Source organism: Pseudomonas sp. JUb42, assembly GCF_024807945.1.
In the GTDB taxonomy this organism is placed as follows: domain Bacteria; phylum Pseudomonadota; class Gammaproteobacteria; order Pseudomonadales; family Pseudomonadaceae; genus Aquipseudomonas.
Genome location: NZ_JANUFD010000002.1, coordinates 1 through 57,671, shown reverse-complemented (window position 1 = coordinate 57,671; position 57,671 = coordinate 1). Strand labels below are relative to the sequence as shown.

53 protein-coding genes and 2 pseudogenes (1 of these 55 running past the window's edge) are annotated in these 57,671 nt (G+C 57.6%); 43 read left to right on the top strand and 12 right to left on the bottom strand.

Annotation, left to right across the window (positions count from 1 at the left end):
* The 9 genes from M2401_RS03960 to M2401_RS03920 all read left to right on the top strand — a co-directional run.
* Window positions 1-21 carry the final stretch of a hypothetical protein gene (locus M2401_RS03960; protein WP_259100015.1) on the top strand. Its footprint begins 381 nt before the window's first position, so 21 of the gene's 402 nt are visible here — the last part of the coding sequence; its start codon lies beyond the left edge, outside the window; the stop codon is at window positions 19-21.
* A gap of 87 nt (window positions 22-108) precedes the next feature.
* The gene (locus M2401_RS03955) at window positions 109-6,504 is read left to right on the top strand and encodes a phage tail tape measure protein (protein WP_259100014.1); all 6,396 of its coding nucleotides are present in this window, start codon (window positions 109-111) and stop codon (window positions 6,502-6,504) included.
* The gene (locus tag M2401_RS03950; RefSeq protein ID WP_259100012.1) at window positions 6,501-7,406 is read left to right on the top strand and encodes a hypothetical protein; all 906 of its coding nucleotides are present in this window, start codon (window positions 6,501-6,503) and stop codon (window positions 7,404-7,406) included. Before M2401_RS03955 ends, M2401_RS03950 begins: the two co-directional genes overlap by 4 nt.
* Entirely contained in the window at window positions 7,406-8,938 is a 1,533-nt protein-coding gene (locus M2401_RS03945) for a hypothetical protein (RefSeq protein WP_259100010.1), read from the top strand. Before M2401_RS03950 ends, M2401_RS03945 begins: the two co-directional genes overlap by 1 nt.
* Window positions 8,935-9,501: a DUF4376 domain-containing protein gene (locus M2401_RS03940; protein ID WP_259100008.1), complete on the top strand. Its 567-nt coding sequence runs from the start codon at window positions 8,935-8,937 to the stop codon at window positions 9,499-9,501. Before M2401_RS03945 ends, M2401_RS03940 begins: the two co-directional genes overlap by 4 nt.
* Before the next feature lies 1 nt (window position 9,502).
* Window positions 9,503-9,943 carry a hypothetical protein gene (locus M2401_RS03935; protein WP_259100007.1) on the top strand — a complete coding sequence of 147 codons (441 nt, stop codon included), beginning with the start codon at window positions 9,503-9,505 and terminating at the stop codon, window positions 9,941-9,943.
* On the top strand, window positions 9,940-10,440 hold the full coding sequence (locus tag M2401_RS03930; protein ID WP_259100005.1) for a DUF1353 domain-containing protein: 501 nt from the start codon (window positions 9,940-9,942) through the stop codon (window positions 10,438-10,440). The genes M2401_RS03935 and M2401_RS03930 overlap by 4 nt, the downstream gene beginning before the upstream one ends.
* A 71-nt stretch (window positions 10,441-10,511) precedes the next feature.
* On the top strand, window positions 10,512-10,952 hold the full coding sequence (locus M2401_RS03925; protein ID WP_259100003.1) for a lysozyme: 441 nt from the start codon (window positions 10,512-10,514) through the stop codon (window positions 10,950-10,952).
* Window positions 10,949-11,458 (top strand): DUF2514 domain-containing protein, encoded by a 510-nt coding sequence (locus M2401_RS03920; protein WP_259100001.1) that lies wholly within the window; start codon window positions 10,949-10,951, stop codon window positions 11,456-11,458. Before M2401_RS03925 ends, M2401_RS03920 begins: the two co-directional genes overlap by 4 nt.
* Before the next feature lie 22 nt (window positions 11,459-11,480).
* Here the strand turns inward: M2401_RS03920 and M2401_RS03915 are convergent, their stop codons facing one another.
* The 9 genes and pseudogenes from M2401_RS03915 to M2401_RS03875 all read right to left on the bottom strand — a co-directional run bounded on the left by M2401_RS03915 (window position 11,481) and on the right by M2401_RS03875 (window position 19,425).
* Window positions 11,481-11,837: a hypothetical protein gene (locus tag M2401_RS03915; protein ID WP_259099999.1), complete on the bottom strand. Its 357-nt coding sequence runs from the start codon at window positions 11,835-11,837 to the stop codon at window positions 11,481-11,483.
* 246 nt (window positions 11,838-12,083) lie between these two features.
* Window positions 12,084-14,039 (bottom strand): annotated as a pseudogene (locus M2401_RS03910) (transporter substrate-binding domain-containing protein); the annotation flags it as partial.
* Window positions 14,040-14,047: 8 nt separating this feature from the next.
* Entirely contained in the window at window positions 14,048-14,674 is a 627-nt protein-coding gene (locus M2401_RS03905; protein ID WP_259100813.1) for a response regulator transcription factor, read from the bottom strand.
* 380 nt (window positions 14,675-15,054) lie between these two features.
* Window positions 15,055-15,465 (bottom strand): response regulator, encoded by a 411-nt coding sequence (locus tag M2401_RS03900; protein ID WP_259099998.1) that lies wholly within the window; start codon window positions 15,463-15,465, stop codon window positions 15,055-15,057.
* Window positions 15,466-15,672: 207 nt separating this feature from the next.
* On the bottom strand, window positions 15,673-17,004 hold the full coding sequence (locus M2401_RS03895) for a deoxyguanosinetriphosphate triphosphohydrolase (protein WP_259099995.1): 1,332 nt from the start codon (window positions 17,002-17,004) through the stop codon (window positions 15,673-15,675).
* Window positions 17,005-17,073: 69 nt separating this feature from the next.
* Window positions 17,074-18,237, bottom strand: coding sequence for an EAL domain-containing protein (locus tag M2401_RS03890; RefSeq protein ID WP_259099993.1), 1,164 nt, complete (start codon window positions 18,235-18,237; stop codon window positions 17,074-17,076).
* Between the two features lie 137 nt (window positions 18,238-18,374).
* Window positions 18,375-18,716 carry a hypothetical protein gene (locus M2401_RS03885; protein ID WP_259099991.1) on the bottom strand — a complete coding sequence of 114 codons (342 nt, stop codon included), beginning with the start codon at window positions 18,714-18,716 and terminating at the stop codon, window positions 18,375-18,377.
* Window positions 18,713-19,105, bottom strand: coding sequence for a phage holin family protein (locus M2401_RS03880; RefSeq protein ID WP_259099989.1), 393 nt, complete (start codon window positions 19,103-19,105; stop codon window positions 18,713-18,715). The genes M2401_RS03885 and M2401_RS03880 overlap by 4 nt, the downstream gene beginning before the upstream one ends.
* A gap of 5 nt (window positions 19,106-19,110) precedes the next feature.
* A complete protein-coding gene (locus M2401_RS03875) occupies window positions 19,111-19,425 on the bottom strand; it encodes a YqjD family protein (RefSeq protein WP_259099987.1) in 315 nt (104 codons plus the stop codon).
* Window positions 19,426-19,774: 349 nt separating this feature from the next.
* Here M2401_RS03875 and M2401_RS03870 point away from each other — a divergent pair, with 349 nt between their 5' ends.
* From M2401_RS03870 to M2401_RS03850, 5 genes are all read left to right on the top strand, one after another.
* Entirely contained in the window at window positions 19,775-20,983 is a 1,209-nt protein-coding gene (locus M2401_RS03870) for an ammonium transporter (RefSeq protein WP_259099985.1), read from the top strand.
* 94 nt (window positions 20,984-21,077) lie between these two features.
* Window positions 21,078-22,160, top strand: coding sequence for an acyltransferase (locus tag M2401_RS03865; RefSeq protein WP_259099984.1), 1,083 nt, complete (start codon window positions 21,078-21,080; stop codon window positions 22,158-22,160).
* A 71-nt stretch (window positions 22,161-22,231) separates the two neighbouring features.
* A complete protein-coding gene (locus M2401_RS03860; RefSeq protein WP_259099983.1) occupies window positions 22,232-22,471 on the top strand; it encodes a glutaredoxin family protein in 240 nt (79 codons plus the stop codon).
* Window positions 22,472-22,555: 84 nt separating this feature from the next.
* Window positions 22,556-22,858: a transcriptional regulator gene (locus M2401_RS03855; protein ID WP_259099981.1), complete on the top strand. Its 303-nt coding sequence runs from the start codon at window positions 22,556-22,558 to the stop codon at window positions 22,856-22,858.
* A 54-nt stretch (window positions 22,859-22,912) separates the two neighbouring features.
* Window positions 22,913-23,803 carry a pseudouridine synthase gene (locus M2401_RS03850; protein ID WP_259099980.1) on the top strand — a complete coding sequence of 297 codons (891 nt, stop codon included), beginning with the start codon at window positions 22,913-22,915 and terminating at the stop codon, window positions 23,801-23,803.
* A 184-nt stretch (window positions 23,804-23,987) separates the two neighbouring features.
* On the opposite strand, the gene M2401_RS03845 is transcribed toward M2401_RS03850, so the two are convergent.
* Window positions 23,988-24,212, bottom strand: a complete 225-nt coding sequence (locus tag M2401_RS03845) for a YgdI/YgdR family lipoprotein (protein WP_259099978.1) — start codon at window positions 24,210-24,212, stop codon at window positions 23,988-23,990.
* A gap of 87 nt (window positions 24,213-24,299) precedes the next feature.
* Complete coding sequence (gene mobA, locus M2401_RS03840; RefSeq protein WP_259099976.1) at window positions 24,300-24,893, bottom strand: molybdenum cofactor guanylyltransferase MobA; 594 nt, start codon at window positions 24,891-24,893, stop codon at window positions 24,300-24,302.
* A 78-nt stretch (window positions 24,894-24,971) separates the two neighbouring features.
* Here mobA and moaB point away from each other — a divergent pair, with 78 nt between their 5' ends.
* From moaB to M2401_RS03825, 3 genes are all read left to right on the top strand, one after another.
* On the top strand, window positions 24,972-25,511 hold the full coding sequence (gene moaB / locus M2401_RS03835) for a molybdenum cofactor biosynthesis protein B (RefSeq protein WP_259099974.1): 540 nt from the start codon (window positions 24,972-24,974) through the stop codon (window positions 25,509-25,511).
* A 6-nt stretch (window positions 25,512-25,517) separates the two neighbouring features.
* Entirely contained in the window at window positions 25,518-26,714 is a 1,197-nt protein-coding gene (gene glp / locus M2401_RS03830; protein ID WP_259099973.1) for a gephyrin-like molybdotransferase Glp, read from the top strand.
* A 62-nt stretch (window positions 26,715-26,776) separates the two neighbouring features.
* On the top strand, window positions 26,777-27,703 hold the full coding sequence (locus M2401_RS03825; RefSeq protein ID WP_259099971.1) for a glycosyltransferase family 2 protein: 927 nt from the start codon (window positions 26,777-26,779) through the stop codon (window positions 27,701-27,703).
* Between the two features lie 7 nt (window positions 27,704-27,710).
* Here the strand turns inward: M2401_RS03825 and M2401_RS03820 are convergent, their stop codons facing one another.
* Complete coding sequence (locus M2401_RS03820) at window positions 27,711-28,247, bottom strand: DUF2780 domain-containing protein (RefSeq protein WP_259099969.1); 537 nt, start codon at window positions 28,245-28,247, stop codon at window positions 27,711-27,713.
* 401 nt (window positions 28,248-28,648) lie between these two features.
* Between M2401_RS03820 and tssB the strand changes: the two genes are divergently transcribed.
* The 26 genes and pseudogenes from tssB to M2401_RS03690 all read left to right on the top strand — a co-directional run.
* On the top strand, window positions 28,649-29,152 hold the full coding sequence (tssB, locus tag M2401_RS03815; RefSeq protein WP_259099967.1) for a type VI secretion system contractile sheath small subunit: 504 nt from the start codon (window positions 28,649-28,651) through the stop codon (window positions 29,150-29,152).
* 33 nt (window positions 29,153-29,185) lie between these two features.
* A complete protein-coding gene (gene tssC, locus M2401_RS03810) occupies window positions 29,186-30,721 on the top strand; it encodes a type VI secretion system contractile sheath large subunit (protein ID WP_259099965.1) in 1,536 nt (511 codons plus the stop codon).
* 24 nt (window positions 30,722-30,745) lie between these two features.
* On the top strand, window positions 30,746-32,101 hold the full coding sequence (gene tssK / locus M2401_RS03805; RefSeq protein WP_259099963.1) for a type VI secretion system baseplate subunit TssK: 1,356 nt from the start codon (window positions 30,746-30,748) through the stop codon (window positions 32,099-32,101).
* The gene (gene tssL / locus M2401_RS03800) at window positions 32,098-32,781 is read left to right on the top strand and encodes a type VI secretion system protein TssL, short form (RefSeq protein ID WP_259099961.1); all 684 of its coding nucleotides are present in this window, start codon (window positions 32,098-32,100) and stop codon (window positions 32,779-32,781) included. Before tssK ends, tssL begins: the two co-directional genes overlap by 4 nt.
* 10 nt (window positions 32,782-32,791) lie before the next feature.
* On the top strand, window positions 32,792-34,516 hold the full coding sequence (locus tag M2401_RS03795; protein WP_259099958.1) for an OmpA family protein: 1,725 nt from the start codon (window positions 32,792-32,794) through the stop codon (window positions 34,514-34,516).
* A 16-nt stretch (window positions 34,517-34,532) separates the two neighbouring features.
* Window positions 34,533-35,030, top strand: a complete 498-nt coding sequence (locus M2401_RS03790) for an Hcp family type VI secretion system effector (RefSeq protein WP_259099956.1) — start codon at window positions 34,533-34,535, stop codon at window positions 35,028-35,030.
* A 98-nt stretch (window positions 35,031-35,128) separates the two neighbouring features.
* A complete protein-coding gene (gene tssH, locus M2401_RS03785) occupies window positions 35,129-37,789 on the top strand; it encodes a type VI secretion system ATPase TssH (RefSeq protein WP_259099954.1) in 2,661 nt (886 codons plus the stop codon).
* 2 nt (window positions 37,790-37,791) lie between these two features.
* Window positions 37,792-40,548: a type VI secretion system Vgr family protein gene (locus tag M2401_RS03780; protein ID WP_259099952.1), complete on the top strand. Its 2,757-nt coding sequence runs from the start codon at window positions 37,792-37,794 to the stop codon at window positions 40,546-40,548.
* Window positions 40,549-40,664: 116 nt separating this feature from the next.
* Window positions 40,665-41,324, top strand: coding sequence for a hypothetical protein (locus M2401_RS03775; RefSeq protein ID WP_259099950.1), 660 nt, complete (start codon window positions 40,665-40,667; stop codon window positions 41,322-41,324).
* Entirely contained in the window at window positions 41,309-41,680 is a 372-nt protein-coding gene (locus tag M2401_RS03770) for a hypothetical protein (protein ID WP_259099948.1), read from the top strand. The genes M2401_RS03775 and M2401_RS03770 overlap by 16 nt, the downstream gene beginning before the upstream one ends.
* 107 nt (window positions 41,681-41,787) lie before the next feature.
* Window positions 41,788-42,186, top strand: a complete 399-nt coding sequence (locus M2401_RS03765) for a hypothetical protein (protein WP_259099946.1) — start codon at window positions 41,788-41,790, stop codon at window positions 42,184-42,186.
* Window positions 42,187-42,213: 27 nt separating this feature from the next.
* On the top strand, window positions 42,214-42,774 hold the full coding sequence (locus tag M2401_RS03760; RefSeq protein ID WP_259099944.1) for a hypothetical protein: 561 nt from the start codon (window positions 42,214-42,216) through the stop codon (window positions 42,772-42,774).
* Window positions 42,775-42,840: 66 nt separating this feature from the next.
* Window positions 42,841-44,874, top strand: coding sequence for a lipase family protein (locus tag M2401_RS03755; RefSeq protein ID WP_259099942.1), 2,034 nt, complete (start codon window positions 42,841-42,843; stop codon window positions 44,872-44,874).
* 27 nt (window positions 44,875-44,901) lie between these two features.
* Entirely contained in the window at window positions 44,902-45,675 is a 774-nt protein-coding gene (locus tag M2401_RS03750) for a hypothetical protein (RefSeq protein ID WP_259099938.1), read from the top strand.
* The gene (locus M2401_RS03745) at window positions 45,675-46,454 is read left to right on the top strand and encodes a lipoprotein (protein WP_259099935.1); all 780 of its coding nucleotides are present in this window, start codon (window positions 45,675-45,677) and stop codon (window positions 46,452-46,454) included. The genes M2401_RS03750 and M2401_RS03745 overlap by 1 nt, the downstream gene beginning before the upstream one ends.
* Window positions 46,451-47,230 (top strand): hypothetical protein, encoded by a 780-nt coding sequence (locus tag M2401_RS03740; RefSeq protein WP_259099933.1) that lies wholly within the window; start codon window positions 46,451-46,453, stop codon window positions 47,228-47,230. The genes M2401_RS03745 and M2401_RS03740 overlap by 4 nt, the downstream gene beginning before the upstream one ends.
* A 121-nt stretch (window positions 47,231-47,351) precedes the next feature.
* Window positions 47,352-47,783, top strand: a complete 432-nt coding sequence (locus M2401_RS03735) for a hypothetical protein (protein ID WP_259099932.1) — start codon at window positions 47,352-47,354, stop codon at window positions 47,781-47,783.
* Window positions 47,784-47,863: 80 nt separating this feature from the next.
* The gene (locus M2401_RS03730) at window positions 47,864-49,099 is read left to right on the top strand and encodes a beta-ketoacyl-ACP synthase III (RefSeq protein ID WP_259099930.1); all 1,236 of its coding nucleotides are present in this window, start codon (window positions 47,864-47,866) and stop codon (window positions 49,097-49,099) included.
* Complete coding sequence (locus M2401_RS03725; protein ID WP_259099928.1) at window positions 49,099-50,106, top strand: NAD(P)-dependent oxidoreductase; 1,008 nt, start codon at window positions 49,099-49,101, stop codon at window positions 50,104-50,106. Before M2401_RS03730 ends, M2401_RS03725 begins: the two co-directional genes overlap by 1 nt.
* Window positions 50,103-50,957: an MBL fold metallo-hydrolase gene (locus M2401_RS03720; RefSeq protein WP_259099927.1), complete on the top strand. Its 855-nt coding sequence runs from the start codon at window positions 50,103-50,105 to the stop codon at window positions 50,955-50,957. Before M2401_RS03725 ends, M2401_RS03720 begins: the two co-directional genes overlap by 4 nt.
* Window positions 50,947-52,302, top strand: a complete 1,356-nt coding sequence (locus M2401_RS03715) for a F390 synthetase-related protein (protein ID WP_259099925.1) — start codon at window positions 50,947-50,949, stop codon at window positions 52,300-52,302. Before M2401_RS03720 ends, M2401_RS03715 begins: the two co-directional genes overlap by 11 nt.
* Window positions 52,290-53,441: an ATP-grasp domain-containing protein gene (locus M2401_RS03710; RefSeq protein ID WP_259099923.1), complete on the top strand. Its 1,152-nt coding sequence runs from the start codon at window positions 52,290-52,292 to the stop codon at window positions 53,439-53,441. The genes M2401_RS03715 and M2401_RS03710 overlap by 13 nt, the downstream gene beginning before the upstream one ends.
* On the top strand, window positions 53,441-54,580 hold the full coding sequence (locus M2401_RS03705; RefSeq protein ID WP_259099921.1) for a hypothetical protein: 1,140 nt from the start codon (window positions 53,441-53,443) through the stop codon (window positions 54,578-54,580). The genes M2401_RS03710 and M2401_RS03705 overlap by 1 nt, the downstream gene beginning before the upstream one ends.
* Window positions 54,581-54,934: 354 nt before the next feature.
* A complete protein-coding gene (locus tag M2401_RS03700; protein ID WP_259099919.1) occupies window positions 54,935-55,195 on the top strand; it encodes a PAAR domain-containing protein in 261 nt (86 codons plus the stop codon).
* Window positions 55,196-55,198: 3 nt separating this feature from the next.
* Window positions 55,199-56,362, top strand: coding sequence for a hypothetical protein (locus tag M2401_RS03695; RefSeq protein ID WP_259099917.1), 1,164 nt, complete (start codon window positions 55,199-55,201; stop codon window positions 56,360-56,362).
* Window positions 56,359-57,671 (top strand): annotated as a pseudogene (locus M2401_RS03690) (type VI secretion protein VasK); the annotation flags it as partial. The gene M2401_RS03695 and the pseudogene M2401_RS03690, both read left to right, overlap by 4 nt.

Sequence of the window (57,671 nt, the reverse complement as noted above, 5' to 3'; positions counted from 1 at the left end):
GGTTTCGACCCGGTGAAGTGAGTTCGCCCAGGGCATCCGCGCAAGAGCGGACCTTTTATTACAAATAAGCCGGCCATTGAGCCGGTTTTTTATTGCCCGGAGAAACGTATGGCGCTGACTTCCCGTCTTTCACTTGAGGTCGACGGCAAATCCGCAGAACAACAGGTTCTGGCCGTTCGCAAGGCTCTGGATTCGCTTACCGAGGCAGGGCTTCGGGCTGGCCCAGTGCTGACAGGTGTTTTCGGAAGCATCACCAACGCAGCCAAGGGCATTAACGCAGCAGCCAACAGCATCGACACTGCACGTAAATCGCTTGACGGCCTCAATGAAACCGGGAAAAAAACCGGGACGATCATTGGCGGCGCCGCCGGCAGTGTTACCGCGCTGGGCGGTAGTGCCGCGTCCGCCGAAGCGAAGCTCGCCGCTGCTCGCAAAGAGCTGGAAGCTTTGAATCTGGCTGCCGCCAAGTCCGCCGCAGCCATGGCTGGTGCAGGCGGCGCGATGAATGGCCTCGGCCAGGGCGCCAGAAACGCAACCGGGCAGGTGCAGAGCCTCGAGCGTCAGGTTAAATCGCTGGCGGCCCAGGCTGCTGGCCTTGCCGGGCCCCTGGCAGCCGCATTTAGCGTGAAGTCCTTCTATGATGCGGCAGAAGCGTACTCCACGCTAACCAACCGCATGAAGCTGGTGACAACTGGCGCGCAGGAGCTCGCACAGGCTCAAAGTGCTGTATTCGCTATCGCCCAAAGCGCGCACCAGCCGCTGACTGCCACGGCTGAGCTCTATCAACGCATCGCCACCAATCAGAAAGAACTCAAGCTGACCGGTGAAGGCGTAGCCGGGGTTGTGGGCACTATCAGCAAGACCCTGGCCATCTCTGGCGCCTCAGCAGCATCCGCGAACGCGGCGCTCGTCCAATTGGGTCAGGCTTTCGCGTCTGGGACGCTGCGGGGCGAAGAACTGAACTCCGTGATGGAGCAGGCCCCAGCGCTTGCCCAGGCTATCGCGGCAGGCATGGGCAAAACCGTCGGCGAACTGCGCTCGCTCGGCGCCGCAGGGTTGCTCACTGCAGACGCAGTTGTGAAGGCTTTGCAGGCCCAGCAGGGCGCTGTAGATGCGCTGTTCAGCAAGACCTCCGTGACGATCGGCAACAGCCTTACCACGCTCGAAAACTCGTTCACGCAATTCGTCGGACGAATGGATCAGGCTTCCGGCGCAAGCGCCGCCATTTCGTCGAAGATCGTAGCCGTAGCCCAGGCTATGGACGGTCTGACCGGCAGCTCTACCGAGATTGCTCAATCGCTTCAAGCCGTCGGCGCTGTTATGACTGGAGTTGCGGCGGGCGGGGCGGTCATGCTGACAGCGAAGATAGGCCAACTGACCCTCGCCATGGGTCAGTCCGTCTACAGCTATTACGCCACCAGGGCGGCAGCTATCGCGTCGGCATCTGCTGAGCTCGAGGACGCCAAGGCCAAGGCTATTCAGGCGCAATCGGCCGTAATCGCCGCCGAGCGTAATGCCACCGCCGCACTTCTCCAGACGCGCATGACCGAAGCACTCGTCGTTGCGCGCATGGAAGAGCGGGCGGCTAATGAGGCTGTGGCGCTATCACAGGCAAGGCTTGCCACGGCGTCTACCGGCATACTGGGCATCATGGGTGGGGCTGGCGGCCTTGCCTTGATCGTCGGCGCCGCAGCGGCCACCTATATGCTGCTGCGCGACAACACCGACGAGGCTACTAAGGCTCTGGACCAACAAGGCCTGTCGATCGAAGAGATTGTTAAAAAGTACGACGCCTTGAATGCCTCGCAGCAACGGGTTAAGCGCCTGGATTGGCTCGACGAAAGAGCCAAAAACCTCGACACCGCCACGCAAGCGCTCAAGCAGTACGCGGATGCAGAGAAGGTCATTGGTCTCGATGATGGCGTTGCCGCTCAGTTCCGCCAGCTTATCGATGAGGTGAAGCGCGGCAGCCGGGATCTCGACAGCGTTACTCAGTGGCTCAAAGACAACGCAAACATATCACCGGGCGTCGAAAAGTCCCTGGGCGCAATCGCTGCGGAGTACACCAAGGTCACGCAGCGCAATAGCGACCTCGACAGCGTTTTGAAGCTGGTGGATCAGTCCCAAAAGGGCGTCACCAAAAGCACCGACGAGCTGCGCGAAGCGCAAAACAAGGGGCAGACCCAGACCCGGGCGCAGATCGGCGACTGGGAAAAGTACATTGCCAAGCTGCGTGAATCCCGGGATCTCTACGGCGCAAACAAGGAAGCCCAGGCTGCGTACGAAGCCAGCAAAATGGGCCTCAACGAGAAGCAGCGTGAAGAGGCTCGGATCGTTTCATCTCAGATCGACATCCTTGATCAGTACAAGACGGCAATCAAAAAGGGAGATGTTGCTCGCCAGGAGTCGCTGAAAAACGAGCTTGTCGCCCTCTATACCCAGCAGCAGGCAATGGAAGACGCTGCCGCTGCCGAGAAAAAGTCGCAAGATGAAGCGCTGAAGAAGTCGAAGGAAACGGCCGACGCCAAAATCACTGAGATGTATCGGGTGCTGGCTGAGGCAAACAAGGTTTGGAACGCTGCGGCAAATCTGTCGTCCGGACAGAGCTTTCTCACCGGACAGAACATGTTGCTGGTTCCATCCAAGCAGCAGAGCATTGCTGGCCGGAGCATGGTCTCCACGAACGCCCCGACCCCGTCGACCGGCGTTGTCCCGCGTAAATCTGCGGTTCAGCTGGCAAATGAGCAGATTGCACAGCTCAACGAAACCGTCGATGAGACGTCAAAAAGGGTCAAGGCCTATACCGAAGACGCCGGCACCAAGGCGCTTGATCAAGCGAAGCAGCAGTACGCCGTACTGGTTCAGCAGGGCGTGGCTATTGAGCAGCAGGGCAGTGGAACAAAGGCCCTGGGCCCGGCTGCCAAGGAGCTGATCGAGTGGGAGCAGCAGCTTGCAGATATCAAGAACAAGCAGACGCTGACGGCTGATCAGAAAAGCCTGCTGGCAAAAGCTGATCAGATCACTGCGCAGAAGAAGCTGAATGCCGAACAGGAAAGAACGAACGATCTCAAAAAGATAGAGCTCGACAACACCGCCAAGCTGATTGCGTTGCAGGATCAGCTGCAGGATCAGCTCAAACTTGCACAGGACGGGCTGGATAGCCAGGTCGCAGGGCTGGGCATGGGGCAGAAGGGCCGCGAGCAAATTCAAGAAGACCTGCGCATTCGCCAGGACTACCAGAAGCAGCTCGAAAAGCTTCAGCGCGACTACAACAAGATCGTCAACCCTACCACTGCCGACAAAGGCCTGTACGACCAGGAAACCGGCAAGATCAAAGACGCTCTTGCTGAGCGCCTGAAGATGCAGAAGGACTATTACGCAGGCCTTGATCAGGCCCAATCGGACTGGGCGAACGGGGCAAACGCAGCGCTTCAGGACTACTTAGACGAAGCCAGCAACGTCTCCGGCCAGACCTACACGCTTTTCTCCAACAGCCTGCACGGCCTGGAAGACGTATTCGTCACCCTGGCGACTACCGGCAAGCTGTCGTTCAAGAGCCTTGCTGACAGCATCATCGCGGATCTCGCGCGGATCGCTGCCAGGACGCTCATTGTTCAGCCGCTGCTCAGCGCCTTGTTTAGTGGCGGTGGCGGCGGTGGAGTTGCTGCGCTGGGCGGCCTGGCTGCGATATTCGGCAGTTCCGGCTCGTCAGGTTCTAGTGGCTCAGGCGGCACCAGCATTGGCAGTCTTGCGAATAGCGCATCGAGCGCCTACAGCCTTGTCACAGGCGTTGGCCCGGCCGCGTCCGCTGGATATACCAGTGGTGGCGTGGTCGGGGCAGTGAAGGGCGTTGCCAGCTACTACGGCAATATCACCTCAAGCGCGGTATCGACTATTGCAGGGAGCGCTTCCCAGATTGCAGCGGCCTTAACAGGCCAAACTGCTGCATACGGCGCAACACAGGGCGCTTACACCGGTTCTGCATACGCAAGCTGGGTTGCCAGCCAGGGCGCAAGCCAGGGTGCGGCGTCTGCTGGCGGCAGTGCAGCCGGCGGCGCTGCATTGTGGCCGCTTGCGATCATCATGGGCATGTACCAGTCGGGCAAGCTATATGACGCCGGACTGCGCTATGACAAGGGCGAGATCGAGGGCTCGGACCTGAGCAAGCTGGGCGATAAGCTGGGTACTGCCGGGCTCGATCGGAAGCTGGCCTTTGAATCGATCGGCCTGGCTGACAAGGTGGCCAGCAAGCTGTTCGGCGGCAAGATAGGCGCCATGCTGTCCGGCTCTACCTTCGCAATGTCGGTGGAAAACATGATCAGCTCCAAGCTGTTCGGCACCGGCTACCAGACCAAAGACTCCGGCCTGTCTCTGCAGGTGAACAATGGCGATCTGGACGCTCAGTCCTACATCGACCAGAAGAAAAAAGGCGGCCTGCTGTCCGGTAAGTCCAAGAAGCGCACGCTTTACAGCGCTCTCGATACTGATCAGGAAGACCAATTGCAGGGGCTGTACGCGGCCACTCAGTTGGGCGTGATCGATCTCGTTAAGCAGATTGGCGTCACCGTTGAGGACGGCGCATTCGATGCCATGAAAGTGGCAGAGCTGAAAATCTCCACCCAGGGCAAGACCGAGGACGAGATTCAGGCTGCGGTGTCTGGCTGGTTCAACTATGCCAGCGATGTGATGGTGGCGACGCTCGACAAAGGCGTGGGCGGCTTCGGCTACTCCTTCACCGAACTGGCCCGACGCATCAACGTCTTCACCGGCTTCAACGCCCAGCTCGATGTGATCGACGTCAAGATGTACAAGCTCTCTGCGGAAAGCATGGAGCTGGCCAACGCTTTGGTTGAGGCGGCCGGCGGCACAGAGGCCATGACCGCCAACATCAACACCTACTACGACAAGTTCTTCAGCGACACCGAGAAAACCAGCGATGCCCTGGCCGCCGTACAGAAGCAATTCAGCGACATGGACGTTTCGCTGCCTGGAACCCGCGAGGCCTACAGAGACATGGTTTCGGCCATCGACCTGACGACCGATGCCGGTCAGCAACTGTTCCTGAAGTTGACCGCAGCCGCCGGGGCCGCCGCTTCGGCCTACGACATCCTCGAAGCACGCCAGGCCACGTACTACACCGGCTTCTACAGCGAAGCAGAGAACACGGCCAGATCGGTCGCGGCCATCACGGCTGAGTTCAAGAAGGCCAATGTCACGCTGCCTGACACTCGGGCGGGCTATCGCAAGATGGTCGAAGGGATCGACCAGACGACGGAATCCGGCAAGAAGCTCTACGAGACGCTGATGGCGTTGTCCGCAGACGCCGACACCTTCTATAAGGCGCAGGAGCAGACAGCAGCGGCAGCGCAGGCAACTGCAATGACTGCTGTGTCTACCGCCATGAGCGCCTTGCAGCGGGCTGTTGACGCTCAAAAGACGGCGCTCACCAACGCTTACAACGATCAGGTTTCGGTGCTGAATGACTCGGCATCATCCCTGTCGACGAGCATTTCGGGCCTGACCAGCATTGGCAACTCCCTGGATGCGGCATTGAAGTCGCTGAACGGCACGTCGGATACGGCCGTCAGGATGCTGCGCAGCCAGGCGGAAGCCACGCTGCAAAGCGCCTTGGCGACTGCGCGCTCTGGTGGCTCTCTATCGGGGTTCACCGGCTTGAGCGACGCGCTGTCAACCGTCAGCGACAACAGCGACGACTTGTACAGCTCTTTGGAAGACTTTAACCGCGACCAAGGCCGTACAGCGAACGTCATCGCCGAACTGAACGCCATCAACGGCGTCCAGCTGACGACTGAACAGAAGGCCCTGGAAGCAGTTCAAGACCAACTGAAAGTGCTCAAGCTGACATACGACGCGCAAATTAAGGAGCTAGACGATTCCCTGGCTCAGGCCCAGGCTCAAATTGATGCTCTCAATGGCGTTGATACCTCGGTCATCAGTGTAAGGGATGCCGTCAACGCGATGAATGCAGCGGTTGCCGGTGCAATCAATGCACTCGCTGCGTCGTACGCGTCGGGCGGGCTTAACCCTCCTGGCGCTGGTACGGGCTACACGGGCTCTGGCGGCGGTGCTGGCTACAACGATATCAACGGCATCTTCAAAGACGTCCTAGGCCGAGATGCTTCGGCCTCCGACGCTGCCTATTGGGCTGGACTGGCTGCGGGTAAGACAGCCGAGCAGCTTGCCGCGGCAATCAAGGCAGATGCCCAGGCCAACGGCGAGCTCCCAAAATTTGCCAAAGGCGGTTTTCACTCTGGAGGTATCCGCCTCGTCGGCGAGAACGGTCCAGAGATCGAGGCAACCGGCCCGGCGCGCTACTGGAGTGCGTCTAAGTCAGCCGCTGCGCTCAACGGAACTGCATCGTCCGAGAACTCGGGCGAGATGGTAGAGCGCCAGGCGTGGACCAATAGGCTGCTGAATCAACTGATTCAAGCCGTCAACACCCAAACCAAACTCGGCATGCCAGTTTATCCGGTGACCCAATGAAAGTAGTCGCGCCGATTGATATCAGCACCTCGATCATTTCAGCCTACAACGTGCCCGCGTCTACCAATCCAGCATGGTCGTCTACGACGGCCTATGCGATAGGGAACAAGGTCGTTATTGGGCAGTATGACTACGAGGCGCTGGTAGCAAACACCAATCGAAACCCGGAGACGGACACCGTTACGCCAGCCGCATGGTTGAACCTTGGCCCATCTAACCGGTGGGCCATGTTCAACAAGCGGATTGGCAAGACGTGGCAGGTCGGGACCAAGACAACAAACGCCAACACCATCGACATAACCTTCTTGCCCGGTCAGGCCATCAACTCTATCGGCCTTGTCGGAGTTATTGCGGATAAGGTCACGGTGCAGGTGATTGTCGGGGGCAGCATCGTTTTCTCGCGCGAGATGGTGATGTCGTCCAAGACAGCGGTTGACTGGTATGACTATTACTACGGCCCTTTCGTAACAAAGGACAATCTTGCCTACACTGATTTGCCGTCCTATTCGAACGCGAGCATCAGGGTAATCGTCGATAACACAGGTGAAACCGCCGAAGTTGGAATGATGATTCTCGGGCAGCAGAACAGCATCGGTTGGGCAATATGGGGTACAGGCATCGGATTGGAAAACTACTCTCTATCGAGCGTAGACAACTTTGGAAATATTACGCAGATAGAGAGGGGGTCTAGAGATACCGTTGATTTTGACTGTCGAAATTATAAAAATCAGGTCGGGAATATTAAGCGGATATTAAAGCCGATGAAAGATCAGGCCGCGATGTATATCGGCAGTGAAGATGTGGATGCAACTATCATCATCGGAAAGCTTGAAGACTTTAATCTGACCTTCGCCAACGTGGCGCTGGTTGAATTCTCCATCTCTGTGTTGAGTCTAGAATAATGGTCACTCCAGTAATCGATCTTCTTCCGTCTCCCCCCGTGCCAACTGATTCACCTCCAGCATTCGCCACCAAGGCCGGAGCATTTGTCACGGCCCAAGCCGCTATGGTTCCACAGTTAAACGCCGCATTTGCATGGCAGGCGGCCTCTGAGGCGGCAAGCCTCGGCTATAAGAACGCCGCCGCCACCTCTGCGACTGCTGCGGATGCGTCGTCGACGGCGGCCGCTGGGCAAGTCACCCTTGCCGCCGCACAGGTAGCCCTGGCAGCAACACAGGCCAGCAATGCAGCTAGCTCCGCGAGTCAGGCTCAGATTGCTGCCGCCGCCGCAGGATCGGCCGCCGGACTGCCAAGCTTTACCGCAAAAGACGCTTTCGACGTTCTGCAAATTAACTCCGCAAAAAACGGCGTTCAGTGGGGGAAAGCAGGACAATCAGTTGGGGATATTCTTGTCACGGCAAGGGCACCAGGTGCAACCTACGCAAACGGAAATCGTTTTAGTTATTTGCAATCAATCTATCCTGATTTGTATGCTTTGATCGGTGCTTTGCCTGATGCGGACCGTTCAACTATTTCAACAGGGACTCTCAATGCTTCGTTTCCTAGCGATGCATTGTCGTCGCGACTGACCGCTGATAGCGGTTCGCTGTTGATAGCTTTGTGCACCAACGTGGCTTTCTGCTATACATCCGCTGATCGAGGTGTAACATGGGTTCGGCGCGCAACGCCGGTATTTAACTGGAAATCGATCACAGTGAAGTCGGGATTGTTCCTCGCTGCTACTACTGATAACCCTAGTCAAACATATACCACGACAGATGGAGTTACGTGGACAGCTAGAGCAATACTTTCACTATCGCCGCAGTTAGGTGCAGTGGCCGGTTTGTTTGTATTGATAGATCAGACTGGCGCGGACGCAATCAATCATACCTCTCCTGATGGAATCACTTGGACTAGCAGAGCGGTCCCCACAGATCTGCCAATTGTCGGACTATTTAACGTAAATGGATTTCTTATTTCATTGACTGGGAATAGTGCGTTCTATTCCTATACTTCTGACGGAATTAGTTGGGCCAGAACAAACACAAGTGGTAATTTTCAATCTATTCAATACGTTGCTGGCACCTATTTTGCCGTAAACAACGCTGCCGATGGCGGATTGTTCACAGCTACGTCATTAGCAGGTCCATGGACTAAGACCACGCCTCTTTTAATACCATCCGGTGGATTTTCCACGTTCGCAGGCTCTTCGCAGGGTGCAGTATCGTCAATCGACGGTGTTATTATATTTCCCACGAACGGTACGGCTGCTTGGGTATCCAATGATTCTGGAAAAACATGGGATTACAGAATAACAACAGCTAACTTTAGTTCACCCCTAGCACTCCCTGGTCGTTTTCTCCAGTTGGCAGCAGCTAACACCACCTACAGCATGCCACTTCGTTCTTACGATTCGACTACATCATTTATAACCCCTAAGTCTGTCGCACAGCCGCCCCCGTTGACAACCTACATAAAAGGGAAATTAGTATGACCACCATTGCTTTATATTTTTTTAACAGTGATCTTATTTTCACTGAAAGCGGTTCGATGGAAGAAACAGACCCTATTCCCATGAATTCAACGTTTACGGCGCCGCCTGCTTTAACTGGCACTGAAGTTGCCAAATGGAATGGCTTCGGTGTTGGCTGGTCGGTATTGCCGAAATATCCAGACCCCTATATTCCGCCGCCTCCAATCATCACTCCTGAAGAAGTTGATACCGAACGCGACCGTCGTATCGACGCTGGCTTCACCTTTAAGGGTAAGGTGATCCAGTCCCGCGCAAGCGACCGGGAAAACGTCAGCGGCGCAGCCCAATTGGCATTCATGGCCATCGTCGGCGGTGCCCAGCCTGAAGACTATCGCTGGTCCGATCCCGATGCGCCCTTCCAGTGGATATCCGCAGACAACTCGCTGTTGAGCCTGGACGCGGCCGATACCGTAGCAATGGGCCGTGCCGCAGCCGCAACGAAGCAATCACTCATCTTCAAAGCCCGCGACCTGAAAAATATGTCGCCTATCCCATTGGATTACACTGACGATAAGTGGTGGTGATATGTACAACTCTGCATATCTGACGAATGTGGCAAGTACGTTTAATTCGCTGGTAAATCGAGCGGCATCGCTGACAAGCACGACCGACGAACTGGCGACCACTACCACCAACCTGTCGCAAGTAAGCGCGCAACTCAGCGCCAAGACGACCACTCTGCTGGCGAATATGGTTTTCAGTTACAGCGGCGTCACTGGCGCAGATGGCACATTCACCGTGGACTACTCGGCGCTTGAGCTGACCAGCCCGCCGAATGTAGTCGGCTTTGCCCAACTGACAACGATCAGCGATGTGCCGGTGTTCATGTCGATGATCGGCGTGCCCACGCTTACCGAGGTGAAACTGTCGGCCCGGCAGATCACCGGCATTCTGGAAGAGGGCTTGCTCCCGGAGTACGCGGGCGTTGAAGGCGTCCCGGTGTATGCCTATGTGAGGCCGTCATGACAGCCGTGGGCAAGTTCGACGTAAAGCCCGATGTCCGCTTCATCAGCCGCTGGGACGTCGAGATGCGCCAGGCCATGGCCTTCAACGATCCCGTGCATGGTGATCTCGTTGTGCCGGACACGTTCGTCAGCGATCTGGCATCGATCCGCATCCTGCGGGAGATTTGCCGGTGGTGCGCAATCACGGCGCTGACCGGTGGGACGCTGGTCGACTCGCATCCGTGGATTCGCTGGTCGCTGCTGGCCGTGGCGCTGATCGCCCTCGCGCTGTATGGACTGCTGGTCGGCTACGGGATGCGCGCCTCAATCCTGCATGACCTGCTGTACACCACCGGCCAGCTATCCCGGCGCGAGTGCGATGCCGTCTATTACCGAGCACTGACCACGGGCGATGGCACTGCGCGTTGGCGGGCGCTGATCTTCTACCTGGGTGTCCGATTGGGCGGCCACTGGAGCTACACGAAGACCCCGACAAGTTCGGGGTTTTCTTCGCCCTGAATTTGGCGACTACAAATTTCAGCTATCCGGCCCGCCACTGAGCGGGCTTTTTTCGTCTTGAGGAAAGTGGAATGCGAACATCACAGAAGGGCGTGGCCCTGATCAAGTCGTCCGAGGGACTACGCCTGACCGCGTACCCCGACCCTGCGACGGGCGGGGATCCATGGACAATCGGCTACGGCTCAACCCGTGGCGTGACCAAGGGCATGACGATCACGGCTGATCAGGCTGAGCGGATGCTGCTGAACGACATTGCCCGGTTCGAGCCGCAGCTCGACGCACTGGTGAAGGTGCCGCTCAAACAAGGCCAATGGGACGCGCTCATGTCGTTCATTTACAACCTGGGGGCTGCCAATCTTGAATCGTCCACGCTGCTGAAGTTGCTGAACGCTGGCGACTACGCGGCGGCCGGCGATCAGTTCGCGCGCTGGAACAAGGCGGCGGGCAAGGTAATGGCCGGGCTGACTGCGCGCCGGGCGGCTGAGCGGGCGATGTTCTTGGGGGCTGTATGAGCGCCATCCTCAAGCTGGTTCCTATATGGGCCTGGGCGCTGCTGGCGCTGGTCATCGCTCTGGCGGTGGTGCTTGGATACCAGACCCTTGAGCTGGCCGGAGTGAGGGCTGAATACGCCGAATACAAGGCCGACATTGCCGAGGCGGCGAAGAAGGCCGAGGCAGAAGCCCGCGAAACGGAACAGAAACGCCAACGTGACATTGACCAGGTACGCACCGATGCAGCCAATCAGAAAACAGTGGATGACGTTCTTGCTGCTCGGCAGCGTGTTGACAATGACAGCCTGCGCGACCAAACCAGCAAGCTGCTTGCCGATAGAGCCACCCTCAGTGCCCGCCTTGCCAGCCGAGGCAAGACAATCGGAGACCTTGCCGATCTGCTCGCCCAGTTGCGAACAGAAGCTGATGGATACGCGGGAGAGCTGGCGTCAGCGCTTACAGCAAGTCGTCGGGCCGGATTTGCCTGTCAGCGCAGTTACGAGGCCGTAGCGAAGAAGCCCGAATAGCCGGGCTGGCGTGTGAGGCGGCTTATGATTCAGTACGCGGCGATCCGAAAAAGACCTCAGGCACTCCGTAATCACGCATGATCGCATCCCGCTGTGATACGACGCGCTGTAGCTCACTGATCTCCCGCATCCTTTCATAGCTCTGGCTGCTGGTTTCAGACAAGCGTGTTTTTGTGGCTTCCAGATCCTTGCCCAACCGATCGCGCTCGATCGTCAATGCCGAAACCATGTCGATCAGCTTGGCCTGATTCTTCCGGTACCGGTCAACCTCCTGGCGCAGGAGTTCGTTCTCGGCCTCGATCAGCTTGTTGTGGTGCTCGAGCATTTCTTCCCGGGTCGGATTGCCGAGCCAGTTCTCGGCTTCGTAGTCGATGCACATGTGGGTTATCCGATACTGTTTGGATATACAGTAATCGAGATAATGGATGGATGACGAGTGTCAGGTGATGAAAGGGTGTTTTGAACGTCGGCAGGACGCCGGGGAGGGCGGTTGAGCTGGGAAATCTTCCCCAAAACACAACCATAACTCATTGATTTTGTTAGGTGAGGAACCGACGTGTATCGTCACTAATAAATCGGTCTTTTATGGCTTCATCCCTTTGAAAATAAAAGAAAATATTCAAAACATTGCCGCATCTCTGGACATTACGCGTTGGTAATCGGCGGCGAACTCCCGGGCCTCGACGCTGTTGCTGAGAATGCCTTCGGTGACGCTTTTGCCTATCACGTCCTCACGTCGCGCCGAGAACGCCTCCAGATAGCTGTCGTTGCACATGCGCAACAGACCTTGATGGTCGCGCACGTAGATCGGATGCGGTGTGCCGTTGACCAGTGCGCTCATGAATTCGACCTGGTCATTGAGCGCCCGCTCGGCGGCCTCGCGTTTCTTGATCTGGCGACGCATGTAGGCGTTCCAGGCCAGGGAGCCGAGCAGCAGCAGGCCGGCGCCGATGAGGATCTGGTAGATCAGGCGCTGGTAGTCGTGCCACATGCCGCTGGCCGGGGTATAGGAGCGCCAGCGATTGTTGATTACGGCCAGCTCCTGGGGGGTGACGCTGGACAAGGCCTTGTCGATGATGGCCGTCAGCTCAGGGGCGTTGCGTGATGTGGCCATGGAGATCAGGGCCGGTTCTTCACCTACCGTTGCGGTCATTTGCAGGCGCTTGTTGAAGATCCCCGAGGACACAAAATAGTTGGCGCTGACCAGCGAGGTGATGGCGCCTTCGACCCGGCCCTGGCTAAGCATGTCCAGGGCCTGAAACGGGTTGTCGGCTTCGATGAGGATGACCTCGGGAAAGCCCTGGCGCAGATAAGGCCCCAGAGGGCTGTCCTGGGCAATGGCGACCCGCTTGCCTGCCAGTTGCTCCAGATGCTGAGGGTTGGCGGGCCAGTGGCGAGTGACCAGTACAAACGAGTTGTCGATGTAGGGACGGCTGAAATTGAAGCGCTGCTGTCGTTCTTCGCTGGGAATCATTGCTCCGATCAGGTCGGCCTGCCCCTGGCCGACCTGATTGAGCATGTCGGCCATGCTGGGGGAGCGGTTGAACTCGAAGCGCAGTCCCGTGCGTAGCCGCACCAGTTCCAGGAGGTCTGCGGTGATGCCGCGGAAATTGCCGCTGGCGTCGAAGAAGGTCAGCGGTGCATACGCCTCGTTGAACACCACCCGGACAACGGGGTTCTGGGCGATCCAGCGTTCTTCACGCGGGGTCAGTTGCAGTCTTTGGTCCGTCAGCATCAGGTCGCTGCCAGCGCCCCAGCGCTTGGAAATCTCGACCCGTTCGTCCAGGGGGATGGCTTTCAGGGTCTGGTTGATGACCTCCAGCAGGGGGGTCTCGTCGTTGCGCACGGCGAAGCTGAAGCCAGTGGGCTCGTGCTTGCCGAAGTTGGCCATCTGCACGTTGTTCAGGTAGCCCTTGTTGATCAGGTACTGGGTCGAGATGGTATCCCCGAGAAAAACATCGGCCTGGTTGAAGGCGACAGCATTGATGGCGCTCTGGAATGAGGGATAGCTCATCAGTCGCGCCTTTGGATACAGCGCCTCTATTTCGTTCAGCGGCAGGTAGTGATAGACCATGCTCAGGCGCATGTCCGCCAGCCCCTGGTTCAAGGGGCGGGTTTCGCCGATACGGCTGACCAGCACGGGTTGATCGACCGCATAGGGCGTGGACAGTCGCAGATCGCGTTCCACCGCCTCATAGCCATTGGCGCTGCCCAGCAGGTCAATTTGCCCGGCTGCGAGGGCGGCGATGGCGGCTTCACGGGAGTCGAAGCGACGGACCTTGATCGACAGGTGCAGGGCGCTGGAGATGATGCCGGCGTAATCGGCGGTGAATCCTTCGTAGTCCTGGCCGGAAATGGTCAGGTCGAAAGGCGGATAGTCGGGGGCGGAGGTGCCCAGGATCAGTTCGCGTTTATTGCGCACCCACTCCCATTGGGCATCGTCCAGTTTTACGTTCATGTGGGCAGGGCTCGAGCGACTGAGCAGGGTGTAGTGTTCAGCCGCTCCCAGCCCTGCCGACGAGCCTGCGCCCAGGCAAATGCTTACAGCAACAATCAAACAGTGTTTAAGGCGCGTGGGCATCCGGTTTCTCACACTAGCGCGTTGCGTTTTGCCATCTCGATAAGTTCTACCAAGGTTTTCGTTCTGAGCTTTTGCATGAGTCGAGTCTTGTATGTGCTGACGGTTTTATTGCTGAGGAACATGCCTTTGGCAATTTCCTTGTTGCTCCGCCCTTGGGCGAATAACTGCAATACCATCAATTCGCGATCATTGACCAGTTTGAAAAGTTCGACTTCGCTCGGCTGGCCGTCTGCACGGTAGACCGGAGCCAGTGCCTGGCTTGGGAAGTAATTGTAGCCGGATAATACAGCTTTTACCGAACTGAGCAATTCACTGAGATCTTCCTGTTTGCACACATAACCCGCCGCCCCCGATTGCATGCAGCGAATGGCGAACAGCGCGGGAGTCTGTGCCGTCAGCACCAGAATTTTTGATGGCAGACCCATGGCATTGAAGCGGGCCAGTACTTCCAGACCGTCGAGCTTGGGAATGCTGATATCGAGAATGATCAGGTCGGGCATGCATTCCCTGACCATTTGCATGGCGTCGACGCCATTGTCAGTTTCGCCTACCACTTCATAGTTTTCGTTTTCCAGAAGCATGCGTACGGCAAGACGAATAACGGGGTGGTCATCGATGATAAAAACTGAGTTCATAGCTAAGTCCATACAAACAACGAAGAAGAAAGCGCGCACCTTAGCTCAGATATTCGGGCAGGCACATTAATGGACTGCCTCAAGGAGCCTTTATAGGAAAGTTCCTACAAGAAATAGCGAATTGGAATACGTAAAAGGCCGGATCATGTTGTAAATGTTTATAAATGCTGCCGACTTTTCGCGAGATTTTGGCTATTCAGTTGCACGCTGTTTATTACATTTGGATATAGATGCTCTCATTTATGTCGCAAGCTTCTGCAATAAAAGGTTATAGGTCGGCGAATTAACCGGGAGGTCTGGAAGACAGGGTGGCAGAGGGCAGGTTGATCGACCTCTGGCGGGAATCAACCTGACGAGCGGGGAAGTGGCGGCGAGGGGGATCAGGCTGTTACGTCTGGCGCTGTATCCAAGTGGGCGATAAGTTCGCTGAGGTCGGGGCCATGCAGGGGCTTGCTCAGGCAACCCAGGAGCGGCAGGCCCAGTTCCATGGCCTGCCTGCGCAGGTCATCGAGTTGCGGGTCAGCCAGGCCACTGAGCAGGATGGCGTTGCGCATCAGGCTGCGTCGGTGGGCCTGTTCGATCAGGGCCAGGCCCATCAGGTCCGGCAGGCATTGGTCACATAACAATAGATCGTAGGGCCGTGCCGCTCGCTCCATTTCCTGCAGGGCTTCCCGGGCTGTCAGGGCGGGGGTCAGGAGAAAGTAGCCCTGGTTGTTCAGCAGTATCTGTGTGGCAATCAGCTGGAAAGGGTGGTCCTCCACCAGCAGGATGCGCAGGTTGTTTTTAAACATCGGGACGTTCCGGCGAGGTGCTTGCGCGGCAGGCAGCAAGCCAATGGTGCGCGAATGTGCAGGGGCGGGATTATTCGGCAGCTGCCGCGAAGCGACGATCAGACGTTTCTTTTTGGTGTGTAGGAAATTTCTGAAGATGGGGAGGGGGAGGGCAGCTCCATGGTAGGGACCGGGCAGATGGAACATGTGATCCGCCCGGCCAGGTCCTTACATGGGGCCTGAACGCCCGGTCATTTCCCGGGCCATTTCGCTGGCGTAACTGTCGGTCATTCCGGCGATGAAATCGATCATGCGCAGGAACGAGGCATGCAGTGACCAGTCCGGACTCGGTGCACTGTTGCCCAGCAGGTCGAGGATGCGCCGGTGCTTGAACGATGGCGTGCGCCCGCCGAACTGCTCCAGCGCCGCGCCGCAGAAGGCATTGAGGAGGATCTCCAGGGTGGTGTAGGCGCCTATCTCGTGCAGGGTTTTGCGTTTGTCCTGGAAGATCTTCTTGCGCGCCATGTCCTTGGCGCTGAGCACGCAGCGCTTGGCCGGACCGTGCATGTGCTCGACCAGGTCGCCGCTGAGGGTTCCGGCCAGCAGGGCATCCTGCTGCTCGACAAAGGCCCGGGCAGCGGCGTTGGTCAGGTGCTCGATGGCTTTGCCGCGCAGGATTGCCAGCTTGCGGCGCCGGGAGTCGTTGGGGCCGAGCTGGCGATAGGTGTCGGGCAGGTCATCGCCTACCAGTCCCAACAGCAGGGCTTCGACTTCGGCGTAGTCGAGCAGCTCCATTTCCAGGCCATCTTCCAGGTCGATCAGGGCGTAGCAGATATCGTCGGCGGCCTCCATCAGGTAGACCAACGGATGCCGCGCCCAGCGCTGGTCTTCCAGTTGCGGGATACCGAGCTTGTGGGCGATCTGTTCGAGGATCGGCAGCTCGCTCTGATAGCAACCGAACTTGTGCTTCTTGTAGCCCAGGGAATCAGCGTGACTGGCCGTCCAGGGGTATTTCAGATAGGTACCGAGGGTGGCGTAGGTCAGCCGGGTGCCACCGTCGAACTGGTGATATTCCAGTTGGGTCAGGACCCGAAAGCCCTGAGCGTTGCCTTCGAAATTGAGGAAATCCTTGCGTTCGGTATCGCTCATGGCATCCAGCCAGCCGCGTCCGGCGGCCTGGTTGAACCAGTTGCGGATGGCGTCTTCACCGGAGTGGCCGAAGGGTGGGTTGCCGATGTCGTGGGCCAGACAGGCCGATTGCACGACCATGCCCAGGTCGCTGGGCTCGCACCAGTCGGGCAGGGCGCTGCGCAGGGTCTCGCCGACACGCATGCCCAGGGACCGGCCGACGCAGCTGACTTCCAGGGAGTGGGTCAGGCGAGTATGGATATGATCGTTGCTCGATACCGGATGAACCTGGGTCTTGCGCCCCAGGCGGCGGAAGGCGCCGGAGAAGATGATCCGGTCATGGTCTTTATGGAAAGGACTGCGCCCCAGTTCCTCGGGGCTGTGCAGGGTTTTGCCGAGTCGTTCGCGGTTAAGCAGGGTTTGCCAATCCAAGGCGTGCACTCCATCGAGGTGAGGTCCCTAGCTTCAGGGTTTGCCCTGCCCGCTGCAAGGGGCCTCGCCCTACATTCCCGCAGCGTCTATATCAATCAGTAACAGGCGCTGGCCATTGTCGAAGAACTGGCCCGCCGTCAGGCAATACTGGTTGCTGGTGGCATCGCGGTAGGTGTTGGACAGGGTCAGGCGCCGCTCGTCCCAGCCTTCGGCCAGCAGGTGATAGAAATACGGGCGCCACGACCAGTTATGGCCAACGTAGCGGGTATCGGCCTGCCAGGTGCCATCACGCCATTCCAGGTTGGGCGTCAGTTGCGTGCCGTGACGGTCGCACTGATAGAAACGCAGCAGCCAGGGATAGTCGTGCAAGGCCGGCAGCGCGCTGATGGGGGCCTGGCCTTCGGCCCATTGTTGCAACACGCCCATCAGCGTGCCGAGTCGCTGGCGCAGGTTCATCAATCGTGCCCTTTCGGCCACCTTACCGAGCACGTAGCGGTCGCGCAGCTCGGCGAACTGGCTGACGAAGGCATCGGCGGCGCGAAACTCCAGTTCACCCTGGGCGAACAGGAAGCCTTGTACATAGCGCGAGCCACATTCCAGGGCAAAGTCCAGCTCGGCTTCGGTCTCGACGCCTTCGGCGATGATCCAGCAGCCGGTTTTCTCGGCCATTTGCGCCAGGGCCTTGACCACGTCGCTGCTGGGGCCGCCCCTGGCTGCCGCCTGGAACAGACGCATGTCGAGCTTGAGGATGTCCGGCTGCAACGACAGTACGCGATCCAGTTGCGAATACCCGGCGCCGAAATCATCGATGGCAATGCGCGCACCGGCTTCTCGGTAGCGTGCCACGACATCGGCCAGACGCTGGCTGTCGCCGCCCAGTTCGGTGATCTCAAAGACGATGCGCGAAGGTGCTACGCCATGACGTTGCAGTTGCTTGAGGCTGGGCAGGGCTTGACCGGGGCGCAGGCGATTGATCCAGCGCGGTGACATATTCAGGCTCAGGAACCAGTCATCCGGCACTTCATGCAGTCGGCTCAAGGCGTCGTCGCGCACGATCCGGTCCAGCTTGCGCAGGGCCACGGCGGGCGTCTTGGGATCGGCGAACAGCGGGCCGACCGAGCGCAACTGGCCATCTTCCTGGCGCAGGCGTCCTAGCGCTTCAATACCTGCAATACGTCCCGTCGCGGTATCGATGAACGGCTGAAAGCAGGCTAGCGGTTGCCCATCGATCACGGAGCCTCCTTTTATAGTTAAAAAAATCAAGGCGTTACGGTTTTTTCGTAACATTGCCCGCGCAAGTCAGGCCTGCGCGGGCAAGGAGGGCTTGTAGCAAGAATGTAGCCAACTGCAAGAATGCAGCCAAAGTGCCACTATGGTTTGCGAGAATTGCTCTGCAAAGCCAGTTTGAGCAGGGGAATCAGGCTGGCCGATAGCTTGACGAAGCGGGAGAAGTTACCGTTTCCCGGTCCTTTGGCGCGTTTGCCGCTGAGAAAGCCCAGCAGGGTCACGGCGGCCACTCCCCACAGCGGTGCATGCTTGATGCCCAGGCTACCTGGCAGATCATGGGCCATATGGCGGGCCCGACGCAGGGGATTGAGCAACTGGCTGGATTCGTGACGCAATTCCTGGCGGTGCATTTCCATGCGCAGGCGAATCAACGCCTTGCGCAGTTCGCGGCGGGAGTTGCCTTTGGGCAGTTCGGGCAGGCTCATGGCAGCAGTCGCTCCCGGTCATTGGCCAGCTCTTCAAGAGTCGACTCGAAGGGCGAGGATTCATCGAAAATCGCCGATTTAAGGCGCAAGGCGCAGAACAATGCGGCCAACAGGTAGAACACGCAAAGACCGATGACCGCCGCCAGGCGATAGGTGTCCCACAGTACGACCAGTACCAGCGCCGAGAGGCCGACCAACAGCAGCAGGGCGAAGACCAACGCCAGCCCGGCGAACAGCAGCACGCTCAGGGTACGTGCCTTCTGTTCCTGCAACTCGATGCCGAACAGCTCCACATGGTTGTGCAGCAGGCCGAGAAAGGCAGCACCCAGGCGGCGTATCGAAGAGCCCGATTGCTCGGGGAATGGGCCGGATTCGTTTTCCTGGCTCATCAGGATCAGCGCCGAGTGGCCAACAGGCCGAGTAGAAACCCGACCCCGGCGGCGATACCTACCGACTGCCAGGGATTGCTCTGCACGTAGTCTTCGGTGGCGGTCATCGCGGCATTGCCGCGCTCACGCAGCGACTCCTCGGTCAATTTGAGGGTCTCGCGGGCCTGTTGCAGGCTTTCATTGATCTGGTCGCGCAGTTCGTCCGCCTGGTCACCGGCGAGGGTCGCGGTGTGGGCGAGCAGTTTTTCTGCATCGGCGACCAGGGTCTGGAAGTCAGCCATGAGGATTTCTTGTGCGGTTTGAGCGTTAACGCGTGCCATGTGAGTCTCCGTTCGTTGGCGTATGGATGTTTCGAGTACAGCAGGTTGGCGAAGGTTCAGTCGGCATGTGCCGCAAGCCCGCGTTGCCGACTGGTACAGCTTTTGCTTCCTGTTGGTGCGCCAGGGAGGCGATCGCGCCAATCAAGGGCGCGGGTGGCGGCGTAAAAACCGAAACTTTACTTTAAAACCATAAAATTCGAGAAAAAAACCAAGCGAATAACGCTCTGCTGCGCTAAATAGGGTCGCGGGCCACTTCTGCCTCAATCAGGCGGTGGCGCCAAATCGGTGCGCAGACAGGTTCAATGTTCCGTTTTGGTGCTTCTCCTTCACTTGCAGGTCTGCCCCCTCGATGGAAAATGTACAAAGCGCTGTGGACACCCTGGTCCATAGCTCCAATACCCTGTTCCTTTTGCTCGGCGCGGTCATGGTACTGGCCATGCATGCCGGATTTGCATTCCTGGAAGTCGGTACGGTCCGGCAGAAAAACCAAGTCAATGCCTTGTCCAAGATCCTCAGTGATTTTGCCGTGTCGACGCTGGCCTACTTCTTTATAGGCTACTGGATCGCCTATGGCGTGAACTTCATCCAGCCCGCAGCGGTGATCAGCGCCGACCATGGTTATGCTCTGGTGAAATTCTTCTTCCTGCTGACCTTCGCTGCGGCGATTCCGGCGATCATTTCCGGCGGTATCGCCGAGCGTGCACGTTTTGCGCCGCAATTATGCGCCACTGTACTGATCGTGGCCTTTGTCTATCCATTTTTCGAGGGCGTCGTGTGGAACGGCAACCTGGGCCTGCAAGCCTGGCTGTTGCAGGCGTTCGGCGCCAGTTTCCATGATTTCGCCGGGTCTGTGGTGGTGCATGCCATGGGCGGCTGGCTGGCGCTGGCAGCGGTCTTGCTGCTGGGGCCGCGGCATGGCCGGTATCGGGAAGGGCGGCTGGTGGCTTATCCGCCGTCGAGTATTCCGTTCCTGGCTCTGGGCTCGTGGATTCTGATTGTCGGCTGGTTCGGCTTCAACGTCATGAGTGCGCAGAGCCTGCAAGGCCTCAGTGGCCTGGTGGCGGTCAATTCGCTGCTGGCCATGGTCGGTGGCACTGTGGCGGCGCTGGTAGTGGGGCGCAATGACCCCGGCTTCTTGCATAACGGCCCGTTGGCCGGGCTTGTGGCGGTGTGTGCGGGTTCGGACCTTATGCACCCCATTGGCGCCCTGGCAACCGGGGTGATTGCCGGTGCACTGTTTGTCTGGTGCTTCACGGCGGCCCAGGTGCGCTGGAAGATCGACGATGTATTGGGTGTCTGGCCACTGCATGGCTTGTGCGGCGTCTGGGGCGGCATCGCCTGCGGTATTTTCGGTCAGAGCGCATTGGGCGGGCTTGGCGGCGTGAGCCTGGTCAGCCAGTTGATCGGCACCGGCCTGGGTGTGCTGGTGGCGTTGCTCGGCGGGTTTGCCGTGTATGGCGCGATCAAGTTTACCCTGGGCCTGCGTTTGAGCCAGGAGCAGGAGTATTACGGCGCGGACCTGTCGATTCACAAGATTGGCGCGGTCAGCGCTGATTAATACGCGCTGTTTCAAGTCATCGCCTATGCTCCAGTTCGCAGTCTGGTAGTACCGGTCACCGTCGCGGGCGGCCGGTCAGGGCACGGAGAGGAGCATGGAGCGACTGTTTTCCCTGCAGGGCCTGAGGGGCGTGGCGGTTCTGGGCGTTGTGCTGTTTCACATGATGTCGGTCGAAGCCAAGTACTCCGGCGGCGACATTCTGCTGCCGTCCCTCCTGAATTTTTTCCAGCTGGGCGTGGATCTGTTTTTCATCATCAGCGGCTTCGTCATGGTGATCGTCAGTCGCGGGCGTTTCCAGGATGCCGTGCAGTCCCAGCGCTTCCTGTTCAATCGCCTGTCGCGCATCTATCCCACCTACTGGCTGTATTTCTTCCTGACCCTGGCGGTCTATCTGCTGCAACCAGGCATGGTCAATAGCAGCCACGGCTCTTCCAACCTGCTGATGTCGTTCCTGCTGCTGCCCAGTGACAAAGTGTTGCTGGTGATGGTCGCCTGGTCCCTGGTGTTCGAGCTGTGGTTCTACCTGGTGTTCACCGTGTTGATGTGTCTGCGTGAGCGCTGGCTACCGTTGCTGCTTGCAGCCTGGGCACTGATTCTGCTGTTGTTCAATGGCGGTTGGGATTGGCACGACTATGCCCCGGCGTTGCAGATCATGCTGCATCCCTATGCCTTGGAGTTCATTGTCGGGGCGGCCCTGGCCCTGTTGTTCTATAGCCGTCACAGTGCGCGGATTCCCACCGCTATGGTGTTGGGCTTACTGATGTTGCTGGTCGTGCCGGGCATTGCCTTGATTGGTTGGCTGCGCCTGTTTGACAGTGAAGGGACGGTGCGCATGCTGTTGGTCGGCACCGTGTTTGGCAGTCTGGTATTCAGCCTGGCGCTGCTGGAACGACGCGCACGACTGAACATGCCGAAGTTTTGGGTTGTAGTCGGCGACATGTCCTACACCCTCTATCTGTCGCACTTGCTGGTACTGGGGGTGATAGGGCGCATCTGGCAATGGCTGGGGGCCTGGCCCGCAAACCCTTTGGACAACCTGGGTTTTCTCGCCCTTATGTTCATTGCCGTGCTCTGCTACGGCTGGGTCGGCTACCACTGTTTTGAAAAACCGGTGCTGGACCGCGCCACGCGATTCTGCAAGCGCCACTTCAAGTCAAGAGAACGACTGACGACCTGAGCGGCCCCTCGACGAGGCTTGCCAGGCGGTCCTAAAATGACTGCCCCATTCCCCTGCTGGAGGGTCATTGCATGCCACCTGAATGCCAGTTGTTCGGCACCCTGGGCTGCCATCTGTGTGAAATTGCCGAAGCCGAATTGTTACCGCTGGTCGAGTATGGCCTGCTGGTGGAACTGATGGATATCAGCGAAAGCGAAGCAATGTTCGAAACCTACAGTTTGCGCATTCCGGTGCTGCGACGGGTCGATACCGGTGCCGAGCTGGACTGGCCGTTCAATGCCGATCAAGTGGTGGCCTTTCTTCAGGTGTAGTCCTTTTCTGATTTGCGTTCTCGATGTTGACAGCCTCGGCGATTCCCTATTGAACGAATGGGAAAACTGCGAAGAGGCGACACCATGGTCAACGTCCAACAACTCAAAGCCAGCGTCAATCGCATGCCTGTTGACAGGGTCTGCGAAGCTGTACTCGAACTGCGCCTGGACGGTCTGGTGCTGGAATCCCTGACACCGTTCAACCGGCTGCATTTCAATACTTGTTTCGCCGAAGTCGAAGCCTTGTTTCAGCGCGCCGGCTTTCATCGTCGCCTGGAAGTGGTGGGCTATCAGGGGCAGTTGTATGCCCTGTATGACGCCACGCGCTGGCAGCCGGTTGATGTGTTGCACTGGCTCAAGGCCTGTGTCGAGCGCAAGCGGGCGTAGCCCGGCGAGGATGCTTGAGGGACAATGCGCGCTTGTCGCTTGCGAGAGTCCTTCATGTCCACCGCCGTTTTCAACGCTGCCGACCACCAGGCCAGCACCCTGTATCTGCCGCCCGGCCCCTGGGCCACGGTGCTCGACTGCCTGTGCGAGCGCTTTGCCGCGATCAGTCGCGAGCAATGGCTGGACCGCATCGCCCGTGGTCGGGTGCTGGACGCCGATGGTGCGCCGATCACGGTGCAGTTGGCCTATCGCGAGGGCCTGCGCATCCACTATTTCCGCGAAGTGCCCAACGAGACGCCGATCCCGGTCGAGGAAACGATCATTTATGCCGATGAGCATCTGGTGGTCGCCGACAAGCCACATTTCCTGCCGGTGACGCCGGCCGGGGAATACGTCGAGCAGACTTTGCTGCGTCGTCTGATCCGCCGGTTCGACAATCCGGACCTGGTACCGTTGCATCGCATCGATCGGCACACCGCCGGGCTGGTGCTGTTTTCTGCGCGCAAGGACACTCGTTCGGCTTATCAGGCGCTGTTTCCTACGCGCAAGATCGATAAGCGCTACGAAGCCATCGCCCGCGCCTTGCCTGAGCTGGAGTTCCCGCGCCTGCACCAGAGCCGTCTGATCGATGGTGAGCCGTTCTTTCGCATGCAAGAAGGGCCGGGGCCGAGCAATACCGAGACGCGTATCGAAGTCAGCGAGCGCAATGGCGACTGGTGGCGTTATGGCTTGTATCCGGTGACCGGCAAGAAGCACCAGTTGCGCGTGCACATGGCGGCGCTGGGGGCGGGGATTCAGAATGATCCATTCTATCCGGACGTGCTCAAGGATGCCGTGGATGACTTCAGCCAGCCGCTGAAACTGCTCGCGCAGAGCTTGCGCTTTGTCGATCCGGTGACGGGGCAGGGGCGGTTTTTCGAGAGTGAGCTCAAACTTGCGTGGTGAGAGGCCGTTGGAGCGAGGCTTGCCCGCGAAGAGGCCGGTGCATCCAACGCATCTTCTTCGCATGAAATGCTGCTTTCGCGGGCAAGCCTCGCTCCCACGGTGCTCAAGCCCTGAATAGCCAGTGCCCCACAAAAAAACGCCCCGAACCAGTCGGGGCGTTTTTTTACATTGAAACTTAAAGCAATCAGAGGTCCTTGACGGTACGGACCTGATCCTTGTTGACGCGGGTTTCTTTGCCGTCCAGCTGCTTGAACTCGTAGAACCCCGACTTTTCGTCGTACTTCGGCGAGTCGACAGCCTGGATTTCACGGCCATCATTCAGCGTGATCACAGTAGGCGTAGAGCAACCCGCCAGGGATGCCAGGCTCACTGCGAGCAGCGTGGCTGCGTAAATATTCCGTTTGATCATGACTGTGTCTCCGGTTGAAATTCTGCAAATACTGAAGTTTCAGACGTTTGCGTGCAAGGCAAGTTCCATGAAGTATTGCCGATGGTGTCAGAGAGTCGCCTGATTGAGCAAATCGGGCGTGTTGAGGTTGGCCAGGCGCGGATCGCCCGCCGGGCATTGCAGGGCGATGCCACCGAGTTGCTCCATGACTCGTCGCGGGCTGCGTTCACCCGCCTGCCAGGCGGCCTCCACGGCAGCGGCGTGCCGGGTTGGAATGATGCACAGCAACGGTTGCCAATGCTCGCCATCGCGCACCATGACCGGCTGGCCGGGGTGAGCGTGAGCGGTTTCACGCAGGCCCTGAACGAGGTCAGCATCGATCAGCGGCACATCGCACGGCAGTACCAGCATATAGCCATGGCGCGCCAACGGCAGACCGGCGCGAATGCCGGCAAACGGACCGTTGAAGTCATCGTTGTTGTCCTGCACCAGACGATCGGCGTAGGTGGCGTAGTGATCCATATTGCGGTTGCAGGAAATGATCAGGTCGTCGGTCAGTGGTCGCACCAGACGTTGCACATGCTGGATCAACGGCTCGCCGCGCCAGTCGATCAGGCCCTTGTCGCGACCGCCCATGCGCTGGCCCTGGCCGCCGGCCAGCAGCAGGATCGAACAATGGGGCAGGGGGCTGGAAGTGGTCATCGCGGACTCAATCGAGGCAGTGAAAAGGAGTGCTGTGATATAACACCGGCCTGTTTCCTCTACAACTGGATCGAGCCGATGAAAGCCAAGGCTGACACCCCCTTCGTACCCCTGAATATCGCTGTATTGACGGTCAGTGACACCCGCACCCGGGAAACCGATACCTCCGGTCAGATGTTTGTCGACCGTTTGAGCGATGCCGGGCATAGCCTGATCGAGCGCGTGCTGCTCAAGGACGACCTGTACAAGATCCGCGCCCAGGTCGCGACCTGGATTGCCGATGACGAAGTACAGGTTGTACTGATCACCGGCGGCACCGGTTTCACTGGCCGCGACAGCACGCCGGAAGCCGTGGCCTGTCTGCTGGACAAGCAGGTCGATGGTTTCGGCGAGCTGTTCCGGCAGATTTCCGTACCGGATATCGGCACCTCGACCATTCAGTCCCGCGCGCTGGCCGGTCTGGCCAATGGCACGCTGGTCTGCTGCCTGCCAGGCTCGACCAATGCGGTGCGCACCGGCTGGGATGGCATCCTTGCGCAGCAACTGGATAACCGCTTCCGCCCGTGCAACTTCGTGCCGCACCTCAAGCAGGCCGAACCCTGCGCGACCCGTGGGTAAGGCGCGATGAGTCTGCTGCCGGTTGAACAGGCCTTTGCCCGTCTGATGGAGATGGCTGAGGCTGCAACGATTCACGAACATGAAAGCGTGCCCCTGGCTGCGGCTCAGGGCCGGGTGCTGGCCGAGGATATGGTCTCCAGCCTCGACCTCCCGCCCTGGCCGAACAGCGCCATGGACGGCTATGCCCTGCGCCTGTCTGACTGGGCCGGCGAGCCTCTGCGGGTCAGCCAGCGAATTTTCGCCGGCCAAGCCCCGGAACCCCTGGAGCCGGGCACCTGCGCCCGTATCTTCACCGGCGCGCCGGTGCCGCAAGGCGCAGATTGCGTGGAAATGCAGGAAAACGCCGAGGTGCTGGACGACCAGCGCGTACGTTTCACCGAAGCCCTGAGTCCAGGCCAGAATATTCGTCCTCAGGGCCAGGAAACCCGCGTCGGCGACACGGTCTTGGCTGCGGGCACCCGCTTGGGTCCCGTAGAGCTGGGGTTGTCCGCTTCTTTGGGATTGGCCGAGCTGAAAGTGGTGCGGCGCGTACGAGTCGCCGTGCTGTCCACCGGCGACGAACTGGTCGAGCCAGGCCAGCCTCTGGGGCCGGGGCAGATCTACAACAGCAATCGGGTATTGCTGTGCAGCTGGCTCAAGCGCCTTGAGTGCGAGGTGATCGATGCCGGGATTTTGCCGGACGATCTGGAAAAGACTCGCGCAGCCCTGGGCGCCTTGCACGATGTCGATCTGATCCTGTCCACCGGCGGCGTGTCAGTGGGCGAGGCGGACTTCCTCGGCCACGCGCTGCGCGAAGAGGGCGAACTGGCGTTGTGGAAACTGGCGATCAAGCCGGGCAAGCCGCTGACCTTCGGTCATTTTCGCGGCGTGCCGGTGATCGGCCTGCCGGGTAACCCGGCTTCGACCCTGGTCACCTTTGCCTTGCTCGCCCGACCTTATCTGCTGCGCCGTCAGGGCGTAAGCGAGGTGCAGCCTCTGCAATTCAAAGTGCCGGCCGGTTTTGTCTGGAGCAAACCGGGCAACCGTCGCGAGTACTTGCGTGGCCGTCTCGAACAGGGCCGCGCAGTGTTCTATCGCAACCAGAGCTCCGGCGTTTTGCGCAGCGCGGCCTGGGCGGATGGCCTGATCGAAGTGCGTGAAGGCAGCACCGTTGCCGAGGGCGACTTGCTCAACTTCATTCCTTTGAGCGAGGTTTTCGGCTGATCTGAACTACCCTCAAGACTGCTGACAAATTGGGTGTCCTGTTTTCGCCCCGGAGTGTTGTTATGCAGTTCTTGAGAGTGGCCTGTGTTATCCCGACCTACAACGGACGTCAGGATCTGGAACGATTGCTCGATTCCCTGCTGACGCAAACCGCCCGTTTCGATACCTTGATCGTCGACTCCAGTTCGTCTGATGGCACCTTCGAACTGGCTCAGTCGCGTTGCGCCAATGTGACGCGCATCGACAGCAAGGACTTCAACCACGGTGGTACCCGGCAGATGATGGTCAACCGCCATCCGGACTATGACGTCTACGTCTACTTGACCCAGGACGCCTACGTCGAAGACCCCGACGCCATTGCCAATATCCTGCTGCCCTTCGCCGACCCCAAGGTCGGTGCCGTCTGCGGTCGCCAGCTCCCGCACAAGAACGCCAACCTGCTGGCCCAGCATGCGCGGCTGTTCAACTACCCGCCGGTCTCGCAGATCAAGACCCTGGCCGATGCGCCGCAACTGGGGATCAAGACCCCTTTCATGTCCAACTCCTTCGCTGCCTACCGGCAAGAGGCGCTGGTCGCTGTTGGCGGCTTTCCCAACCACGTGATCCTTTCCGAAGACATGTACGTCACCGCTCGCATGCTTCTGGCAGGTTGGAAGGTCGCCTACGAAGGCTCGGCCGTCTGCCGCCACTCCCACAACTACAGCCTGCGCGAGGAGTTCTCCCGGTACTTCGACATCGGGGTATTCCAGTCCCGGGAATCGTGGATCTACGCAACCTTCGGCGGAGTAGGCGGGGAGGGCATGCGCTACGTCAAATCCGAGCTCAGGTTTCTCGGCTGGCGACGCCTGTGGCTATGGCCGTTGGCGATCCTGCGCAATGCCGTGAAGCTGCTGGCCTACAAGCTGAGCAAGCAGGAAAAGCGCTTGCCCAGGGGGGTGAAGAAGAAGTTGGGGATGTATAAGCGCTATTGGGATAGTCCCCACGCCTAGCGCAAAGTCAGTTCCCCGCACCCCAGATCCCGCTCAGGGCTTGCAGCGTAGAGCCGCCGACACCTTGTCCGCCCAGGTATTGCAGGATGACCGGGACAAACTGGCCGACCATGGAGCTGTCCATGCCCAGGGCGCTAAAGGTCTTGTTGACGTCGGCCATGCTCTGCACATTACCTGCCACGCTACTACCCGAATTGCCCAGCACTCCGCCAAGGCCATTGATATTGCCCAGGCCGCCCAGGGCTCCGGCGCCGGTCAGTTGATCCAGACCCGGAACGGACTTGCTCAGCGCGCTGTAGTTGCTGCTGGGCAGCTTGTTCTTCGCCAGGCCCAGCAAAGCGCCGGTGCCGCCAACGGCCTGTTGTGGGGTGACATTCAGGTTATTGCCCACGGCAGTAATCAAGCCCGCGGTCGGAGTTGCCTGCTGGTTGTTGCCGGTAGCGCCGGAGACCGCGTTGGCGGCGTCGTTGAGGTTGAAGGCGAAGGCCGGGGTTGCCGACAGTGCCATTAGCGTTGCCAGGGCAATACCTTGTGAAATCTTCATTGGAGACATCTCTCTTGCCGATTGAAAGCAGGCTTTGGACTTATGGGCGGCGGAGAATGTTCCCAAGGCCTGGCTCAAAGAGATGTTCGTAGATTGTTTGCTTGATATCAATCGGCTAGTAACTTGATTGTAGATAAAGTCTCGTGTTCTTGTAGGAAAGTTCTAAGTTCGCGTCAGACATGTCTGAAAGTTTCTATGAATATAGAAAATATAACTCGGATAGTTCACTATCTCAGTGCCGCTGATGCTTACATTTTGTAAGATTTTTATATCTGGCTATGAAGTGCTTTGTAACGAGGTTGGCAGTGCTCAATGATTGGCTAGTCTAGAGTGTACTTCTCGGGTTTCTGATATTTTCCTGTTTTATCATGCTCCATTTTGATGGGGTATTCGGAGGTGTTATGGCTTCAAACAGTTTTCAGAACGAAGTGCCCAAGGCACGTATCAATATCAAGCTTGATTTGCACACCGGTGGTGCGCAAAAGAAGGTCGAGCTGCCCCTGAAATTGATGATGATGGGGGACTATAGTAATGGCAAAGAGCAGAGACCGCTCTCACAGAGAAGCAAGGTTTCAATTGATAAAAATAATTTCAACAGCGTGCTATCCGAGTTTTCACCAAGCCTGAAGCTGGCGGTGGAAAACACGCTTGTTGGTGATGGCTCCGATGCCTCTGTGGAGCTGAGCTTCGGGCATATGAAGGATTTCGAGCCGGAACAGATAGCGCGGCAGATACCGCAGTTGCGCGCGCTCCTGGCCATGCGAAACCTGCTGCGTGACCTCAAGTCCAATTTGTTGGACAACGCAACTTTTCGCCAGGAGCTTGAACGCATTCTCAAGGATGAAGCCTTGAGTGATGAATTACGCAAAGAACTGGCCGCTTTGGCTCCGCAAGAAGATCGTTAACTCTCTCATTTAAATTTGTAGGAAGTTTCCGCTATGTCTGTAAGTAAATCCGCTCAATCGAGTGGCGCTACGGTTTTGTCCGAGGAAAGCCAAAGCGTCTACACTGCCCTGTTCGAAAAAATCAACTTGAGTCCAGTTGCGTCACTGAATGGTATCGACACTTTTCAGCATGATGAAGCGATGTCAGAAGTGTCCACTGACGAGCGAGTAACGGCTGCCGTCAGCGTATTCCTTGATCTGCTAAAACAGTCATCGCAGAAAGTCGAACGCCTGGACAAGGCACTGCTGGATGGGCATATCGCGTCGCTGGATGCGCAGATCAGTCGGCAACTGGATGCCGTCATGCATCACCCGGATTTTCAGCGGGTCGAGTCGACCTGGCGTGGCGTGAAGTCGCTGATTGATCAGACCGACTTCCGTCAGAATGTACGTATCGAGTTGCTGGATATCAGTAAGGAACATCTGGTACAGGACTTCGACGACGCGCCGGAAATAGCCCAGAGCGGCCTGTACCTGCATACCTACACCCAGGAATACGATACGCCGGGCGGCGAGCCGATTGCTGCGGCCATCTCCAACTATGAGTTTGGCCGTGGTCCCCAGGATATCGCTCTGCTGCGCAATATCTCCAAGGTCTCGGCTGCCGCGCACATGCCTTTCATTGGCTCAGTGGGGCCAGCCTTCTTTGGCAAGGAGTCGATGGAGGAGGTGGCCGCCATCAAGGACATCGGCAATTACTTCGACCGTGCCGAATACATTAAATGGAAGGCCTTCCGCGACAGCGACGACTCGCGCTACATCGGCCTGACCATGCCGCGTGTGCTGGGGCGTCTGCCGTATGGCCCGGACACCATTCCGGTGCGCAGTTTCAACTATGTCGAAAGCGCCAAAGGCCCTGATCACAGCAAGTACCTGTGGACCAATGCCTCGTTCGCTTTTGCCGCGAATATGGTGAAAAGCTTTATCGCCAATGGCTGGTGCGTACAGATCCGTGGGCCGCAATCGGGCGGGGCGGTGACGGATCTGCCTATTCATTTGTACGACCTTGGCACCGGTAATCAGGTGAAAATTCCTTCGGAAGTGATGATTCCGGAAACCCGCGAATTCGAATTCGCCAACCTCGGTTTCATTCCGCTTTCGTATTACAAGAACCGCGACTACGCCTGCTTCTTCTCCGCCAATTCCACTCAAAAACCGGCGCTTTATGACACCCCGGACGCCACTGCCAATAGCCGTATCAACGCGCGTTTGCCGTACATCTTTCTGCTCTCGCGCATCGCCCATTATCTGAAGCTGATCCAGCGCGAAAACATCGGCACCACCAAGGACCGCCGTGTGCTGGAGCTGGAGCTGAACAAGTGGGTCAGTGGCCTGGTGACCGAAATGACTGACCCTGGTGACGATCTGCAGGCTTCTCATCCGCTGCGCGATGCCAAGGTGACCGTCGAAGACATCGAGGACAACCCCGGGTTCTTCCGTGTCAAGTTGTACGCCGTGCCGCATTTCCAGGTGGAAGGCATGGACGTCAATTTGTCACTGGTTTCGCAGATGCCCAAGGCAAAAGCCTGAGCCAATTCCCAGGGAAACCACATCATGAAAATCGACCGTCCCTTATGGGCAGCGGGGGCTCTGCTGTCCCCGCAGCAATTCCAGCAACAGGCGCGATGGGAGGCCTGGACCAACGAGTGCATCGCCCATTTGTCTGTCGTGCATCCGTGGGGCGTCCAGGTGTCGGCATTCGATCAGGATGCCTTGCGCCTGGGCAAACTCAAGGCCACCCACCTGCGCGTACGTTTGCCCGACGGCACCCTGATCGATAGCGACAACGTGGACCGCCTTCCTCCTGCTCTGGACCTGGGTCGGCTGCTGCCCGAGGAGGTCCAGGCGGCAACATTGCTCCTGGCCTTACCCCTGGAACATGCCAATGGTAGCAACTGCCTGTTCGACGGCGCGGCGCCTGATCGGCCCATCCGCTATCGCCGCGACTGGCGTCAGGTGCAGGACCTGTATGGCGACGAGCAGCAATCGGTGGGCGTGCTGGAGCATGACCTGAGCCTGCGCCCGGACAGCGACGACAACGCCAGCTATGTGACCTGCCCGGTAGTACGCTTGGCACGCGACGGGCAGGGCGGGTGGAGTGTCGACGCGACTTATGTGCCTCCGCTGCTCAGCTTCGCTGCTCATCCGGGTTTGCTGACGCAACTGGGTAATCTGCTGACCCAGTTGTCCGCCAAGCGCCAGCGCCTCATGGGTATGCGCCGTGAGAGCAATCAGCGTATGGCTGACTTCGCTGTAGCGGATGTGTCGCTGTTCTGGCTGCTCAATGCGCTCAATACCTACCAGCCAGTGTTGCTCGATATCCAGGCCCATCCAGCACGACATCCCGAGCAGGTCTATCAGGCCCTGATCAAGCTGGCGGGTGCGCTGCTGACCTTCTCGCTGGAGCACGATATCGACACGATTCCGGCTTATCGGCATGAGCAGCCGGACAGTGTCTTCCCCCCTTTGATGCGCACCATTTCCACCCTGCTCGAGGCCAGCCTGCCGTCCCGCGTCATCGCCCTGGAGCTAAAGGAGAACGGCACGAACCGCTGGCTGGTGAACTTCACCGACCCGCGTTTGCGCGAGCCTGGCGGCGCTGATTTCTACCTGTCCGTACGCTGCTCTCTGGCCCCTGCGCAACTGCAAAGCCAGTTCCCTCGGCTGTGCAAGGCGGGCGCGCCGGACGAGGTCAATCGACTGGTCAACGCCGCCCTCGACGGTATTCCGTTGCAACCGCTCAACCATGTCCCTGCGGCTATTCCGCTGCGGCTGGAGAACCAGTACTTCGCTCTCGACCTCACTCATGCAATGGGTCAGGCGGTGCTGGCTGAAGGCGTCTGTGCGTTCTACATCCCGAGCACGCTGGCCGACGTCAAACTTGAACTGTTTGCGGTGTTGCGCACATGAGCCAGATCAAATCCCGAAACCCCAATGTCGTTCCAATCGATATTGATGCAGTCCTGCAAGACACCTACCTGCTGGTGGTGGAACTGCAACAAGGCAGCGTTGCCCAGGTTGGTCAGGAGCTCTGCGAGCTCTGTGTGAAGCTGATCGAGCGCGTTCGAGAGCAGCTTGTCTCGGCGGGCCTGAGCCAGCGCAGCATTGACCATATCAGTCATGCACAGTGCGCTTTGCTCGATGAAACCGTGTTGCGTCAAAGCGTGGGTGCGATCCATGCAGCCTGGGCGCGTGAGCCGCTACAAGCGCAGTTTTTCAGCCGTCATCAGGCCGGCGAGTCGTTGTATGAAGACATGCGCGAGGTACTGCGCGAGCCGGCACCTGACAGGCATGTGCTGACCGTGTTTCAGCGAATGCTGATGCTCGGTTTCCAGGGGCGCTATCGCGAGGCAGACGACCCCGAGCGCGAGCAACTGCTGGCAACCCTGCACGAGCAGGTCGAGCCATTGCAGCCCGGTCACCGGCTGAGGACGCAAGTGCATGGCGGTCGCAGAATCGGCATGTTGCCTGGCTTGCAGACACCAATGTCTCACGCGCTTGCGACTGCGCTGTTGTTCGGCGGGGTGTGGTGGGCACTGGACCGTTACCTGGGTGGAGTGATCTCCACCTTCATGTCGGTTCAGGCATGAGAGCCCGTAAATGAACCTCACTCTGACAAGGGCCCTGTGGTCATGGGCGGCGGCGCTCGCCCTGGCGTTACTGGCCATTATTCCGTTTGCAACCGATGTGCGTGCCATTGCGGTCGTCATGGTGCTGCTCATGCTGATACTGGTCTGGTTTCGGGCTGGAAAGCAGGCGGCCCGGCAAAGCAAGCGAATGGACAGTTCGTCGTTGCCTGCCGCCGATTATCGGCATCCGGTGGTGCTGGTCTGCGGCGATGGCCTGACCGGCCTGTTTGGTGATACCCCGGCGGATCAATTGGCCCTGCGCACCACCGGACAAGGCTGCTATCTACGTGTTGCCAGGCTGGAGCACTTGTCGGTCACGATCGCAGGTATTGAGGCGCAACGTCCCGGCTGGCGCGGACAGTACAGCGTCATGTTCGTCGTCAACCCCGGCGAGCACACGGACGATGCCGTGCTGGCCAGCCAGGTGCGCGTCATCTGCCATCAGATTGCGCTGGTCCGCCGGCGAGGCATAGCCCTGCCGCTCATGCTGACCAGCTACCTGCAGGCATCGGGAGCTGAGGGTGCGTGGTTCAACTGGGAAGGCGGTCAGAGCAGCCTGGCCGTCTACGAAGATGGAGCCTGCACCGGTCTTGTCGACTGGCAACGCCAGGGCAGCGACTGGGCAGAAGGCGCCAGACGCCTGCAGTCCTGCGTGCAACTGAACAGCGTTACGGCCTGGCTCCAGGAATCAGTACTGCCGCATCTTGCTGCGCGCGGAACGGGAAAGCCGGTTGGCCTGCCGACGGCCTGTGCCATTGCGCTGGTGCAAGCGTTGCCTGGAGCAGTAACGGGAAATTTATGGCAGCAATGGCTGCGCCAAAAAACGGCACTGGTTAATCCCGAGCCAGCCTTGTCAGGAATGGATCGATCATTAACGTTTCCCGATCCGATCCTGCCGTTGCTACCCGTGTCCACTGCGCCTTCGCCAATCAATCGTGCGAGCGTCATTGCCATATGGCTATTCGCATTGGCGGCCTTGATTGCTGTGCTCAGTTCGGCCTGGCAGAACACCAGCTTGATACGTCAGATCAGTGACGAGCTGCATCGTTACCAATCCATTCCCGAGTCGCTGCATCCTGATCAGCATGCAGCCTTCGCGCGTGAAGAGGCGGTGACGATCCTGCGTCAGCACGCCTTGCGCCTGGACAGTTATAACCGCAATGGCGAACCCCTGGCGCTGGGCTTTGGCCTGTATCGCGGCGAGCCCATGCGTGTGCCGCTGCAGGACCTGCTGACCCGCCACCGTCCGCCAACGCAGGCACCGATGAAAGCCCCCGCACCGGTGCGTCTGGACAGCTTGTCGTTATTCAAAAGTGGCAGCGCTCAACTCAAGTCCGATTCGGCCAAGGTCCTGATCAACGCGCTGGTCGATATCAAGGCCCAGCCCGGCTGGCTGATCGTCATCGCCGGGCATACCGATGCCATCGGCAACGCCGAACACAACCTCAAGCTATCCCGCGACCGCGCCGCCTCGGTCCGGGACTGGATGCAGCGCATGGGCGATATCGCCGACAGCTGCTTTGTCATCCAGGGCCTCGGCGCTACCCAGCCTGTCGCCAGCAACGACACCGAAAACGGACGCGCCGCCAACCGGCGCGTCGATATCCGTCTGGTTCCGGAGGAGGGCGCCTGCGCGCCTTCCGCTTCGGGGCCGGGCAGACAACCCCTGTCGCATTCCGCGACATTCAATGACTGAGAAAAGGAACTCAAATATGGCAATTCCCGTTTACCTGTGGCTGAAAGATGACGGCGGTGCAGAGATCAAAGGATCTGTAACCGTACAAGGGCGTGAACGCACCATTGAGGTGTTGGCTCTCGACCATGACGTGTCCATTCCCACAGACGACAACACGGGCAAGTTAACGGGTGCACGGGTTCACTCCCCGTTCAAGTTCACCAAGGAAATCGACGCCGCCAGCGTCTACCTATTGAAGGCGGTGAGCACCGGTACGACTCTCAAGAGCGCCGAATTCAAATGGTACCGCATCAACGACGCCGGCCAGGAAGAAGAGAGCTATAGCGCCCTGCTGGAGGACGTAAAGGTGGTGAGCGTCAAATCGAAAATGCACAACATCAAGGACCCCACCCAAGCGAAGCATAGCCACTTGGAAGATATAGAACTGCGCTACGAGAAGATCACCTGGACCTTCAAGGACGGCAATCTCAAGCACTCCGACGCCTGGGACGAGCGCCCGGCCGCTGGGGCCTGATGTAAGGGGTCAGCAGGCATTCAGCCTGCTGGCCTTCCCGGTTTACCAACTGCTTTCACTGAGCACACCTTGAGAATCCCGAACAAGGACGCACTGCTATGGCCCAGAATTCCTCCCGTTTACTTCGCCGCCTCAATCCTTACTGCGCCCAGGCACTGAGCGCTGCCGCTTCGCTGTGTCAGAGTCGTGGCCATGGGCAGATCAGTATCGAACACTGGCTGCTCAAGTTACTGGAGCAGGGCGAGGGTGACCTGACCCTGATCGTCCGGCGTTATGAATGGGACATAGACGCTCTATGGCGTGGATTGCTCGACCATCTCGACACGCTCCCACGCAGTATTCGCGACAAGCCGCAGCTGTGTGACAAGTTGCAGCAACTGATCAAGAACGCCTGGTTGCGCGCGTCCCTGGACGACAGCAACGACACCTTGCGTTCGGCCCATCTGCTCGGTGCGCTGATGGACACTCCCGAGCTGCTCTCGTGCGATGCTGCCTGGCCACTATTGAGCCTCAGCGAAGCCCAGCTACAGCAGCTGTTGCCTTTGCTTGATCAGCATTCCGAAGAGCGTGCGCAGGTTCAGCAACCAGCCATAGTACAACTGGATCAACCCTCTATAGATCCGCTCCCTACTTCTACAGACAGCACGCAAAGCACCGTGCTGGACAGGTTCACTCAAGACATTACTGCCAAGGCCAGGAATGGCCAGATCGACCCTGTGCTGGGACGTGATGACGAAATCCGGCAGGTCATCGATATCCTCAGTCGTCGCCGCAAAAACAACCCGATCCTGGTCGGCGAGCCAGGGGTGGGCAAGACCGCTCTGGTCGAAGGATTGGCACTGCGTATCGTTGAAGGCAATGTCCCGCGAAGCCTCAAGCCGGTCAGCGTGCGTACCCTTGACCTTGGTTTGCTGCAGGCGGGTGCGGGGGTCAAAGGCGAGTTCGAACAGCGCCTGAAGAATGTCATAGAAGCGGTGCAGCAGGCCGAGCAGCCGATCCTGCTTTTTATCGATGAAGCCCACACCCTGATCGGTGCCGGTAATCAGGCCGGTGGTGCCGATGCTGCGAACCTGCTCAAACCGGCGCTGGCCCGTGGCGAACTGCGCACCATCGCGGCCACCACCTGGAGCGAGTACAAACAATATTTTGAACGTGATGCCGCCCTGGAACGGCGCTTCCAGATGGTCAAGGTTGAAGAGCCGGATGATCTGAACGCCTGTCTGATGTTGCGTGGCCTCAAGGCGCGTTATGCCAGCCATCACGGGGTGCATATTCAGGATGATGCTGTGCAGGCCGCAGTCACCTTGTCACGACGTTACCTGACCGGCCGCCAATTACCGGACAAGGCGGTCGACCTGCTCGACACCGCCAGCGCTCGTGTGCGTATGAGCCTCGACTGTGAGCCCCAGGCGTTAGTCCGGCTCAAGGCACAACAAGTCGCGCTGGAGCTGGAACGACAAGTCCTGGAGCAAGACGCGCTGCTCAGCGGTCAGCGTCTCGATGAGCGTCTGGCGTTGATCACGGAGCAATCCACCGATGTGCATCATCAGCAGGCGTTGATGACGCAGCAGTATGAGTGTGAACTCGACCTGATTCGTCAGTTGCTCGACGCCCGTCAGGCCGAGTCCCTGCAACTGGATCTGTGCGCGCAGTTACAGCAACAACTGAGCGAAGCGCAAGGCGACCAACCCTTACTCAGCCTCGATGTTGACAGCCGCAGTGTGGCTGAAGTGATCGCCGACTGGACCGGTGTTCCGTTGGGCAGCCTGCTCAAGGATGAACAAGCCAACCTGCTGGCACTGGAGCAGCAACTGGCCGAACGGGTAATCGGGCAGGACCCTGCACTCGGCGCATTGGCTCAACACCTGCGCGCAGCCAAAACAGGCCTGACCGAGGAGCATGCACCACTAGGGGTCTTTCTGTTGGTGGGCCCCAGCGGTGTCGGCAAGACCGAAACGGCCCTGGCCTTGGCCGACAATCTGTTCGCCGGTGAGAAGTCGCTGATCACCATCAATATGTCCGAATACCAGGAAGCCCATACCGTCAGCCAGCTCAAGGGCTCCCCGCCCGGCTATGTCGGCTACGGCCAGGGGGGCGTGCTCACCGAAGCCGTACGCCAGCGACCTTATAGCGTCGTGCTACTCGACGAGGTGGAAAAAGCCCATCTCGATGTGCTCAACCTGTTCTATCAGGTGTTTGATCGCGGTTTCATGCGCGATGGCGAGGGGCGCGAAATCGACTTCCGCAATACCGTCATCATCATGACCTCCAACCTGGGCAGCGATGAGCTGCAAGCCTGCTTGAAGGATAATCCCGGCGCGCTGGACAGCACGTTGCACGAATACCTGCGACCGATCCTGCGCGAGCACTTCCAGCCTGCGCTATTGGCACGCTTTCAGACCCTGATCTATCGCCCGCTACAGACCGAAGCCCTGCACTGCATCGCGGCAGCCAAACTGGCAAAAGTAGCGCGCCGTCTGCATCACCATTACGGATTGGACTGTCAGGTATCCGCGACTCTCAACCACGTTCTGGCTTCTGCCTGCCAACTGGTGACAGGGGGCAGCGACACTGGCGCACGGGCAATCGACAGCCTGCTCAATCAACAAATTCTGCCGGTGCTCAGCCAACAACTGCTGCAGCGTCAGGCGGCAGGGCTGGAGCTTCAAAGCGTCGTTTTGGGCTATAGCGATGAAGAGGGCGTCACCCTGCAGTTTATCGGTACAACTGAAGCGGCGCAGCCCGCCATGGTGGTCTGATCATGGCCAGCCCACTCAAGCTGTTCTTCGACCACACCCGCCACAAACTCCGCGTCAGAGGCCTCGACGCCACCCTCGACGTCCTCGCCTTCACAGGCACGGAACAACTGAGCGAGCCCTACAAATACGTCGTGGAATTCACCTGCCCCGAGCAGGACATCGCCGTAGACCGCATCCTCGGCATACGCGCCGATTTCACTCTGCACCGCATGCCTGTAACGCTTGCAAAAAGAAGTTATAGCTCGCTCAACGATTTGCCCGAAGCGCCCCTGCGCACCCTGCACGGCATGATCACTGACTTCAAACGCCTGTCCAGTTCCCGCGACGAAGCCCGCTATGAAGTCACCGTGCAGCCACGCCTGGCCCTGCTCGGCAAGGGCAAACAGTTTCGCATCTACCAACAGCAGTCCGTGCCGCAGATCGTTGAAAGCGTCCTGCGCAGCCGTCACGACTTCGAGGGCCAGGACTTTCTCTTCAGCCTGGTGCGCGACTACCCACGGCGCGACCAGGTCATGCAATACAACGAAAGCGACCTGGCCTTTATTTCGCGTCTGCTGGCCGAGGTGGGCATCTGGTATCGCCTCACCCGTGACGAGCGCCTGAAGATCGACGTGGTGGAGTTCCACGATGACCAGCGCCACTACATCAGGCCGCGTATCGAGCTGCCGAACCTGCCATCGTCCGGCCTCAGCGACAACGGCCAGGACAGCGTTTGGGCTCTGCAGACCCAGCATCAGGTCGTCGAAAAAGCCATCAACTTCCGCGCCTACCATCACCGTGATGCCCGTGCCTGGCTTGACGGCGAGGTGGACCAGACCCGTGGCGATCCCACCACCTACGGTGAGGCCTACCACTACGGTGAGCCTTACAGCGTGCTCGGCGACAAACTGGCCAAGGACGAAGACCTGCAAAGTGAAAGCGGCTTCTTCTACGCGCGCCTGCGTCACGAACGCTACCTCAACGACCAGACCCGCCTCAGCGGCATCAGCAGCCTGGCGACCCTGGCCCCGGCGCAGATCCTCAAGATCACCGACAACGCCCTCGACGCCTTCAAGCCCGGCGCAGTGATTACCCAGGTAAAACTCACCGCCGCCCGCGACCGCAGCCTGGAAGTGACCTTCCAGGCCATGCCCTATGCCGAAGACATCTGCTTTCGCCCACCGCTGCTGCCCAAACCCCAAATCGCCGGCACCGTGCCGGCACGAGTCGCCAGCACGCGCGCCAATGACCCCTACGGCCATATCGATATGGAAGGCCGCTACAAGGTCAACTTCCTGTTCGACCGCGACACCTGGAAACCCGGTTGGGAAAGCATGTGGCTGCGCCTGGCCCGGCCCTACGCCGGTGACACGCATGGTCTGCACCTGCCGCTGATCTGCGGCACAGAAGTGGCGGTGGCCTTCGAACAAGGCGATATCGACCGGCCCTACATCGCCCACGCCCTGCATGACAACAAACACCCCGACCACGTCACCCTGGGCAAACGCGACTACACCCGCAACGTCCTGCGCACGCCAGCCAACAACAAACTGCGCATGGAAGACCGCCGGGGTGAAGAGCACGTCAAGCTCAGCACCGAGTACAGCGGCAAGAGCCAGTTGAATCTGGGGCATCTGGTCGATGCCGAGAAGAAGAAACGCGGCGAAGGCTTTGAACTGCGCACCGATGGCCACGGCGCTATCCGGGCTGGGGCAGGCCTGTTTATCAGTGCGGATAAGCAGGCCAAGGCCCAGGGACGGCAACTCGATATGGCCGCCGCTATCGTGCAACTGGAAAGCGCTCTATCCCTGGCTCGCTCGCTGGCCACTGCCGCCACCAAGGTTCAGGCCACGGCTAGCGACACCGCCAGTCAGGAGCAGTTGGTTGAAGCTTTGAGTGACTTGGCCAAACCGGGAGTACTGCTGCATGCCCCGGCCGGTATCGGGCTGCTCAGCCCTGAAACTGTCTGCATCGCCTCTGGCGGCGAAAGTGTCGGCGTCATGGCCGCGCATAACACCGATATCAGCGCCGGGCGCGATATCACCGCAACCGCAGACGGTGCTGTCAGCGTGGTCGCTGACAAGGGCGAGATGCAACTCAAGGCCGCTCAAGGCAAGGTCGAATTACATGCTTTGGGCAACAGCCTGCATGCGCTGGCGAAAACCGATATCAAGATCGAAAGCGTGGCGGGGCGCGTAGAAATCAGCGCGCCTGAGGAGTTGGTGCTCAATTGCGGCGGCGCTTATATCCGCTTGAAGGGCGGCGAGATCGAGATAGGCGCGCCGGGCAATGTTTATCTCAAGGGCGCCAATGTACAAAAACTGGATGGGGCGAGTCTTGATACGCCGGTTACGCCGATACCGAGAGGGTATTCCGCTGGATACACATTGAGCGATGACACTTGCGCAGCGATGCCATTCACCCGTTATCGGGCCACGACCCAACAAGGGGAAGTGTTCAATGGAGTGACCGACAAGGACGGCAAGACCATGAGTATTCATACCTTGCTGCCGGGGGATTTGAAGGTCGAGTTTCCAGATTCGAAAAAGTGGATCGGTTTTTCTGCACCCCTTGGCTTCAATTACCAAGGCATAAAGTGCACAGCCACTATGGATGACGGAACGGTCCTGCAAGGCGAGTTCGATAGCGAGAATAAGGCGAATTTTTATTCTTTTGCAGGCGAGTCCTGCGTCAGGTTTCAATTTGAAGAGCTGGATAAGCTGGAAGAAGGCTCGTCTGGTGGCGCAGAGAAAATAATCAGAGCACTCAGGGAGGAATAACATGGACTCATTTTACCGCTACTACCTGGCTGATAAAATACATCCCGTAGATGACGAGGTGTTGAAAAAAAGCACTGGAAAGCTTTGAAGGTGCTGCTCTCAAGTTCTCTACGGATATGATCCACGATGCCGAACAGCGAGAGAACTACAATCGCAATGTGCAACGAGTCAAGGCTGAGGTATTGACCGAGGTAAAGGCTGGTAGGGTGTCTGTGAAAGAAGCTGCTATGCACTGTTATGAAATGCGAAATAAAATAATGGTCGAGATCAGAACGAAGACTTCGGTGCAGGGAAGTGCTGTCGTTGAGAACAGAAAAAGCGTGGCTCCATCTTTACAGTCGTTACTGGATAAATATTCGAACAAAAAGTTTGGGAAAGCTCTTAACGAATTGAACGTTCAGCAAAAAAACGTCATTTATTATGAGATTATTGAGTCATCTGCACGAGCGGATGCTGGATACAATACAAAGAATAAAGTGCTGAAGGTTACGGGTAAGGTTCTTATTGTGGTAACTATTGCTTACGCTGCCTACGATATCGCTAGTGCCGAGAATAAGGCGAAGGAGACTATCAAGCAAGGTGCTGTTATAGGTGCCGGGGTTGGCGGAACATATGTCGCCAGTTTGGCGGTATCCACAGTATGCGGAGCAGGTGCTCCCTTCTGTGCGGTCGGTTTAATGCTGGCCGCCGGACTCGCGACCGGCTGGGGTGCTTCGACAGCAGTCGAGTACTTTGACGACGAACTTGAGGAGTTTACCAAGTGGGCAGTAAACTAAGTGCGCAAAAGTTGTGGGCGGCTTTATCTTACGTTTTTGTAGATAATGAGACCGATTATCAGTACATCGCCAGTATAGCTAAAAACTATCCAGTCGATGACGTTGAGTTTGCGTTGTTTGAGCGAGTCGCCCCCGTATGCATTTATAACGGTATGACGCCTGCGCCCCCGATTTGCTGGTATTTCGACGAAGAGGAACTTGTCGCTGATATTGAATCCTTGATAGCGAGGAGAGCCAAATATGGGGTGGTGGCGAAAAGTATTTGTGTCATAGGTGGATGGTTTATACGGCTTGTTTATCGAAAAGTTTGGGCCGAGATCAAAGCCGAGATCGTGAAAGCCCAAAGCAACAACTAATTACGCGTCAGGTGTTCGGTAAAAAAAACGGGGTTAAAGGACAGGTATGAACAGCACAACACTTATCGGTTAGGCCGAGCGTTCCATAATTATTTTAAGGGGGGCTGATGAGTTTAGTGATTTTTAAATTATTTGTTTTCTTGTTTGGGCCGCTATCTGCCGGGCTCAGTGGTGTGATAGTCAGCTGCTACATTGCGAGTCGAGATATGGATGAGATTCTACGCAATTTTAAACGGAGCTATATCATCATCTCTTATGCAAAGTCGTTGGGGGAAGGCTCGTTTGGCTCACGTGTTATGCTAATTTTGATTATATCGGGAGCTATAGTTTGGCCAGAAAAGCATATTAGAAATGGGCATCTGGACTCTGGAGAGCTCGCTGGTTTGGCAGTTTCCATCAAGAGACGCATGAAGTGGTCTGTCGGGCTCACGCTCGGTGGGGTTACTTGGCTGCTTATGGTTTTTGCTTTAATTCAGTTTGGCTTTGAAAACGGCAGACTACCATGACCCTGCAAGAGTTTCTGGCAAATCGGCATGACAAGTCCAATCTCCCTGGATAATTATAAAATGGCAAAATTTTTAGTGTGTGCAGTTGGGGTTTTTATTTTTTTTATCGGATTGTCAAGTCACGCCACATCTTTTGGGTACAAGGGGAGCGCTGACCTTCGGTCGATTAACGGAGCACCTGCGGTTTGCTTGCACAAGGATGCTGAAAAAGCAATTTCTGTGGGGCGGATAAGTTTGTCAGAAAGCTATGTGAGCAATCCAGGGTCATGGGGCGTAAGACCAAAACCAGGTGTTGAGCCGATGCTGCTACAGCCGGGTGCATGTCTTGAATTTGGTATTGTGCCTGAGGGGTATGAGCTGACGGTTTATGAATTAACAAAACCACCTCTGAATCTTGAGGTTAACAGAACCTATGTATTCAGCCTTAGAGATGCTTACCACACAAAAGATGACTATACGGCAGTTTTCTGCGTGGTCAAAACTCCTGAGGGCGCTTTGAGATACCTGCAATACACCCGTCTTAACGACGGGAGGGAGATAGTTCCCTCCTGCGGCGCTAAGCGGAACAGAAGTGCACCGAGTAATTAGCGGCGTGAATCTAATTATGTGGGATTTGGGCAATTACTCAATGAATACCGAGTTTTAGGGAAGAATATGAACAACACACTACACCGTACGGATACCATTTGCACATTCATGGACGTTACCGTGGGTAAGCAGATAAAGCATTGGATCGAATTCCAGTTATTGGACGAACAAGGTAGGCCCTTGGCGAACATGCCTTATCGTGCGGTGAGTGACGCTACTCGCACTGCTTGTGTCCCTGAGTTTGCAGGCCAGAGCGACGCTGAGGGTGTAATCCGTATTGAGGGCTTGCACCCGATCCCCATCACACTGCTGATGCAGGCCGACCCGTTGGCTATGGAATTACAAACCCGCCGCCTGCGTGCCGTTCGGGCTGAACCGTCGCGGCCCGGCGTGGGTGACCGGACAGCACTGTATGGCCCGCAACGCTCAGGCTTTTCGCCCATCGAGCAGCAGGCCGGCGCGGCAGGTCATGCCTACCACTACCTGCGCATCGGCCAGCTCTGCGACAAATTGCCGGAACTCGACCCGCCTTTGGCTGATCCCGAAAATCCGCCGGGCTACCATTTTCCAGACAGCCAATACAGCGGCTTCACCGTCAATGGCGACGACCTGGATCGCCGCCATGTATTGGAAATCTGTCCGCTTCGCGCCTGGTCGCTGGTGCTGCATCACCAAAAGGAATACAGCCTGGCCAATGCCTACAACCTGGCAGTGATGAGCATGCTGGTGTACAGCGAAGATGAGCCGGGAAGCTTTGGTTCGGTGGAAGAGTTTTTCCTTCAGCAATGCCTGGACCTGTCCCGAACGCCGAGGGTCTGGGATGGCGGCCAGAACTGCCCCTGTCTGGTCGCCGATGTGCCTTTCAGTCAGCGCTATACCGAGGCCCTTATGCTGGATACCGATAAGGCCGATCCGCCAGAAGGGGATACGCAACTGTTCTATGCCATCAGTGCCTCGCAGGTGTTGGTGAGTTGGCGCGGCACTGAGGTAAAGCTTGCCGACGGTGTCACTGATGGGACTTTCCGTCCGGTAAAGCCTGAAGTAGCGGCCAATTGCGAACCCAGGGTGCCCTGCGCCGATCTGGCTCCGGTGGGCAGTGTGCATCTGGGGTTTCGGGATGCCTATGAAGTGGCGCGGAGGGTCTATGCCGAGCATCTGGGTCAGACCATTCCTGAAAAAGCTGATGACAGGAAGTTGTTTATCTGCGGCCACAGCCTGGGCGGTGCACTCGGTCTGATCCATTCAGCATCACTGAAGGACATGAACCCCTTGCTCTACACCTACGGCATGCCACGCACCTTTACCCTCAAGGCTGTGCAGTTCCTGGGCGAGCTATGGCATTTCCGTCATGTCAATGACGCCGATATTGTCCCTCGAGTGCCGTTCGAGGCCGATCTCGATAATCGCCTGTACGAAATTCTTGGTCCCGTGGGCACGATCATGGGCTTCGGTGCATCGTTAACTAAAGCGGTGATCGGCACGGTATACACGTACGAAGATCCCTACTGCCATCACGGCGAAATCGCCATGTTCTTTCGGGCCGAACAGCACACGGAACAGCGGGGTAATTCGTACCCTTCATACCGCGACCCCAATGGCAAGTCTTACTCCACCAGCATCGCATACCCGCTACCGAAAAAAGCCAAGCTATATCTGGTGCCCAGCCTGAGTGATAGCGAAGAGCGGCAGGCCGAAGAGGCGCAAAAGTGCCTTATCGCCTCACTGAGTGCTGAGAGCCGGGCGCGGTTTTTCCCGCCCTATAGCATTCCTGAAGTGAGCGGAATGGTAAGTGGAGAAGATCACAAAATGAGGAGTTACCAACCTTATATCCACAACCAACTGTTGGAGTCGATCAACCCTGAACGCGAGCCGTTGCTGGAGCGGCAGGCGGTGCGGCAAAAGTTCGAACAGCAGATGGAGGAATACTACGGGCGTGTTCCCGAGAAGGAGTATGAGCGCAATCGTATTTTTCTCGAGCTGCAAACCTTGGTCAGTCAGGCCTTGCGCGTCACCCAGCAGGCCGAGGGTGGCGCCGAGGCTTTGCAGCGCTTTGATGCCGCCACCGATCCCAAGGCCTATTTCGAGAAAACGTACGGGTAACCCGTGATAACGTTAAAGGACTACTCTATGCCCACTAGAATTTCCGTTGTTTTATTTGCGCTGTTCTTCAGCCTGAGTGGTTGTGGGCAGGACTATAACCTCGCGCCGCCGCCCGATAGTGAGCAGATGACGGTGACAGTCAAAATTCCCAAGGAACTCAAAGCAAGAACTTTGGAAGTAATGTACCGCTCCTCAATCTGCAAACGTATTAAAACTGGCTCCAGTGGGCAACGCATCGAAGTAGAGGGTTATCATGGCATAGACGTGCAACTGCAACGCCAGGGACAGAGTGATCTTTATGTAGCCAAATTGCCCAAGGACGGTGGTGGGGACTGCCAGTGGCATTTGAGTAATATACTGTTTGGTGTCACCTATGGAGCCCCGACTCAATTTGGTGGGGAGGTGACCTCGGGGACTGGGGGGGGAGTTATAGTGATGTTTGATCATAATCGACCTTTACTAAGTTCTGGACTTCCCATAAAGGTTGAAGGGGATCTCACGATCAGGAAGGATTATTATCCTTGGCTACATGAAAGATTTCTTGGTGGTTATGATAAATACGTCAACTTGGCTAGTGAGGGTAGCACCTATCCAATGTACCAGGCATTGCGCGCACGTGAGGTATATTTTGAGGCCTTTCTCTATTCCGATTTTTTAGTGACTTCGGAAGGGGCAAAAGCCCATAAGGTAGGTGATTTCATAAAGTTTACTTACCCTGACGGCAGCGTTTTGTCCGATAGCAGCAACAAGCCTAACTTTCGTAGGTTGCAAACTATCCGTCTAGCGTCGGAGGGTAAATAATGAATTCGATTCCTCCTGTAGTATTACTCGCCTTTTTTGTCTTCAGCCTGAGCGGTTGTGGTCAGGACTTAAGCCTGGACCCGCCACCGGACAGCGAACAGATGACCGTGACGGTAAAAGTGCCCGAAGAGCTTGAGGCGGAAACCCTGGAGGTGATGTACCGCTCGCCCATCTGTAAACGTATTACACATGGGTCCAGTGGCCAGCGCATCGAATTGGAGGGCTATCACGGCGTGAACGTACAGTTACAACGTGAAGGGCAGAGTGATCTCTATACGGCCAATCTTCCAATGGATGGCGGCGGAGCCTGTCAATGGCATCTGAGCAATATAATGTTTGGCGTTGCCTATGCTAACCCGACTCGCTTTGGCGAGAACGTGAGCTATGGGGCTGGCGGCGGCGTTGTAGTGATGCTTGATCGAAACCGACCCTCGCGTAGTTCCGGGCTGCCTATAAAAGTTAATGGTGATTTGGTTGTCAAGAAGGACTATTATCCTTGGCTTAAAGAAAGTTTTATAGGAAGATATAGGAAGCGTATTAGTTTGGCGGGTGAAGGTGATATCTATTTAATGTACCAGGCCTTACAGGCGCGAAATATATATTTCGAACCGGTGCTGCATTCTGATTTTATGGTGACTTCGGAAGGGACTAAGGTCCATAAGGTCGGTGATTTCATAAAATTTACTTATCCCGATGGCAGCGTTGCGGCCGATGGTAAGTACCGGCCGGATTTTCGCAAGCTACAAGCTCTCCGTCTGGCTACGGAGAAGCAGAAATGATGCCAGCACTTCCCGCCGGATTACTTGTCTTGCTCGTCGTCAGCCTGAGCGGTTGCGGTCAGGACTTAAGCCTGGACCCGCCACCGGACAGTGAACAGATGACCGTGACGGTAAAAGTGCCCAAAGAGCTCAAGGCGAGAACCTTGGAAGTAATGTACCGCTCGCCCATCTGTAAACGTATTACACATGGCTCCAGTGGCCAGCGCATCGAATTGGAGGGCTATCACGGCATTGATGTACAGCTGCAACGTGAAGGGCAGAGTGATCTCTATTCGGCCAAGCTTCCAATGGATGGCGGAGGAGCCTGTCAGTGGCATTTGAGCAATATACTATTTGGTGTCATCTATGGCGATCCGACTAGTTTTGGCGAGAGTGTGACTTGGGGCACCGGGGGAGGAATTGTGGTGATGTTTGATCGCAACCGTCCTTTACTAAGTTCCGGGTTGCCCATAAAAATCGATGGAGATTTGACGATCAAGAAGGATTACTACCCATCGGTGAGGGAGAGTTTTTTAGGAGGGTACAGAAAGCGTGTCAGTCTAACGGGGTTGGGCGGAGCCTATGTCATGTATCAAGCATTCCAGGCGCGGAAAATTTATTTCGAACCTGTTTTGCATTCCGATTTTGTTGTTTATTCAGCGGGGCCGAAGATAAAGAAAGATGGTAACCACACGACCATCTCCTATCCCGATGGCAGTTTCGAAGCCGACGGTCGGTCGGGACCAAACTTTAACAAGTTGCAAGCTATCCGACTGGCTGCGGAAATCGAGAAATGATGCCAGCACTTCCCGCCGGATTACTTATTTTGCTCGTCGTCAGCCTGAGCGGTTGCGGTCAGGACTTAAGCCTGAACCCGCCACCGGCCGGTAAACAGATCATTCTGAAGGCGCGCTGCTTATGATGACGCAACACGATTTTTTTCGAAAAGCCCCCTATATGTGGGTCGGCTTTCTGAGCTTGGGAACCTTCGCGTTAAGCCTTGCGTTTCCTGCCTACTATCAAGGCGACCACTTCTTCTTGGGCAGAGATATATTGCTCATCGGATGGCTGGGGGCACTGGAGGCTAATTTTGCCTGGTTCGCCAATCCTATATATTTACTGGCACTTGGTTTGGCCCAATGGCGGTGCAGAGATTTCATGATCTTGGCCTGGATTGCTGTTTGCGTGGCTGCCAGTTTTTTGCTTTGCAAAGCCGTCACCCTTAAACCGCATCTGGGGGCTATGCCTATAACCAGTTTGGGCTGGGGTTTCTATTTGTGGCTGCTGGCTATGGTCTTGGCTGCGTTTTCGCTATCCCATTTTTTCTATGTACTGAAAACTAATTCTTAGTCGCTTGATTGGCTTGTTGTTTTTATGTGAATAACTGCCGCAAACCATTAGCGGTGACTAAAGTATTGGAGTAATCATTTATGTCCCAAGGCTACGTCCTGTTAGGCGATAAAACTATCCACGGCGGAGAAGTGATCTCCGCCTCTTCCACAAGTATCGTAAACGTTAAACCGGTAGCCCTGGTCGGCGGCAAGGTCAGTTGTCCGATTCACGGCGAAAACGCTATTAAAGAAGGCGGCGTGGGTCGGACCGAGAATGGCTTGGAAATGGTGGTCAACGGCTGTCGCAGTGAATGCGGCGCCGAGCTGATTTCCAGTGCGCCTGTATCCAGGCCCGTGAGCATCCTAGGAACCGGCCATGCGCTTCCCGAACGGATCGTGACCAGTGCCGAACTGGACACTGAATTGGGACTGCTGGCTGGCAGCGTGGCCCGCATCACCGGCGTGGTGCAACGGCATGTTGCAAGCTCCACCGAAAATGCTGCGACTCTGGGTGCCATTGCTGCACGAAATGCCTTGAAGGCGGCCGGTCTTGGATTGCGCGATATTGACCTGGTCACCTGCGCCAGCGGCACGATGGACCAAGGTCTGCCGTGTAATGCAGCCTTGCTTCACCATGAATTGGGGCTAGAGCGTTCGGGCATACCGGCTATGGATATCAATGCCAGTTGCCTGGGGTTCATTGCCGCTATCGACACCTTGTCCTGGGCGCTGGTTGCTGGGCGTTACAAACGTATCCTGATTGTCTGCTCGGACATCGCTTCATGTGGTTTGGACTGGCAGCAGGTCGAGGTTTGCGGGATTTTTGGAGATGGCGCGGCGGCCGTGGTGCTGGGTGTCAGCGAGGATGGGCCGAGGATTCTTGCGTCAAGCCTCAGGACGTTTTCCGAAGGCGTACACCTGTGTGAGATACCCGCTGGCGGGTCGCGTTTTCATCCGCGCCGTACCCAGGTTCCATTCGAGACCCACGCCAATTTCTCCATGCAGGGCAAAGCCGTCTTTCGTCTTGCATCCCGGCATTTATCCACGCTGATGCATGAATTGCTCAGTCAGGCTGATCTTTCTCTGGCTCATATCGATTGGGTCGTGCCCCATCAAGCCAGCCAGCAGGCTATGCACCATGCGAGCAAACATCTGGGCTTCGCTCCGGAAAAAGTCATCGATATTTTTGCTGCGCACGGTAATCAGGTCGCGGCTTCACTGCCTACGGCACTGGATATCGCCGTTCGCGACCGACGCATCCAGCGGGGGCAGCGGTTGCTTCTGATCGGGACCGGTGCAGGTTTGTCCCTTGGCGGCATGATTCTGGAGTACTGATGAAGATTTTTGTTACAGGCGGGACCGGATTTATTGGTCGACATCTCGTCTGGCGACTGGCGGACGCAGGTCATCAGGTGTTGTTCAGTGGTCGTAATGCCGCAAACGCAACCGAGATCATTCGCCAGAGTCGCGCCGCAGTCTGCTGGATCCCGTTGCAACACGGTTCCTCCGACGCCGCCGCGACCTTGATCAGGGCGACTCAGGACTGCGCTGCAATTGTCCATTGTGCTGCATTGTCCGCGCCGTGGGGTACACCGCAAGCCTTCGCCCGAGCCAATCTGGATTCCTGCGCCGAGGTGCTTCAGGCTTGCCATGCCAATCAGGTGAAACGGCTGGTGCATCTATCGACGCCGAGCCTGTACTTTGACTTTCGTGATCGTCTCGGCATCCGCGAAGACGAATCGCTGCCGGCGCCGGTCAACGAATATGTGCGCACCAAGGCTATGGCCGAAACGCTTGTACATGAGGCGGGTCTGGACGAAGCCGTCATCCTGCGGCCACGTGCAGTATTCGGACCGTGGGATTCAGCATTGATACCGCGTTTGATACGGGTCATTCAACGGGGAGCGATACCTCTGATGCGCGGAGGACGAGCGCAACTGGACTTGACCTGCATCGATAATCTTATCCATGCGGTAGAGCTAAGCCTGACCCAGCCTTTGCCTCGCGCTTTATGTACCTATAACGTCAGTAACGGTACCCCGCTGACCTTCAAAGCACTGATACATAGTGTTGCCGAGCAGTTCCAGTTAACTGTTCGCACGCGGCGTCTGCCATGGCGATTGGTGGATGTGATCGCGCGGGTCATGGAGACAGGTGCGCGCTTGCGCAACAGCGGCGAACCGCTGCTGACGCGTCATACCGCGGGTGTACTGGCATTCAGTCAGACGCTGGACCTCAATGCCATTCGTGACGAATTGGGTTACCACCCGGTTGTTAGTCAGGATGACGGCATTCGCCTACATGCACAGTGGTGGCTCGCCCGCCAGGGGGCACAGCGATGAGTCGCAGCGTCAGTTTCACTATGCTGCGCGTCGGCGGCTGTAGACAGCTGCAGTGTATGGCTGATCGGGGAGGGCGATGGGCATCGACAGATTTTCCTGCGCTCTGCGGTTTGATTCGTCATCCTGATGCTGGCTGGATACTGTACGACACTGGCTATGCCGAGCATTTCTTTAAGGCAACCCAGGCGTTGCCCGAGCGCCTGTATCGCCACGCGGTGCCGGTGCAGTTGCCTGTTCAGGAGCAACTGCTCGTGCAACTGCAGGCCTTAGGCATCGGCGCTGACGACATTCGCGTGGTCATTATTTCGCACTTCCATGGCGACCATATCGCCGGGCTCAGGGATTTTCCTCAAGCGTCATTGATCGCCATGAGTACTGGGCGACGACATATCGAAAGCCTGCGGTCTCATTCCTTGCGCGCCGCTCTCAGTGGTCATCTGCTTGCCTTGTTACCGGACAATTTCGGCGACCGCATGACCTTGGCCGACGGCTGTCGGGTGCACGCATTACCTGCGTGGATGATGCCCTTTACTCAGGGGTACGACTTGCTGGGCGACGGCAGCCTGATCGGCGTCCCGCTCCCCGGACACAGTGTGGGGCAACTCGGCCTGTTTATCCCGGACGCTCTAGGCAGGCCGGTATTTCTGGTGGCGGACGCATGTTGGTCGGTGCCTGCTTGCGGAGCCGGACGCCTGCCTGCTGCGGCTGCGTTATGGTTTACCAGTCACAATGTCGAACAGTATCGCCAGACCTACAGTGACCTGGGCGTGCTGATCCGTCGTGAACCTGCCGTAGCAATATTGCCGTCCCACTGCACCCACGCTTGGGAGGCTTTCAACAATGAGCAATGACCGATTAGGGGTGGCGCAGAGTGCATTGAGTTTTATCAACAGCCGATACAGGCTGCGATTTACTCGCCGCGATCAGTTGGAAGCCTGGCAGGCACGCCAGTTGAAGTATTTTCTGCAGCGCGTATTGCCTCGGGCCCAGCGTTTTAAAAACCTGTCTGTCACTAGACTGAGCGAGCTGCCGTTAATGGACAAAAACCTGTTGATGGAGGATTTCTGCGGTTTCAACACCCGGGGCTTGACCTTGGAGCAGGTGTTGCCAATAGCCCATCACGCAGAGACCTCTCGCGATTTCACGCCAATGCTGGGCGATATCACCGTTGGGTTATCGAGTGGGACCTCGGGTAATCAGGGGGTGTTTTTGGTCAGCTCGCAGGAGCGTCGACGTTGGGCGGGGATACTGCTGGCGCGCACGCTGCCCGGGCATCTGTTGCCCCGCTTGTTCTTTCCATGGCAGGCGCCGATTCGGATAGCATTCTTCCTGCGGGCCAATAGCCGTCTCTATACCACGCTGGCCAGTCGGCGGGTCGACTTTGCCTTTCATGACCTGACCCTGGGTCTGGATGCGTCGCTTGCACATCTGAATGCACAAAGTCCCGATGTGTTGGTAGCCCCTGCCACCGTGCTGAGAGGGCTGGCCGGGTTGGCACAGGCCGAACGCTTATCTATTCGCCCCAGTCATGTGCTATCGGTGGCCGAAGTCTTGGAAACAACAGACATTGAAGCCGTCCATGCCGCGTTCAATGTCCAGCCTAGGCAGATCTACCAAGCCAGCGAGGGTTTTCTTGGTTACACCTGCGAAAAAGGCACTTTGCACTTGAATGAAAGCCATCTGCATATCGAGCCAGACTGGCTGGACCATGAGCGCACCCGTTTTCAACCAATCATCACCGATTTCTCAAGGCACACACAGTTGATCGTGCGTTACCGCCTCAACGACGTCCTGCGTGTGGCTGATACCTCGTGCACCTGTGGTCGGGCTGAGCGAGCGATAGCGGCTATCGAAGGCCGCGCGGATGACATCCTCTGGTTGCCAGACTTGGCCGGGCGCCAATTACTGGCGCTCTATCCCGATGTGCTACGCAGGACCCTGCTGATGCATGGCGCCACGCTGCGAGAATATGAAATTCACCAACAGGGCTTGTGCTGGCAGATCAATCTGCAAGCTGCTGCTGATCATCACAGCCTGTGCCTGGCTTTGCGTGACAGCATTCACGCGCTATGCGCTTTGCGTAGCCTGCAACCTCCGGTGTTGAACTTCGGTCATTGGCATGCTCGCCCCCTGCATGCGAAACGTCGGCGGCTCCAGTTGCTGGAGTTGCCCGAGGGTTTGCCATGCACGTATTGATTCTTGGCGCGCGGGCTCCTGCGTGCCTGGCGTGGGCGCTGGCTTTTGCGCAGGCCGGCTGGACTGTCAGTGTCGGTGACTCGCTAAATCTACCACTCAGCCGTTTCAGTCGCGCAGCACAACATTTTGTCCGCTTGCCGCCCCCTCGACGTGATCCGCAGGCCTGGATCGAGGCGCTGGTAACTGCGATCCAGGCGCGATCTATTGATCTAGTGCTTCCTACCTGTGAAGAAGTGTTTTACCTGACCCATGGTCGCGAAGCGCTGATACCGTTTTGCAGGGTATTGACTAGCGACTTTGAGCTGGTTCACCGCTTGCATCACAAGGGCCGTTTTGCAGCCATAACGCGTAATTGGGTGCTGACTGTTCCTGAAACCCATTTGCTGGTGGACCGCCAAGCGTTGCTGCGTTTCGGTGACGATGCCGCGCGGTGGGTGTTCAAGCCAGCCTACTCACGCTTTGCTTCACAAACATTAATCCGTCCGTCCATCCAGCAGTTGGTCGAGATAGAACCTTCTCATGCACAACCTTGGGTAGCACAGCGCTTTGTCCAAGGGCGGGAGTTGTGCAGCTTTAGCATATTGATCAACGGTCAGTTGCGGGCCCATGGCTGTTATCGCCCACGTTACCGAGCAGGTCGTGGTGCGGGAATTTACTTTCAGCCGGAAGCGCCAAAACATGTACGCCAATTTCTCGAACAGTTTGGGCGTGAGACCTGTTACACCGGCCAGGTAGGGTTCGACTTTATCCAGGATCACGCTGGCCGCATTCATGTACTGGAGTGCAATCCCCGAGCTACCAGCGGCGTGCACCTTTTCGACAACCAGTGCGAGAAGTTGGTTAACAGTCTGAGTGATAGCCATATGCCTGTACTCGAGCCTACAGCGGAACCTCGCATGGCCGCTCTGGCGATGATTTTGCTGGCAGCGCCGCAACACGCGTTAAACGCTGGGTTCTGGCGGGATTATCTCCGCGCCTATGATGTCATTGCCAAGAGAGGTGACTTCTGGCCGCTGGCGGCACAAGTGTTGACCCTGGGAGAAATTGGCATCAGGGCTATTTATCGGCGCTGCGGTTTTCTGGCTGCGTCCACCGCAGACATTGAGTGGAACGGCCAAGACTTGGGTGAGCAAGGGTGATGAAGTTACAGTTCGAAGATCAATTGCTTGGCGAACCAGCAAGATCCGATGACAGCCTGGCCCGGCGCTACGTGCGGGCCTGCCTCGGTGGCGCTCTGATCGGGAATGTCAGCGCTCGTATGGCAGTCCTTGATATGGGGACGCATCACTATCCGCTGAGCATTACCGAAGGCTGCGAACCGGAGGACAATTGCTATGTGGTTTCGCCCAAAACGACTTATAGCAGTTATGCCCGTGAAGAAGTCAAGCGTCTTGGGCGGCCATGGCTGACTTGGCCCCTGCAGATATTGATCCGGGGCTTAGACTCGTGTTTACGCGCCGCCAGGGTCGACAAAGTTGTGTTGATCAACAACTGGTTACTCTCCACCAATCTTTATCCGAGCGATATGAATGTAGCGGAAATGCCTGGGATTACCGCTCTGCTACGTCAAGCGTTCCCCGATCACGGCTTTGGCTTCCGCTCAATTAACGATTTCAGTAATCGAGAGTTGCGCCAATGTCTGGAAGCACTCGGTTATCTAAGTATCCCCAGCCGCCAGGTCTACATGTTCGACGCACGTGCAGGGGTACAGGCAGCGTTTCTCAAACGCCACAACACGCGAATGGACGCTACGTTATTGCGACATAGTCGCTACGAGATAGTGTCCGGTGCTACGTTGAATGATGCGGATTTTGAGCGGATCGAGTATCTCTACAACCTGCTCTATCTCAATAAATATTGCAGGCTGAATCCCCACTACAGCGCCGAATGGATGCGGTGTGGGCAACGCGAAGGTTGGCTGGAAATGCGGGCCTTACGTAGTTCTGAGGGACGGATCGATGGTGCAGTAGGCTGGTTCAAGACTTCTTCGATCATTAGCGTCCCGGTGGTTGGCTACGATACTGCGCTGCCTCAACGGACTGGGCTCTATCGGCAATTGACTCGCCTGTGCCTGCAAGAAGCAGCCGAGCACCGTCTGATACTTAATTTCAGTTCCGGTGCTGCAACGTTCAAACGCCTGCGGGGTGGGCAGCCACAGATTGAATACAGCCTGATTCACGTCGCTCACTTATCCCCGGGGCGGCGCTGGGTATGGAGGCTGCTCAGCTATCTATTGCACGGCATTGGGGTGCCATTAATGAGGAGGCTAAAGCTGTGAGCACTTCTTGTTTGATGGGATGATTACAGCGCTCATACAGAGTGTTTGTAGGACATTTCCTAAGTTTGATGGGGTTTTTCCTAAAATTAGTCAGAGGGATGGATTAACGTTTTGAGATAATTCATTGTCGCTTGTCTGAATGTCGATCTGCATTCGGTGGTGCTTTTCTTATGGTCTGGAAAGACGAGTCCATTTCAAGTGAGTTGCCACAGATTATATGGCAAGAGGAATTTTCCTTGCTGGAAATAAGGGGTATTTATCGTCGTCAACAAATAAATGAGCGCTCGATACATTCATGTTCGATGTTTATAAGCGCAGCCTTTAATGGCTGTTCAATTACTGGAGCAGATATTCATGACCCAAGGCTACGTTCTATTAGGCGATAAAACCACCCACGGCGGAGAAGTGATCTGCGCCTCATCCACCACCTTAGTTAACGGCAAAGCCGTAGCCCTGGTCGGCGATAAGGTCAGTTGCCCGATTCACGGCGAAAACTCCATTAAAGAAGGCGGTGTGGGCTGGACTGAGAAAGGCTTGGAAATGGTGGTCAACGGCTGTCGCAGTGAATGCGGTGCCGAGCTGATTTCCAGTGCGCCTGATTTCGGGTTGGGCTAAGTCATGGGTTGGGATCGTCAGCCGCCTGCGGTGCTGCCAGCGCCGATGCCGCCTGTGCTGGGGCGTTGGCTGGTGGCCGCCGTTCTGGCGGTGTTGATCGGGGTGTTGCTGTTTCTGTTGTATGCCTCGGAGCGGGTACCGCTCTTGCAGACGGTGAATGTCTGGGCACTGTCGGGCTCGCCGTTACTGGCTTTGGCATTGGCCTTCGGCCTTCGCGCCTTTGTCTATGGCGGGGCGCTGAATCGGCAGCGGTTTCTGGATGGCGAGGCGCAGGTCGCCCGGCAAGCCTGGCAGGACTGGGCGCAGCGCTCGATGGCGGTGTTGGGCAGTTGCGTGGTGTTACCGGATCAGGTCTCGGCCAGTGTGCTGATGCAGGCTCGTAGCAGCTTGCCGCCGCGACGTGGGGTGGCCCGGCGCATGACCTTGTTGCCGCACACATCAGAAGAGCGCGCTCAGGCCGGATTGCAGTTATTGCTCCCGGCATTGGCCTCGGCACTTCAGGCCCTGCCTGAGTCACCGACATTGCGGGTGACTCTGTTGAGCGATACCCAGCCCGATCAATACGAGGCTTTGCGCATGGACTGGCAGCGGTGCTGGGCCAACGTGACTCGGCTGCCTTGCCCTGAAACCGTCACCCTCGTTGCCGAGTTGCCCTATTCATGGCTCGACGACAAGTTGAAGTCGGCCAGCACTGCCTTTGAGCTGGTCATCATCCTGCAAGTACAGGGTGGGAGTGTCTATTCCGATGGCTTGGCGGCGCTGCTGTTGTGTCCGGACGGCATGACCAGCGTCGCTTCGCTACCGGTTTGCGCAAGCTTGCTGCGACCCATGTCGCTGGTTGCCGACAAGCACGACAGCGAACTGCCGCTGTTTCTGCAAACCCAGGCCCAGGCGTGTCAGGCAACGGGCCTGCTGGCGGATCACCTTGATCTCCAGGCGCTGACTGGCGACGTTCTGACTGCCGGTGCTGCTCAGGGGGCCGGGTTGTCGGCGCAACAGGTTTGGGTGCTGGAGCAATTCTGCGGTTTGGCGGGGCCGTTCAGCAGTTGGCTATTGGCGGCACTGGCGGTGGAAATGGCCCGGCATCAGCAGGGGCCTTTGTTGATGTTGAGCAGGGAGCAATCGCGGTACTGGATCAGTACCGTTATTCCAGGAGATAGGGCATGAACATCTTGAGTAATCCGTGGCGCCTTGTGGGCGCGGCGGTGTTGAGCGGCGCGCTCATCGCGGCGTTGGCCGGGCTGATCTGGGGATATGGCGAAACGGTCGGGCTGATCGAGAGCCTGCACAAATCCTTCGCGTTTTTACTGATCGCCATCATTACGTTGTTGATGTACTGGGGGCCTCGTCTGTTTGAGGTTCTGCAATGCTATAGCCATCGTAAGCAAGGGCAGGCGACGGGCGTTTACCCGCAAGCGGACGCACCTTTAGTGCTTCCTTGTCCGCCAACCTTTGAGCTCGCCCTGGTGCGCGATTACCTGCGCCTGCACTACGGCCCCTTCTGGCGCCGCAAAGTGCGGGTGCTGTTGCTTATCGGCGAACCCGAACAAGTCGACGCCATCGCCCCTGGCCTGACCGACCAACTCTGGCTGGAAGGGCGCGGTACGCTGCTGCTCTGGGGAGGCAGCCCCCAGGCGGAGTTGGACAAGTCTTTTGAGCGCTGGCAGGGCCTGAGTCGTGGGCGAGCGCTGGACGGCGTGGTCTGGGCGCTGAACCCGGCCCAGAGCGCCGACGTTGCGGCCATGAGTACCGGCATGCGTCATCTGCAGGGGCTGGCCCATTCGTTGCGCTGGCAACTGCCGCTGTACCTGTGGCAGGTCTGTGCCAGTCTGTCGCCGCAGACCGGACGTGAGGCCCAGGCCGTAGGCGTTGGCCTGCGTGGGCGCTTCACGGCTCAGGAGTTGGAGGACAGCCTCGCCCAACTGGTGGAGCCGCTGCGCCAGCTTGGCTGGAAGCAGATGAAGGTCAAGATCACCCATGATTTTCTGACGCGTTTGTCCCGCGACCTGCATGTCGAGGGCATCGCTCGTTGGCGCAAAGCCCTGACGCCCTTGCTCGGCGAATTCGCCCGCAGCCTGCCGGTGCGTGGGCTGTGGTTCAGCCTGGCGTTGCAGCGCGCATGGGATATCAACAAGCCTGATCCGCATTGGCCGCTGGACCCGGCGTGGGAGGGGGTGCTGGCTGACAAGCGCGCGCGTATTCGCTGGCTGGGCGCGCATCCGCTACGGATTGGCTACGTGCTGTTTCTTGTTCTGGCTCTGGTCGGCACCATCGGCCTGCTCCTGTCCTTCAACGGCAACCGTGCGCTTATCCTCCAAGAGCAAAACACTCTGACCGCCCTGCAACAGGCGCAAACCCCACACGAGCAAATCCTGGCCCTACATAACCTGGCCCACGAAGTCGCGCGCCTGGACTACCGCGCGCAACACGGCACGCCCTGGCACCTGCGCTTCGGTCTGAGCAAAAACGACATCCT

Bases quoted from the DNA above. Each gene is read 5' to 3' on its own strand.
- M2401_RS03765 (WP_259099946.1), top strand. From the start codon at position 41,788: ATGAGTTTAGTGATTTTTAAATTATTTGTTTTCTTGTTTGGGCCGCTA.
- M2401_RS03695 (WP_259099917.1), top strand. From the start codon at position 55,199: ATGGGTTGGGATCGTCAGCCGCCTGCGGTGCTGCCAGCGCCGATGCCG.
- M2401_RS03885 (WP_259099991.1), bottom strand. From the start codon at position 18,716: ATGAGCCTGCCCGAACTGCCCAAAGGCAACTCCCGCCGCGAACTGCGC.
- M2401_RS03705 (WP_259099921.1), top strand. From the start codon at position 53,441: ATGAAGTTACAGTTCGAAGATCAATTGCTTGGCGAACCAGCAAGATCC.
- M2401_RS03820 (WP_259099969.1), bottom strand. From the start codon at position 28,247: ATGAAGATTTCACAAGGTATTGCCCTGGCAACGCTAATGGCACTGTCG.
- M2401_RS03845 (WP_259099978.1), bottom strand. From the start codon at position 24,212: ATGATCAAACGGAATATTTACGCAGCCACGCTGCTCGCAGTGAGCCTG.
- M2401_RS03865 (WP_259099984.1), top strand. From the start codon at position 21,078: ATGGAGCGACTGTTTTCCCTGCAGGGCCTGAGGGGCGTGGCGGTTCTG.
- M2401_RS03755 (WP_259099942.1), top strand. From the start codon at position 42,841: ATGAACAACACACTACACCGTACGGATACCATTTGCACATTCATGGAC.
- M2401_RS03945 (WP_259100010.1), top strand. From the start codon at position 7,406: ATGGTCACTCCAGTAATCGATCTTCTTCCGTCTCCCCCCGTGCCAACT.
- tssB (WP_259099967.1), top strand. From the start codon at position 28,649: ATGGCTTCAAACAGTTTTCAGAACGAAGTGCCCAAGGCACGTATCAAT.
- M2401_RS03880 (WP_259099989.1), bottom strand. From the start codon at position 19,105: ATGAGCCAGGAAAACGAATCCGGCCCATTCCCCGAGCAATCGGGCTCT.
- M2401_RS03760 (WP_259099944.1), top strand. From the start codon at position 42,214: ATGACAAGTCCAATCTCCCTGGATAATTATAAAATGGCAAAATTTTTA.
- M2401_RS03740 (WP_259099933.1), top strand. From the start codon at position 46,451: ATGATGCCAGCACTTCCCGCCGGATTACTTGTCTTGCTCGTCGTCAGC.
- M2401_RS03955 (WP_259100014.1), top strand. From the start codon at position 109: ATGGCGCTGACTTCCCGTCTTTCACTTGAGGTCGACGGCAAATCCGCA.
- M2401_RS03825 (WP_259099971.1), top strand. From the start codon at position 26,777: ATGCAGTTCTTGAGAGTGGCCTGTGTTATCCCGACCTACAACGGACGT.
- M2401_RS03775 (WP_259099950.1), top strand. From the start codon at position 40,665: ATGATCCACGATGCCGAACAGCGAGAGAACTACAATCGCAATGTGCAA.
- M2401_RS03725 (WP_259099928.1), top strand. From the start codon at position 49,099: ATGAAGATTTTTGTTACAGGCGGGACCGGATTTATTGGTCGACATCTC.
- mobA (WP_259099976.1), bottom strand. From the start codon at position 24,893: ATGACCACTTCCAGCCCCCTGCCCCATTGTTCGATCCTGCTGCTGGCC.
- M2401_RS03720 (WP_259099927.1), top strand. From the start codon at position 50,103: ATGAGTCGCAGCGTCAGTTTCACTATGCTGCGCGTCGGCGGCTGTAGA.
- M2401_RS03905 (WP_259100813.1), bottom strand. From the start codon at position 14,674: ATGAACTCAGTTTTTATCATCGATGACCACCCCGTTATTCGTCTTGCC.
- M2401_RS03875 (WP_259099987.1), bottom strand. From the start codon at position 19,425: ATGGCACGCGTTAACGCTCAAACCGCACAAGAAATCCTCATGGCTGAC.
- M2401_RS03925 (WP_259100003.1), top strand. From the start codon at position 10,512: ATGCGAACATCACAGAAGGGCGTGGCCCTGATCAAGTCGTCCGAGGGA.
- M2401_RS03790 (WP_259099956.1), top strand. From the start codon at position 34,533: ATGGCAATTCCCGTTTACCTGTGGCTGAAAGATGACGGCGGTGCAGAG.
- M2401_RS03700 (WP_259099919.1), top strand. From the start codon at position 54,935: ATGACCCAAGGCTACGTTCTATTAGGCGATAAAACCACCCACGGCGGA.
- moaB (WP_259099974.1), top strand. From the start codon at position 24,972: ATGAAAGCCAAGGCTGACACCCCCTTCGTACCCCTGAATATCGCTGTA.
- M2401_RS03935 (WP_259100007.1), top strand. From the start codon at position 9,503: ATGTACAACTCTGCATATCTGACGAATGTGGCAAGTACGTTTAATTCG.
- M2401_RS03750 (WP_259099938.1), top strand. From the start codon at position 44,902: ATGCCCACTAGAATTTCCGTTGTTTTATTTGCGCTGTTCTTCAGCCTG.
- tssH (WP_259099954.1), top strand. From the start codon at position 35,129: ATGGCCCAGAATTCCTCCCGTTTACTTCGCCGCCTCAATCCTTACTGC.
- M2401_RS03710 (WP_259099923.1), top strand. From the start codon at position 52,290: ATGCACGTATTGATTCTTGGCGCGCGGGCTCCTGCGTGCCTGGCGTGG.
- M2401_RS03730 (WP_259099930.1), top strand. From the start codon at position 47,864: ATGTCCCAAGGCTACGTCCTGTTAGGCGATAAAACTATCCACGGCGGA.
- tssL (WP_259099961.1), top strand. From the start codon at position 32,098: ATGAGCCAGATCAAATCCCGAAACCCCAATGTCGTTCCAATCGATATT.
- M2401_RS03745 (WP_259099935.1), top strand. From the start codon at position 45,675: ATGAATTCGATTCCTCCTGTAGTATTACTCGCCTTTTTTGTCTTCAGC.
- M2401_RS03860 (WP_259099983.1), top strand. From the start codon at position 22,232: ATGCCACCTGAATGCCAGTTGTTCGGCACCCTGGGCTGCCATCTGTGT.
- M2401_RS03780 (WP_259099952.1), top strand. From the start codon at position 37,792: ATGGCCAGCCCACTCAAGCTGTTCTTCGACCACACCCGCCACAAACTC.
- M2401_RS03735 (WP_259099932.1), top strand. From the start codon at position 47,352: ATGATGACGCAACACGATTTTTTTCGAAAAGCCCCCTATATGTGGGTC.
- M2401_RS03715 (WP_259099925.1), top strand. From the start codon at position 50,947: ATGAGCAATGACCGATTAGGGGTGGCGCAGAGTGCATTGAGTTTTATC.
- tssK (WP_259099963.1), top strand. From the start codon at position 30,746: ATGAAAATCGACCGTCCCTTATGGGCAGCGGGGGCTCTGCTGTCCCCG.
- M2401_RS03950 (WP_259100012.1), top strand. From the start codon at position 6,501: ATGAAAGTAGTCGCGCCGATTGATATCAGCACCTCGATCATTTCAGCC.
- M2401_RS03915 (WP_259099999.1), bottom strand. From the start codon at position 11,837: ATGTGCATCGACTACGAAGCCGAGAACTGGCTCGGCAATCCGACCCGG.
- M2401_RS03855 (WP_259099981.1), top strand. From the start codon at position 22,556: ATGGTCAACGTCCAACAACTCAAAGCCAGCGTCAATCGCATGCCTGTT.
- M2401_RS03870 (WP_259099985.1), top strand. From the start codon at position 19,775: ATGGAAAATGTACAAAGCGCTGTGGACACCCTGGTCCATAGCTCCAAT.
- M2401_RS03900 (WP_259099998.1), bottom strand. From the start codon at position 15,465: ATGTTTAAAAACAACCTGCGCATCCTGCTGGTGGAGGACCACCCTTTC.
- M2401_RS03850 (WP_259099980.1), top strand. From the start codon at position 22,913: ATGTCCACCGCCGTTTTCAACGCTGCCGACCACCAGGCCAGCACCCTG.
- M2401_RS03795 (WP_259099958.1), top strand. From the start codon at position 32,792: ATGAACCTCACTCTGACAAGGGCCCTGTGGTCATGGGCGGCGGCGCTC.
- M2401_RS03930 (WP_259100005.1), top strand. From the start codon at position 9,940: ATGACAGCCGTGGGCAAGTTCGACGTAAAGCCCGATGTCCGCTTCATC.
- glp (WP_259099973.1), top strand. From the start codon at position 25,518: ATGAGTCTGCTGCCGGTTGAACAGGCCTTTGCCCGTCTGATGGAGATG.
- M2401_RS03920 (WP_259100001.1), top strand. From the start codon at position 10,949: ATGAGCGCCATCCTCAAGCTGGTTCCTATATGGGCCTGGGCGCTGCTG.
- tssC (WP_259099965.1), top strand. From the start codon at position 29,186: ATGTCTGTAAGTAAATCCGCTCAATCGAGTGGCGCTACGGTTTTGTCC.
- M2401_RS03940 (WP_259100008.1), top strand. From the start codon at position 8,935: ATGACCACCATTGCTTTATATTTTTTTAACAGTGATCTTATTTTCACT.